Source organism: Neisseria weixii, assembly GCF_042658245.1.
GTDB lineage: Bacteria > Pseudomonadota > Gammaproteobacteria > Burkholderiales > Neisseriaceae > Neisseria > Neisseria weixii.
In genome coordinates this window covers 15,205-71,668 of record NZ_JBHSPY010000006.1, presented here as the reverse complement: position 1 = coordinate 71,668, position 56,464 = coordinate 15,205, and the positions used below count along the sequence as shown (strand labels likewise).

Here is a 56,464-nt window from a genome sequence, read left to right as displayed (position 1 = left end):
AGCAGTTCCGAGTTGAAATTGGGCGTGCAGCATACGTTTTGACGGGGTGTTTTTTTAACCGCTGTAAACAAAGGAGTTGTAAAATGAAAAAACAGATTTCAGCTTTGATGATTCTATCTGTTATGGCTGTACCTGTAATGGCGCAGGAGGCGAATAAGCAGCCATTGAAATTGAACGTAGATGATAAAGTGCAGGCCTTATCGATTGAAAATCCGATGAAGTTTGAACATCAGGTTTTTGATGTGAAGCAAGATAAGCCTATGCAACTGGCCGAACTTTCTCAGAAAGAAATGAAGGAAACGGAGGGGGCTTTGGCTCCTTGGGTAGCTGGTGGTGCCATAGGTGGTATTGTAGGCGGAGCAGGATATGCTTGGGGAGCCTATAAAGGAAACTATAAATGGGATAATGCTAAGTTTGCTGGTAATGTAGGTACTGGAGCAGTAATTGGAGCTTCATTTGGTACAGCAGGAGCTATTGCCAGTGGAGGAGCAAAATTTATCCCAAGCCTTACAAATGCCGGTGCAAATGTATGGCGGGCTAATAGTGCTATTGCCAATAACGGTGCTAATCGTGTTTGGCGCAGATAATCCAACTTTTTAAATTTAAAGAGGTGACGAACATTGTTCGCCACCCCTTATTTAGGGATACAACAATGTCTGATTTATTGGCAGCCATTTTAGGTCATCTGTCTGCAAAATATAGCCAAAAGAAAATAAGTAGATTTGCATTATCTTTTGCTGCCGCAGTTTTTTTCTTTTGCGGATACTTCGTTTTAGATATATTTAATGCCGTAAAAAACGGCAATGATATTGGCTTTGAATTTTTCACTACGTTGATAAGGGATTTAGTTTTATTTTCTACCGCATTGTTCCTGATTTGTTATGTTTTTTTATGGTGTGCCGAAAAAATAGAGAAGCAAATAAAAAAATAGCAAGTGTTTGAAGTGCAAACAGACAAGCCGTTGCAGTTGGCGGAATTGTCGAAGCAGGAGATGAAGGAGACGGAGGGAAAATTCATTCCACTCGGATTAGCAGTTGCAGGAGGTGGAGTATTTGCTGCATGGAAATATCATTATGATGTTTATAAAGCAACTGGAAGAATAGGGACTGCCGGAGGAGCTGCACGTGCCGCCGCAATAGGTAGTGGAACTGCTGCAATTGGTGGAGGTATGGGGGCTGCTGCGGGTGGGGGTATTGCAGGAGCTGTAGCGTGGACACCAGGTACTTTTGCTCTTAATCAAGGAGCTCAAAAAGCAAATACAACACATACTATTAATAATAGACGCTAATTTTACAATATTAATACCTACTTTTTCAATATTGGAAACAGTAGGTTAACTCTAAAAGTTAATTATTCAGTTATGCTTACTTTTATTTTATTTGGTGTCGTACCTATACTGGGTTGGATTTTCATGCTTTGTTTCAATTCCGGTAGGAATAATTTTAAAATAATAGGGGGGGCGGACTGATAATTTGTGTATCCTTATTGATAAAAACATATGATTTTTGGGCAGGTTTGTTTTTGATTTTGGCGTTTATTTGGAATATGTTTGCTTTGATTGTAGGAAAAAATAAAAAAATCAAGCCAAAGGAAGCTATTAAAGAGTTTTGGACTTATTTGAAATTTGATAAATCTTCTAAAGTGTGATAAATACGGCCTCCCGTGAGCAAAGGTAGGTTGGGGCGAGAATCGATATCATCCTAATCATTCAGGCAGACAAACCGTTGCAGTTGGCGGAATTGTCTCGGCAGGAGATGAAGGAGACCGAGGGGGGGCTTGGGCACCTTTTGTGCTAGGTGCATTAATTGTGGGTAATATTAGTGCATGGAGCAATCACGGACTAAGCTGCTATCGTACCGGACAACCTGCTTCTACCCGTAGTACACTAGCAGCTGTAGGCGGGGGATGGTGGGTGGCGGATATACTAATGCTATGCTGCGCGGTGCAGGTATTTCAACCAAAGCTTTTGCTAAGGAAGCATGGAGAAATGGAAATGCAGTACCCAATATTGTTATTCGTACTAATGCGTTTGGATTAAATCAATCTTCAAGTGCGGCATTGGGTAAGCATAAAAGATAATTTATGGAAGATAACCTTCTTATTTATTTATTATCAGGGATATTTGGTGGTGAGTTAGCCAAATATATTGCTGAAAATAACCGAATTATAAAAATTTCTCCCATCTTGCTGTATGCTATATGCTTTTCATTGCTATACAGTATAGCTGCGGGTTTTTCTGCTATCGTATACTTATTGAAAGGATATGAGATTGGATGGAAAGGTATCGGTATTTTCAGTATGTCGGTCAGTTTTGTTATTAGTATTTGTATCTATTTTCTAGATAAGATTAGGAGTAGTAAAAAATAACAAAACGATGATAATCTATTGGTTAAGGTTGTCATGCTGACTATAGCAAAGGTAGGTTGGGCCTCGACCCAGCATTATCCTAATCATTTACGGTTTTTGTTAGGTTTGTTCCCAACCTACCTGCTGCCTTGCAATATCTTAGATTCGGAAAAGGCCGTCTGAAAATATTGGTTTGATTTTTCAGACGGCCTTGCTCAAAGGAAAATATGATGAAGCTCCGTCTTTTACTCTGTTTATACCTGCTTCTGCCGATGATCCATGCCGCGCCGATGCCGCATGAGAATCCTTTGGCTTACGGCAAAATCAAGGTACAGAGTTGGAAGGAAAAACGTGATTTCAATATCGTGAAGCAGGATTTGGATTTTTCCTGCGGCACGGCTTCGGTGGCCACGTTGTTGAACAATTTTTACGGGCAGAAGCTGACGGAAGAGGAAGTGCTTGAGAAAATGGACAAAACGCGCGAACGGGCTTCTTTTGAAGATATGCAGCGGATTTTACCTGAGGCGAAGGGCTACGCTTTGACGTTTGAGCAGTTGACGGCTTTGAAAATTCCGGTGATTGTGTATCTGAAATACCGTAAAGACGACCATTTTTCGGTATTGCGCGGTGTTTCTGATGATACGGTTTTGCTGGCTGATCCGTCATTGGGGCATGTTTCGATGAGCCGTGCGCAGTTTCTTGACGCATGGAAGACGCGGGAAGGCGATTTGTCGGGTAAGATTTTAGCCGTGTTGCCTAAGGGTGCAGAAATTCAAAGTAATGCGGCGTTTTTTACGCGTCAACCGAAGAGGCAGACTGAGTTTGCGGTAACACAAGTGAAAAGTAGTAGGGTAGATTAGATAGATAAGAGCATATAATAGGGCAAGGCCGTCTGAAAATGCAGATTTTCAGACGGCCTGTCTGTTTTTGATCTGAGTCAGGAAACGTTGGTTTGCTTGAAAAATTTCATTTTAATAAATATGCACTTATTGAAACAGAATATTTTGATTTCGGCATGGCGGTATGATTTGTGCTAAATTTATATCGAAATTTTGCTGGAAATTTTCTTAATCTGTTTACATTTTATCAATGGAAAGGTGACAAATGGACGGTTGGACTCAAACCCTCAACGCAGGGACGCTGTTGGGGATTGCGGCAGCGGCGATTTTGCTGATTTTGGTCATGATTGTGAAATTCCGCATTCATGCGTTGGTGACACTGGTGTGCGTCAGCCTGCTGACGGCGATTGCCACCGGTTTGCCGATGGGCAATATTGTTAATGATGTGTTGGTGAGAAACTTCGGCGGCACGCTCGGCGGCGTGGCTTTGCTGGTCGGCTTAGGTGCGATGCTCGGCCGCTTGGTGGAAACATCGGGTGGTGCGCAGTCGCTGGCTGATGCCTTGATTCGCATGTTTGGCGAAAAACGTGCGCCGTTTGCCTTGGGTGTGGCTTCGTTGATTTTCGGTTTCCCGATTTTCTTCGACGCGGGCTTGATGGTGATGCTGCCGATTGTATTTGCTACTGCACGCCGTATGAAAGCAACAGTTTTGCCGTATGCCATGGCATCGATTGGTGCGTTTTCGGTGATGCACGTTTTCCTGCCGCCGCATCCGGGGCCGATTGCCGCTTCTGAATTTTACGGCGCCAACATCGGCCATGTGCTGCTGGTCGGTTTGCCGGTTGCGGTGATTACTTGGTATTTCAGTGGTTATTTGTGGGGTCGGATTTTAGGCCGGAAGTTTAATGTGCCGGTGCCTGATTTCTTGAGTGGCGGCGCACAAGACAGCGACTCCCCGAAAGAGCCTGCCAAAGCTTCAACCGTGATCGGCATTATGCTGATTCCGATGTTGCTGATTTTTTTGAATACCGGATTGGCTGCCTTAATCAGTGAAAAAGTGGTCAGCGCCGATGAAGCTTGGGTACAAACATTGCGCATGATTGGTTCTACACCGATTGCCCTGTTGATTTCCGTATTGGTGGCTCTGTATGTTTTGGGTTGCAAGCGCGGTGAAAAAGCTACTGCTTTGGAAAAAACCATCGACGGTGCGTTGGGGCCGGTGTGCTCAGTGATTCTGATTACCGGCGCGGGCGGTATGTTCGGCGGCGTATTGCGTGCGTCGGGTATCGGTCAGGCTTTGGCCGACAGCATGGCTGATTTGGGCATTCCGGTGTTGCTGGGCTGCTTCTTGGTGGCATTGGCGTTGCGTATTGCGCAAGGTTCTGCTACCGTGGCTTTAACCACTGCCGCAGCTTTGATGGCACCCGCAGTGATGGCAGCCGGTTTCAGCGATTGGCAATTGGCTTGTGTGGTGTTGGCTACGGCTGCCGGTTCTGTCGGTTGCAGCCACTTTAACGATTCCGGTTTCTGGCTGGTTGGCCGCTTGTTGAATATGGACGTACCGACCACACTGAAAACATGGACAGTTAACCAAACCCTGATTGCTCTGATTGGTTTTGCTTTGTCGGCATTGGCCTTTACTATCGTTTAAGGAGAATGATATGACCGTACATTTTGTAATGATGGGCGTATGCGGCTGCGGTAAAACCACGGCGGCCTTGTCACTGCAAAAGCATTTGGGCGAATGTGCATATGCTGAAGGTGATGAATTTCACACCCAAGCCAACCGCGATAAAATGGGTGCGGGCATTCCGCTGACCGATGAAGACCGCTATCCTTGGCTGGGCAATCTGCGTGACTGGATGACGGCGCAGGCGCAAGCAGGCGCGGCGTATTCGATTGTGACGTGTTCTGCATTGAAAAAACAATACCGAGATATTTTGCGCGGTACAGAAGGTAAAGTGGCATTTATCCACCTGACTCCGCCGCAAGAAGTAAACCTTGAGCGAATGATGTCGCGCAAAGGCCATTACATGAAGGCTGATATGCTGGATTCGCAATTGGAAATTCTGGAAGAGCTTGAAGCCGATGAATACGGTGTGAAAATCGACAATCCGGGTTCCCCGGAGGCTGTAGAAGCCGATATCGTCGCTTGGGTAAAAGCAGAAGGTTTGTTGCCGAATGATTAAGCCTCATCAGGTATAGAGGTATCAGGCCGTCTGAAAGTTAAATTTCAGACGGCTTTTTTTATAATAATTTTTGACAAGTATTTCTATTTTATATTAATAATGGTAAAATTCACTTTACATTTTCAGCGTGATGCAATTGTTTGTGATCATGTTTGTTTGTATTCCCTTGTTCTACATTGCTGTATGTACAACATTAGGCCGTCTGAATGTATTCAGACGGCTTTTTTTATCGGCCGAACAGGCCAATGGGCTAAAACAGCTTTTGAGAATCCAGCAGCAGTGTCACCGGCCCGTCATTGCACAGTGTCGCCTGCATATGTGTTTGAAAACGGCCGGTTTCCACCGTCAAGCCGTGTCCGCGCAGATATTCGGCTGTGCGCTGATACAAAGCAGCGGCTTGGGCGGCATGGGCAGCATGCGAGAAAGAAGGGCGGCGGCCGCTGCGGGCATCGGCATATAAAGTGAATTGTGAGACCAACAATACCGAACCGCCGACATCTTTGAGTGACAAATTCAGCTTGCCGTTTTCATCTTCAAAAATACGCAGATTGCCGGCTTTATCGGCAATATAGCGGGCATCGGCTTCGGTATCGTCGTGGGTCACACCCAGCAAAATCATAAAGCCGTTGTCGATTTTGCCGCCGGTATCGCGGCTATTGTTTTCAATAATATCGACTTGGGCGTGGGTTACTTTTTGAATTACTGCGCGCATGATGTTCCTTTGAATAGGTTAGGCCTTTGTACAACGCCTTCAAAAGCCAGAGTACACAAAACCGACGTCATTCCCGTCCGCACGGGAATGACTGCTGTTTTGGTTTCGGAGTATTCATGAGATTTTGCAAAGTCTCGAGGCCGTCTGAAAACCGTATTATGGGATAATCTATTGACGCATGCAAAAGCCGTTCTATTATCAAAGATAAAAAACAGATGGATTGGATAGAAAAAAGCCGTCTGAAAAACTGAATTTCAGACGGCCTGTTCATGCCTTAATGCTTTATCAGCGGCTGATGCCGTTGGCTTTCAGCAAGTCGTCAATCTGACGGCGCACTTTCTGCTGTTTGGCCTGTTGCGCCAGTTGGTTGCGCACCAGCTCAAACGGCTGCGCTTCAGGATTGCGCTCGACTGCACCCAGTTTAAAGAGATAAAACTTATCCTGCAGTTTTACCGGATGAGGCGTCACGTCGCCACGACTCATGGGCTCGACAATTTCAGCCATTTGCGGTGGCAACTGCTGCGGCATGATGAATTCGTTGAACGCTTGTTCCGGATTCGGATAACGCTTCATCAAATCGTCAAACGACAAGCCTTTGCGCAGCAATTCCAACGCAGCGCGGGCTTCTTGCTCGCTGTTGAAACTCACTTGTTGCAGCTTAATCATGCGCGTTTGCTGTTCGTAGATTTTGTGCAAATCGTTGTCGTCAACAGTGGTGTTGCGCTCCAGATATTGCGCGTATTGTGTGGCGTAAAACTGGGCTTCCATGGTCTGGAATTGGTTTTGCACTTCAGGGTCTTTATCCAATCCCACTTTCAGGGCTTCGTTTTTCAATACTTCAAATGTCTGCAACTGACGCACCACATCCTTGCGGATGGCTGCACCGTTCGGTTTGGACGTTTGGTTCGGATGCTGGTCGGCTTGGCGCAACACTTCTTTCACCATGCTGTCGATGCGTGCGGCAGGAATTTCCGGTGCGTTGGCAATCGCGAAGCCGGCCACCGCTGCGGCAACAATGCCGGCCACCGCCGTTTGATATTTCATCATTTACTCCGTCGCTGAATTATTTGGCCGGTTTGATGTCGGCTTTTTGCAGCAGCGACTGCACTGAAGCATCAATGCGGGCAGCTTGCAAATCGCGACCGATGTCGTTTTTGGCCTGATCGTAAGTCGGCAGGGTAATGTTGCGGCGGTCGTTTACATAGAATACGCTGTAAATATTGCCGTTTTGCAAAGGTTTGGCGGTCACGCCGCCCTTTTTCAGGTCTTTCACCGCATGATACAAAGGCGGCGCAGATTGTTGCAGATCTTTCAGCGGTACATACATATTCGGAATGCCGCCGGTCTGTTTGGCTTGCTCATCAACCGAGTATTGTTTCAACACGCTGCTGAAGCTTTTTTTGGCTTTCAAATCGGCGATGGCTTTTTCGGCATCAGTGCTGCTGTTGGTTGCGATTTCGCCTAATTGCACTTCTTGCGTGCCTTTATAGAATTTGCTGAAATCGTCGTAAGCGGCTTTAACGTCTTTTTCCTGCACCGGATTTTGTTTGGCCACATGAGCGGCGTAGGCTTGGCCTAGCAAGTCACTTTGAAATACCGCCCATTCGGTTTTGAAATTGGCTTTTTTGGAGGCGCCGCTTTTATCGGCGGCAGCACGCGCTTGTTGCAAGGCCTGTTTGTATTCTGCGCTTTGGTCTAGTTTCAAACGTTTGGCTTCTTGGCCGACCACGGTGGAAATCACTTGGCGTTCGGTCAGGTTTCGGCGCAGGGCGGGGGTATCTTGAATTTGTTTGTTTTCAGCGCGAATTGCTTTAACTTGCGCATCAATCATGCTGCTGTTGATGGCTTGGCCGTTGACAGTGACTAAGGTTTGCGCCAGCAGGCTGCCTGAAGCAAGGGCGAAAAATACAGCCGAAGTAACATAGGTTTTTTTCATAATTTTCTCAATTTGTTGTTGAATCAGTTGAAATATTCATCAGGAGTAACGGCTTTGATGCTCAAGGCATGAATCAGGCCGTCTGAAAATAAATCGTTTAATAAGGTTTTGACCATGCGCTGGCGGTTGAGACGGCTGACGTCGCGAAAGGCTTCGCTCACAATCACGACCGCATAATGCCCACCGCCTTTGTTGCCCGCATGGCCGATGTGGAGATGGCTTTCGTCTTCAAATTCAAAAAGCTGGTAATCCAAGCTTTTCAGACGGCCTTCGATTTCTGCCTGCATATCCATGATTACAGACCGAATACCGGTTTAAACGGCTTAATTAAAATTTCTTCGTACACGCCGGCATCGACATAAGGATCTTTTTCCGCCCATTCCTGCGCTACATCCAACGATTCGAATTGCGCAATAATCAGGCTGCCGGAAACGCGTTCCGGATTGTCCGGCAAAGGATTCGGGCCGGCGGTCAGCAAGCGGCCTTCGGCTTTTAAGGCTTCCAAGCGTTGCAAATGATCAGGGCGCGCCGCCATGCGGGCTTCGTGTACGCCGTCGGCATCGGTAGCCAATAACATGAAGTATTGCATAAATGTATCCTTTTGATAAATCGGTGTCGGCAAAGGCCGATACCGCAGATCGGGTTTCAGACGGCATGAGAGAAAAGGCCGTCTGAAAGTATTTATCTTATCACAGCTCAAGCGCTTGTATGATGGATTCTTATTTCATGATTCTTAAGATAACAATCAATCCTAACGAAAAATCATAGCCTATGATACAAGACCTGATTAGGTTTTTGCATCTTTTTCGCTATGGCTGGTACAGCGCTTTGCATTCAGATGCACGACATTTGTACATCTTAAAAATTCAAGTATTTCAGGTGAGCTATCCATCTAGTAAGCTAAGTAATTATTCCAATGTATTTGTAAAAAAGAAACGATAGTAGCTATAAAGTTGCAATTTTCCTGTCGATTTTTAATTTAATTTGATCAGATGACTTGGCAGATAGGTACTTTAGAATATATCATCACGAGATACACAGTTTAAGCACGGATTACGCAGCCGCGCTGCCATTTCAAACAGGGGATTAAGTTTTGAAAAAATACCATAAAATTAAATTAATCGCCGCTTCCGTGGCATTGATGACGTCAATTAGTGCCATGGCCGGATTGGGCGGTTTGAACGTCCATTCACATTTGGGCGAACCTTTCTCAGGCACCATCACCGTCACCGGAAATGAGGCTAAAGCTTTGCTCAACGGTGGTAAAGCTTCGATTTCCAACGGTAATCTGCGCGCCAGCATCCGCAAAACCGGTGGTGACAAAGCCGTGGTCAACATCCGCTCGTCTAAGCCGATTCAAGATCCCGTATTGATTTTTCAGGTCAGCGTCGGTTCGCAATCGCGCGAATATACCGCCATTATCGATCCGGCAGACTACAACGCCAAAACCGACAGCGCCGCCATCCGTGGGCACAAGAACAATCAGGTTGCCCGAGTAGAAGCTGCCCCGGCTGCTACTTCGTTTGATCGCCAAGCCGCCCACGAACGCATTAATCGTGCCATCGGCAGCAGCAATACGCCTGATACACGCAACGATAAACCGGTGCGCCGTGCCGACAGTAACGCCAAAGCTGCGAAGTCAAAACCGCAACAACAATACAGCGGTATCGTTTACGGCAAACGCCACTTGGTACGCCAAGGCGAAACTTTGACCGGTATTGCCAGCCGTGTTCGCCCGCAAGGCATGACCTTGGCGCAAACCGTTCAGGCTTTGGTAAACGCCAACCCGGATGTATTCATCAATAATAATGCCGACCGCATGTTGGCCGGTAAGGTATTGAGCATTCCGGACCGCGGTGAATTCCAAACCTATGCCAATCAAGCGGCTCCGGTAGCGAAGCCGGCGGAAACCCAACCGCCAGCAACAACACCAACAGAAGCGTCGGTAGAAACACCTGCCGTAACCACAACCACACCGGCGGTTACAGAACCCGAAGCGCAAGTTGCCGATCAAGCTGCTTCACAAGAAGAACCTGCCGTAACTGCTGCTTCTGAAGCGGCTGACAATGCAGCGGTCACCGCAGCCTCAGCGCCGGTTGCTGCAGAAGCCGGCGCAATCGAGCCTGCTGATCCGGTGGTAACCGAACCCGCAGCACCACAAGAAGAAGCCGCAGATTCAAGTGATAACAGCTTATGGCGTTGGTTGCTGTTAGGCGGTGCGGCATTAATCGCTTTGTTCTTCTTGTCTAAATTGTTGGGTAAACGCAAGGTTGAACCTGCAGAAGAAGCCGTGCAGCCTGTGGTAAAAGAAGAGACGTTCACTCCTGAAGACAACGTTACCGAATACAAACCATTGCCTGAATCAGAACAGCCTGTTTCCAATACGGCTAAAACCATGGCGACTGCTGCCGGTGTAGGTGCAGCGGCAACTGCCGCGGCCGCTTATGTCGCCAAAAAACCGGATGACGAATTGGAAGTGGAAGACGATTTCGGCGACGATATCTTCTTTACTGAAGTGCAAGATGCTCCGGCTGCCAAACAAGGCGATGTCGATGTAGACTTAAATGATATCGACAATGCTCAAGCTGCGATTGTATCCGGCGCGGTAACGCTTGATGAGGAAACCGAAAAACGCCGTAATGCGGATTGGGATACCATTGAATCTACGGAAAGCGTTTATGAACCGGAACCTGAAAATCCCTACGCTTCCGTTGAGGATGTTGCGATTGAAAAACCAGCTACACCGGTTGCCAATGCTTTCGTTACCGAACAGTCGTCTGAACGCGAATCTTGGGACTTTGAAGTAGAAGAAGCCAAAACTGAAGTTAAAGAAGAATGGGATTTCTTTGCTGAAGATGCTAAGGCCAAAGCCGAATCAACAGACAGCAACCCGGCTGCCGTAGATTCTGCTGTTTTGGTTGCTGCCGATGCGAAAGCGCCGGCAGCGGAAACCGATAAAGCCGATGATGAAGCACCTTTGGAATCCGTTTGGCCGGAGGCGGAGCCGGAACCGGTGATTGATGCCACTTTCGAGCCAAGCCCTGAATTGCGTGATGAGGCAGTGGAAGCAGAAGTGGCGGCTGAGCCTGAATTATTCGATATTCAGCAAGCCGAAGCCTTGTCATTCCAAGATGCGGGTGATTTCAATACCGAAGCGGTGCAAGTGACTGAAGCTGATGAAACCATTGAATGGGACAGCATTGCTGTAGCCGAGACGGCTGACAGCAGCTCTCGTGAATCAGGCTTTATTTCAGAATCCGTCGGTATGACCGCGCCATTGGAAGCCAAATATGAATTGGCGAAAATGTATGTCGAAATCGGCGATCCTGAAGCGGCTCGCGAAACCTTGCAAGAATTGCTGGAAGAGTCGGATGGTGCGATTTTGGCCAAAGCCAAAACCATGCTGGAAGAATTAGGCGCATAAATCCCCATCATGACTTACGCCCAGAAAAAGATGCTGTTTTTCAGACGGCATCTTTTTTCTTTATTTTATATAGAATATATAAACCTACCAACCCGATCATCACATTGACTATGCTGGAAAATCCCAATAAGCAACGATGGGCATTAACCTTATCTTATGATGGCAGCCGTTTTTACGGTTGGCAAAAGCAGGCAGGCGAAGTGCCGACGGTTCAGACGGCCTTGGAGCGTGCCGTCAGTCTTCTCGCCGGAGAACCCATCTCCGTGATTGTTGCCGGGCGCACCGACACAGGTGTGCATGCGACCGCGCAAGTTGTGCATTTTGATACCGGTGCCCATCGGCCGCCGCAAGCATGGATAAGGGGCGTAAACGCTCATTTGCCGCAGGGCATTGCCGTATGGCACGCGCAGCCGGTGGCCGCGCATTTTCACGCCCGCTTTGATGCCTATGGCCGGCATTACCGCTATCTGTTGCAATCTGCGCCTGTGCGCTCGCCGCTGCTGGTCGGCAAGGCGGGGTGGACGCATTTGGATTTGGATATCGAATTAATGCAGCAGGCAGCGAAATTATTGGAAGGTGAAAAAGACTTTTCCAGCTTCCGCGCTTCCATGTGTCAGGCTAAATCCCCCATTAAAACACTATATAGCGCCAATATTAGCGGCACGCCCGAATTACTCAAGCTGGATTTGCACGGCAATGCTTTTTTACATCACATGGTGCGCAACATCATGGGCGCATTAGTTTATGTCGGCAGTAAGAAGCTTAGTATTGAAGGTTTTGCAAGCTTAATAGAAGAAAAAAGCCGTCTGAAAGCGCCGCCTACCTTTATGCCCGACGGGCTGTATTTGACCGGTGTCGATTATCCGGATGAGTTTGACATACTTAAAGCAGATATACCGAGTTGGTTGTAAATACATCAATCTGGTTATGTAAACATTGTTTCCCAGTTGGAAAAGAAACCATGAAATAAGAATGACTATGGCTTTGCGTTAATTGGCAATAAGGAAGTCAAAGAATCTGTGTTGTAAAAATGCACAACAACTTTTATATGAATTAATAATTGATTTATAAGAAAATTTTTTTAATTTTTAGAGGTAAGTTTCAAATATTTTAGGCGAGGATAACGCAGTTGATGCCTATAAAGTTTGTTTTTTTAGAAGGGAACAATTATAGTGACACTCATGGAATCGCTGATTCCAGCGATAATGTAAGGCCTAAGTAGATGTTCGGTCTGCTTAAGTTAATTTTCATGATAGAAAAGGAATACAGCAATGAAAAAATCTCTGATTGCTCTGACTTTGGCAGCTTTGCCTGTTGCAGCTATGGCTGATGTGACTTTGTACGGTCAAATCAAAGCAGGTGTTGAAGTTGGTAAAACCAAAGTAAAAGAAACCGACGCTGCTGGTAAGGTAACCCGTAATGAAAGCCATACCGAAACTAAAATTACCGATTTCGGTTCTCGTATCGGTTTCAAAGGCCACGAGCCCTTGGCTGACAACCTGAATGCTATCTGGCAGTTGGAGCAAAGCGCTTCTGTAGCCGGTACTGATTCAGGCTGGGGTACCCGCGAATCATTCATCGGTTTGGAAGGCGGCTTCGGTAAAATCCGTGCCGGTAAATTGGATTCTTCTGTGAAAGACACTAGCGACGCATTGGATCCTTGGGAATACAGCAACCCGGCTTTGGGCTTGGGTATGTTTACCCGTGTTGACGAGCGTGCCGTATCCGTACGTTACGACACCCCAGTATTCGGCGGTGTAAGCGCTAACGTTCAATACACTCTGCGCGATAATGAATCTACTGTCCGCGGTGTAGGTTTAACTAATGGTCGTGGTGATAATGCCGGTGATACTTCTACCTACTACGCCGGTTTGAACTATGAAAACGCCGGTTTCTTCGGTCAATATGCTTACGGCCTGAAAAAATCTGCTTACGTTGCTAATGGCGAAAGCAAATCCGGTCAAGTACACCGTGGTGTAATTGGTTACGATGCCAACAACCTGATGGCTGCTTTGGGCTACCAATACACCAATGGTTGGGATAGTGAGGGAAGCTACAAGGCTAAATTGGCAAATGATGACAGCTACAATGCTTCTACCGACTCTTCTGCCGGTGTGAAACAACACGAAGCTGCTGCTACTATCGGTTACCGTTTCGGTAACGTGACCCCACGCGTTTCTTACGCTCACGGTTTCAAAGCTAAAGCTAAAGACGGTAAGAAATTGAGCGGCACTCAATACAACCAAGTCATCGTTGGTGCCGACTACGACTTCTCTAAACGTACCAGCGCTTTGGTATCTGCAGGTTGGTTGCGCGCCGGTAAGAGCGACAACAAAACCGAAACTACTGCCGGTATGGTTGGTCTGCGTCACAAATTCTAATCTAAACCGGTTAGTTTGAAAGAAAAGAGTCTGCTTCGGCAGACTCTTTTTTATTGGTGGGTAAGTTGAAGGATATTTATGTTTACCACCTCCGTTATCAGCTGCGCAAGTGCGCTATGCTACTGCTAGCGTAGGGGGAATCCAGAACGCCAAATTACCGCAATAGCTCAATATTCCTGAAACCGATTGGCCTAGATTCCTATCTGCGCGGGGTCTTCTCTATATTCATGGTTTTTGTGGTGTAGAAAATCCTAGCGTTGTTTACACTTTTGCTTTTTTGCTTGAAGATCCATTTTGGGATTTTTGAGTGTTGTCAAGAATGCCGAAAGGCACGGCAACGCCGCATGGTTCTTGATAATGCCCAACAATCCTAAAATAATCATTTAGGCAGAAAATAAAAGCTGTTTTGCATAAAAAGTGTAAACAACCCGACAATTTCCTACATATTAGGCCGTCTGAAAAGATTTTTTTCAGACGGCCTGTCAGCTTGTTAACGCATTATTTGATGATTTGGTTCAATTCGCCTTTGGCGTATTTTTCCGCCATTTTTTCCAAAGAAACCGGTCTGATTTTATCGGCTTGGCCTTCACAGCCGAATGCCAGGTAGCGGTCGATGCAGACTTGTTTCATGGCTTCGACGGTTTTCGCCAAATATTTGCGCGGATCGAATTCTGCCGGATTTTCGGCCATAAAGCGGCGGATGGCGCCGGTTGAAGCCAAGCGCAAATCGGTGTCGATGTTGACTTTGCGCACGCCGTATTTGATGCCTTGCACAATTTCTTCAACCGGTACGCCGTAGGTTTCACCAATGTTGCCGCCGTGCCCGTTGATGACTTTCAACCACTCTTGCGGAACTGAGCTTGAGCCGTGCATCACAATGTGGGTGTTCGGTAGGGCTTCGTGGATTTCTTTAATGCGGTCAATGCGCAATACATCGCCGGTTGGCGGGCGGGTAAATTTGTATGCGCCGTGACTGGTGCCGACTGCAATCGCCAAAGCATCCACGCCGGTATCGCGCACGAAATTAACCGCGTCTTCCACGCCGGTGAGCATTTGGTCGTGGGTTAACTTACCAACTGCGCCTACGCCGTCTTCTTCGCCGGCTTCACCGGTTTCCAAGTTGCCCAATACGCCGATTTCGCCTTCAACCGATACGCCGCAAGCGTGGGCGAAGTTGACAACAGTGCGGGTCACGTCAACGTTGTATCCGTAAGTAGATGGTGTTTTGCCGTCTTCCATCAATGAGCCGTCCATCATCACGGATGAGAAACCCAATTGAATCGAGCGTTGGCACACGTCAGGCGAAGCGCCGTGGTCTTGGTGCATCACTACCGGAATATGCGGAAATTCTTCAACGGCGGCCAAAATCAAATGGCGTAAAAAAGGCGCGCCGGCATATTTGCGCGCACCTGCGCTGGCTTGAACGATGACCGGTGAATTCACTTGGTCGGCGGCTTCCATAATGGCGCGCATTTGTTCGAGGTTGTTGACGTTGAATGCAGGCAGGCCGTAGCTGTTTTCTGCGGCATGATCAAGCAATTGGCGCATGGATACAAGAGCCATAAGAATCTCCTAAAGGTAGTGTGGAAATGAACGGTAGGCAAATTATAATCGCTTTTTCCTTAAAAGACTACATAAGGCTACATTAGTTTCATATGTTAATAACATCCGTTTGAGATGAATTTAGATTCAGGCAAGCCATCGGTAAATATTTGCGATTAACGTAAGATGTTAGATAATAACAGTTTGATCAAGGCCGTCTGAAATTAAAAAGGAACCCTATGCCAAGAATCATTGTAGCTGCGCCTGATGATATTTTGTTTGCCACGCAGATGGCCGTGCAAATCGGCGATATTAATTATGGCCGGCATTTAGCCAATGATGCCGTGCTGCGGCTTTGCCATGAAACGCGTATGCGCTGGCTGAAGCAGCAGGACTGGAGCGAATTGGATGCGGGCGGTGCCGGGCTGATTATGGCCGATGCGGCGGTGCAGTATTTGGCGCAGGCGCATCACGGTGATGATTTACGCATCGACATGGGTGCGGCTGATGTGGGCAAAAGCGGTTTTACGCTGCTTTATCATTTGATTCGTGAGTCGGACGAAAAATCAATAGCCCGCGTACAAACGCGTATGGTGTGTTTCGATTACGCCGCGCAACGCGTCTGCCGCTTGCCGGAACCTTTAAAAGCAGTATTGGAGGCCGTCTGAATATGAAACAGACTCAATTTTTCGCGCAGCAAGATGCCTATTTGGCGGATTTGCAGCAGCAAGGCAAGTCGGCGCACACGCTTACTGCCTATCGGCGTGATTTGGCGCAATTGCATGATTTGCTGGCGGCAAGGCCGTCTGAAGACGGAGAGGTTGTGCGTGCGGATATGGTGGCGGCGTTAAAAAAACTGTCGCAGCAAAATTTGGGCGAACGCAGCTTGGCGCGCAAATTATCAGTGTGGCGGCAATATTGTGCGTGGCTGATGAAGCAGGGTTTGCTGGATAAAGACCCGGCTCATAATCTTAAAGCGCCCAAGCCGCCGCAACGGTTGCCCAAAGCCTTGCAGCAGGAACCGCTCAATCACTGGCTGGATAGTGATGATGACGATTCCGATTTGGCCGTGCGCGATCGCGCGGTGTTTGAATTGCTTTACGGCAGCGGCCTGCGGTTGAGTGAAGTGCATGGTTTGAATCTGGGCGATGTGCTGCTGGATGAAGGTTGGGTGAGTGTGACAGGCAAAGGCAACAAGCAGCGCCAAGTGCCGCTGGTGCAGAAAAGCCGCGAAGCCATTGCCGCTTATCTGCCTGTGCGCATTGCTGCTGATGATGAAACGGCTTTGTTTACCGGCAAAAACGGCAAACGTTTGGGACGGCGGCAGATTCAGAAGCGTTTGGCGCAATGGGCAGCCAAGCAGGTCAGCGGCCAACATTTGTCGCCGCACATGCTGCGTCACAGTTATGCCAGTCATTTGTTGCAAGCTTCGCGCGATATTCGGGCAGTGCAGGAATTGTTAGGGCACAGTAATCTTTCCACCACGCAGATTTATACCAAGCTGGATTTCGACCATTTGGCGCAAGTGTATGACGAAGCGCATCCGCGTGCGAAACGAAAAACGGAAAAATAAACCAAAGGCCGTCTGAAACGCGTTCAGACGGCCTTTGAATAATTGGAAATTATTTGGCAGGCATACAACCCTGCACCAACAAATGATCGACGATGCCTTCTTCGCCGATACCTTCAACCTTTTCATGGCGTATGAGGAAACCGTCGCTTTCCTGATAGAAATCGGTTTGCACAAAGTTGCCGATGGTCCAAGTTAATTCGCCGTTACTGAATGCGCTTAAATCTTCATCGCTCAATTCAGGGCTGTAAGGCGCGCTGATGTTTAAACCTTTGTGGCGGATTTGGGCGGTTGGTCCGGCATCGCTTTTGTAGTAGCGTACATCGATTTTTTGATTTTCTTCGCAAGTGTAGCTCTGCCATTTGGCTTGATTTTGCGCGCTTAACTCGCCGCCCAAGTGTGGAATGGTTGAAGAAGCGCTTATATCCGAAGCAGCCGCAGCGGAAGCCATGGAAGCGGCGGTGATTCCGGCGTATTCCACTGGTGATGCGGCTTGGGGTGCGGATGCGGCCGGCGGCGCGCCGGCCGGTTCGGAAGGGGAGCAGGCTGCCAAAGCCAGCAGCAGCGGCAGGGAGAATAAAGATTTTATTGCGGACATATCAAAAACTTATTCGGTAAATATTGCTGACAGTCTAGCATGAAGCGGCAAAACTTTCACGGCCTCAGGCAAAAGCGGCCGTTTTTCCCTTTTTCAGACGGCCTGTAAAATCAGGCTGATAAATCGGCTGAAGTCTTGCTATAATTCTTCATTACATCAATAAATCACCCCAAAATCACACCATGAGTCATACCCCATTATTAGACCTCATCGAACAGCCGCAACAATTGCGCGCGCTGGATAAAGGCCGGTTGCCGCAAGTGGCCGACGAATTGCGTACTTTTTTGCTGGAGTCGGTTGTCAGAACCGGCGGTCATTTTGCCAGCAATCTGGGGGCAGTTGAATTGACGGTTGCGCTGCATTACGTATACCACACGCCTGATGACAAGTTGGTTTGGGATGTCGGCCATCAAAGCTATCCGCACAAAATCCTTACCGGCCGCCGCAACCGCATGCACACCATCCGCCAATACGGTGGCTTGGCCGGTTTCCCCAAGCGCAGCGAATCAGAATACGATACCTTCGGCGTGGGGCATTCATCGACATCCATCGGCGCGGCACTCGGTATGGCAATTGCTGACAAGCTGCAAGGTTCGCACAACCGCAGCGTGGCGGTTATCGGCGATGGCGCAATGACTGCAGGGCAGGCATTTGAAGCCTTAAACTGCGCCGGTGATATGGACGTGGATTTGCTGGTGATTTTGAACGACAACGAAATGTCGATTTCGCCGAATGTCGGCGCATTACCGAAATACTTAGCCAGCAACGTGGTGCGCGATATGCACGGATTGTTCTCGACCATCAAGGCACAATCAAGCAAGGTTTTGGACAAATTACCGGGTGCGATGGAAATTGCGCAAAAAGTCGAACACAAGATCAAAAGCATGGCCAGCGAAGCTGACCATGTGAAGCAGTCGCTTTCTTTATTTGAAAATTTCGGTTTTGAATACACCGGTCCGGTAGACGGTCACGATGTGGAAAAATTGGTGGATGTATTGCAGGATTTGCGTGGCAGGAAAGGGCCGCAATTACTGCACGTGATTACCAAAAAAGGCAACGGTTACAAGCTTGCGGAAAACGATCCGGTGAAATACCACGCCGTATCTGCTAAGCCGCAAACGCAAGTGGCTGAAGCGAAACCGGCCGCTGCCAAGCCGACCTATACCGAAATTTTCGGTAAGTGGGTTTGCGACCAAGCAGCGGCCGATCAGCGTTTGGTGGCGATTACTCCGGCCATGCGCGAAGGCAGCGGCTTGGTGGAATTTGAGCAGCGTTTTCCCGAACGTTATTTTGATGTCGGTATCGCTGAGCAGCACGCCGTCACCTTTGCCGGCGGCTTGGCTTGCGAAGGCGTGAAGCCGGTGGTGGCGATTTACTCTACCTTCCTGCAGCGCGCGTACGACCAATTGGTACACGATGTCGCCCTGCAAAATCTGCCGGTGATGTTTGCTATCGACCGCGCCGGTGTAGTGGGTGCCGACGGGCCGACCCATGCCGGTTTGTATGATTTAAGCTTCTTGCGCTGCATTCCGAATATGGTGATTGCCGCACCGAGCGACGAAAACGAATGCCGCTTGCTGCTTTCAACCTGTTACGCATTGGATGCGCCGACCGCTGTGCGTTACCCGCGGGGCAGCGGTTGCGGCACCCCTGTTTCAGACGGCCTCGAAACCGTACCGGTGGGCAAAGGCGTGTTGCGCCGCGAAGGCAGACAAACCGCAATTATCGCCTTCGGCAGCATGGTGCAACCGGCTTTAACAGCCGCCGAAACCTTTGATGCCAGTGTGGCGGATATGCGTTTCGTCAAGCCGGTTGATGAAGCCTTGATTCTTGAATTGGCAAAATCGCACGATTACTTGGTAACCGTTGAAGAAAACGCCGAACAAGGCGGTGCCGGCAGCTTGGTGTTGGAAGTGTTGGCAAAACACAAAATCTGCAAGCCTGTGCTGGTGTTGGGTGTGGCCGATATAGTGACCGAGCACGGTGATCCTGCCAAGCTGCTTGACGATTTGGGCTTGAGTGCCGCTGCGATGGAAAAACGTATAGGCGAATGGTTGGCAGCATAATTTGCCGATAAGGAATAGTGCATAGTCGTTTCAAAATAGAAATAATACAAGGCGGCTCCCTTATGTACATAGTACATAAGGGAGCCGGCAACCCCGTATTATTTTTATTTTAAACGATTATATGAAAAAGGCCGTCTGAAAGATGATATTTCAGACGGCCTTTTTGTATGCGATGATTGTGTATTGTTTTTGCATAAACTTTTTTAAATCAGTAAGTTTGACATTTGTCAAAGCTAGATGGCATAGTCGGGCTATAATGGTTTGCAACACTCCCCAACTAAGAAGGAATGAAAAAATGGAAGTTTTTGCGGAACTCTTTAAATCGCCTGTGGGCATTTTATCGTTAATCACCTTAATTGTCGGTTTGTGTGATTGCAGCGTTTTTGTTTTTCCGGGTGAAAAAGCAGGCGGATAAGTCTGCGAAGCTGTAAGTGCAACAAAAGGAAACAAACCATTTATATCAAAGCAGAGGCCGTCTGAACGCATTTCAGACGGCCTCTGTCGCATTGATGTGCTTACAGCCACGATAACACTTCCACATCATCCCCAATATGCACGCGGCCTTGGTTGAGTGCGACCAGGTTAATGCCGAAAATCGCTTTGCGGGCAATGGCAAGGGTAGAAAGTGGCTCTTGCTGAGGGTGGCGGCGGCCTGAGATTAAATCCACCGTGGTCATTACGCAGCGGACGCAGGGTTTGAAATGCTCGAATTCCACTTCGCCGATGCGGATGCGATGCCATTGTTCTTCTTCAAACGTCTTGCCGCCATCGACCGTGAAATTCGGGCGGAAACGCGCCATTTCTACCGGTTCGTCAAGATAAGTATTCAATTCTGCCAAGGAAGCCGTATGGGTTAGCAGATAAGGCGCACCATCGGCAAAAGAAAGCGGCGTTTGCGAATGCGCCAAGAGGCGGCGGCTTTGTTCGCCCAACCAATGCAAGCGCGCTTCGGTGCCGATTTGTTTGCTCAACCAAGCATTGGCGGCATGGTCGGTGGTGAATGCGGTAAAGCGGTCTTTCCATACCGTGACGTCGCTTTGCTGATTCATATCCTGCACCGAAACCGTTTGGCGGCTGCCATCAGGCGCGGTAAGCATGAGGCCGTCTGAATCGGCTTCGGTTTGCCACAGCAGCATGGCCGGGTGCTTGCGTGCGGTGAGCATATTGCCGTCGGGTGCGGTGACGAGCCATTCACGGTCAAGCGGCAGGCCTTGCGGCGTGATGTCGGATTCGGTCAGCGCATTGCCGCCCATGGATTTGACGGGGTAGCGGTGGATGTCGGTTAAACGCATGGTGGATATTTCCTGAAGAATGTAAGGCCGAATAAAATGTTTGAGCTTTCTGTGCTTCTATAAGAGATCGTTGCAAAACTCTTTCGAAAGTCAGCGTAAACAAACCCGCCGTCATTCCCGCGCAGGCGGGAATCCATTTTTCAGCATAGCAAGCTATTGAATAAAATAGGTTTCTTAGAATTTTAAGATGGATTCCCGCCTGCGCGGGAATGACGGCGGGTTTGTGTGTGCCAGATTCTGAAGGAGTTTTGCAAAAACCTCAGGCCGTCTGAAAGATAATCTTTCAGACGGCCTGTTGGGTTTTACAAACGTGTTACACTCAATACGCCTTTGACATCGGTCAGGCCGGCCAACACGCGCGGTAAGTCGTTGACTTGGCGGACTTCCAGCGTAAAGCGCATACTGGCTTCCAAGTCGCGGCTTTGCGTTTGCACGGCGGTGACGTTGAGTTTGTGGCGCGCCAAGGCATCGGACACATCACGCAACAGGCCGCCGCGGTCTTGCGCGCGGATTTCTATGTCCACGGCAAAGACTTGGCCTTCCTGCAAGGCCGCCCAGCCCGCGTTCAATACTTTATCCGGCGCTTGTTCGGCCAGATGTTGGAAGGACGGGCAGGTTTTGCGGTGCACTGAAATGCCGCGCTCGCGGGTAACAAAGCCGATGATGTCGTCGGGCGGGGCTGGTTTGCAGCACTTGGCCAGCGTGGTGAGCAGGCCGTCTTCGCCGTCGATAAGCACGCCGTTTTTACCGCCTTTTTTGATTTTCGATTGTTTGACGATGGTGGTTTCATCTACCGGCAGCGGCGGCGGTTCGTTCAGCGTGCCACAGGCCTTTTGAATCGCGCGCGGCGAGATTTCATCCTGACCGATGGCGGTGTATAAATCGTCGAGCTTTTTGAAGCCGAGTTTTTCCGATAAATCCTGCAGATTCGGCTTCGGATTGATTTTCACCAGCTGCTTGTCGAGCTGGGCGCGGCCGTCTTCTTTAATTGCATCGGCGTTTTGCTGGCGGATAAACGAGCGGATTTTGCTGATGGCTTTGCTTGATTTCACCCAGCCTTCATACAGCCAGTTGACCGACGGGTTGCCTTCTTTGGCGGTGATGATTTCCACGCGTTGGCCGTTTTCCAGAGCGGTGGAAAGCGGCACGATTTGGCCGTCGACTTTGGCGCCGCGGCAACGGTCGCCGATGCTGCTGTGCAGGGCATAGGCAAAGTCGATAGGGGTGGCGCCGGCAGGCAGCGACAACACTTTGCCGTGCGGCGTCAACACATAAATGGTGTCTTGGAACAATTCGGTTTTGAAGGCGGAAGCCAAGTCTTCCTTGCCGCTTTCGGCCATGTTTTCGCGCCAGTCGAGCAATTGGCGCAGCCAGGCGATTTTTTGTTCGTAAGCCGAATCGCCTTTGCCGCCTTCTTTATAGCGCCAGTGGGCGGCAACACCGAATTCGTTGAATTGGTGCATGTCGAAGGTGCGGATTTGCACTTCCACGCCCTTGTCTTCAGGGCCGACGATGACGGTGTGCAAACTCTTGTAGCCGTTGCCTTTCGGATTGGCGATGTAGTCGTCAAACTCGCCCGGAACCGGCTGCCACAAGCTGTGGACAATCCCCAGCGTGGTGTAACACTCAGGCACGGTATCGACCAAAATCCGCACGGCGCGGATGTCGTAAAGCCCGTCGAAACTGAGCTTTTTCTTGACCATTTTTTTGTAAATGGAATAGATGTGTTTCGGGCGGCCGGCCACTTCGAAATGCACGTTGTATTTGGTGAGTTCGCCACTCAAAATATTCAGGAAATTTTCAATGTATTCCAGCCGCTCGGTGCGCTTTTCGTCTAAAAGCTGCGCGATTTCGCGGTATTTTTCCGGCTCTTGGTGGCGGAAGCCCAAATCTTCCAATTGCCATTTGAGTTGCCACACGCCCAAGCGGTTGGCTAAGGGGGCAAAAATATCCAAGGTTTCTTTGGCTAATGCGCGTTTTTCCGGTGAATCTTCCTGCGAACCGATGTATTGCATGGTGCGCGTACGCATGGCGAGCTTAATCAGCACCACGCGGATATCGGTGACCATCGCCAGCAGCATTTTGCGCATGGTTTCAGCCTGTTGCGCACGCTCTTCCGGTGTGGCCAAGCTGTCGACCTTGGCAAACTGGGTGAGCTTTTGTACTTCGTCAATGCCTTTGATCAGCTCGCACACGGTGGCGTTGCATTGCTCGGTGACGGTTTCCTGCCAATGGCCGCAATAGCTGGAAATATCGGCCAAAATGGCGGCGGCAACGGCATCGGCGAGCAAATCCATTTCGTTCACCATCTTCGCCGCCCCCATCAGATTGCTCAACACAGGTTCGCCGCTGACGGTTAAGGCATCGTGCGGATAGTATTGCTCGGCCAGATTTAAGGCCGTCTGAAGCATTTGGGCATCGCGTTCTGATTGTTTGGCCAAATAGGGCGCAAACCAATCGCGGTATTGTTCGAGATTGGGCGCGATGTTGCTGGTGATGGAGATTCCGTTCATGGCGTAGTGGAAAATTCGGTTACGGAAACGTCATTGTAACAGGATTGGCGGATGTTAATAATAGCTATATTGGTGCTATTGATATACTAAACTTCCGGCCGAAGCAGGCCGTCTGAAAAGACGAATGCTTGTTTCAGACGGCCTGAAGTGATAAGGTAACCGTGTTTATTTTTGGAGCCTTATGATGAAACTTTATATTTACGATCATTGTCCGTTTTGTGTGCGTGCGCGTATGATTTTTGGTTTGCGCGGCTTGCCGTTGGAAACGGAAAATCTGATGAATGACGACGAAGCTACCCCCATCGGCATGATTGGTGCCAAACAAGTGCCGATTTTGCAGAAAGAAGACGGCTCGTTTATGGGCGAGAGCTTGGATATCGTGCGCTATGTGGATGAGCAGGCCGGTCAAGGCCGTCTGAAAGAAGACATCCGTCCCGAATTGCAGGCTTGGTTGGACAAAGTCGGCGAATACAACAATAAACTGGTGCAGCCGCGCACGGTGAAAATCGGCCTGCCGGAGTTTGCCACGCCGGAAGCCGTGAAATATTTCGTTGATAAAAAAGAGCAGAATATCGGTAATTTTGACACCAATTTCAACAAAACCGCGCAATACTTAGAGCGGATCAATACCGATTTGCCGGCGCTCGACGGCTTAATCAGTAACGAAGGCGCAGGCGTAAACGGTGAAGCGGCAATGGAGGATATTCTGCTGTTCCCGATTTTACGCAACCTAACCGTGACACGCGGCATCGAATGGCCGCAAAATGTGATGGATTACCTGATGCGCATGAGCGAAGCGGGTGGCGTGGATTTATATTTTGACCGCGCACTGTAAACGCTAAATGATCAAAGGCCGTCTGAATAAATAAGGCAGCGAAATCATCGATTTCTGCCAAACCTGTTCAGACGGCCTTTGTTTTCAAGTTGCTCTTAACGGCATTTCCAGGGAGTAAAAAAGCCGTTAGCTTGATTTAATGCTGCTTATTGTGCAGCAGAAGCAGGTGCATCAGCCGGAGCCTGTGGAGCTTGTTCACCGGCTTTTCGTTGGAAGCCTTTGTCTTTCATGCAGGCATCAAACGCGGCACGGTCAGCATTTTCACCGGCAGCTTGTTGGCATTGGGCAATGGCTTCTTCCACGCTGATTTGCGGAGCCGGATTTGGCGCTTCAGCAGTTTTATTGCTTGAACACGCGCTCAGCAGCAGCACAGCGGTCGCAACGGAGATAAATAAAGTCTTCATATTGTATATTCCTATATTTTATTGATGTTTACCGGAGTTTTCGGTAGTTGCAGAATCGAGTCTGTAAGGTCATTGAGTGGCAAGGATGGGATTTAGTTTCATTTGACGGTGTAAAGTTTACATCATTTAAAAAGCATAATCGTTAATGACAAAAATGAAATGCTCCATTGCTCAACAGCTTGCATTGTTAAATTCTCTAGCAATTATTCAAAAATCATGGCGAAAAACAAGCCGTAAAAATTAAAACCTACAATATACAATCAAAAATCAACAGTGAGATTGACGGTAAGAATGCCGCGTCAGTAAAATCACGGCTAAAGATTGGTTTGACCAATTTTACCGATTTGCACACGCCATACACAGAAAAAAATCATGACAAAATTAGTTCGTCCGCAAAAGGTCAGCGACCAAATATTGGCGGTTTTGGAAGAGCGCATTGCCGCCGGTGAATATCCCGAAGGCCAGAAGATTCCGCCCGAGCGCAGTTTGGCTGAAGAATTTAATGTTTCTCGCCCATCGGTGCGCGTGGCTTTAAATGTGTTGATTGCCAAAAATGTTTTGGAAGCGCGGCAGGGGGATGGTTATTATGTTTCTGCCAAGCCGCAGCAGGATTTTTTGGCTGATTGGCAGGCATTGTTGGGCAAGCACTCCAATTGGGAGCGCGATGTGTATGATTTCAGTTGCCACATCGAAGGCTGCATGGCGGCATTGGCGGCCATGCGTCGCACCGATACGGATTTGAAGCGCATTGAGTTTTGGTTGGCCAACTTTGAAACCGCCTGCCATGAAGGCAATCTGGACCATCAGGCCGAAGCGGATTATTCTTTTCACCAAACCATCGCCGATGCCGCACACAATATTTTGTTCAGCCATTTATCGGCCAGTTTGCTGAAAATGCTTTACGAACAAACCCGCAGCGACATCATTCATGCCGACCATGAGTATAACCCGCGCCCGACCTTAATCGCGCATCACCGTGCCTTGTATGAAGCCATCAAGGCAGGCGATGCGCAACAAGCTGCCGAAATTGCACGCCGACATTTGGATTTTGTGTCCGAACACATTAGAGAAGGACGTGAATACCAAAGCCGCCGCGAACACGCCGGTACTTTGGCGCAGCATGATTTGGATAGAGTCAAAGATTGGTGATTTGATAAAAAGGCCGTCTGAAAACAGGGTAATCTATAGATTGACACTGTTTCAGACGGCCTGATTGATGATAAGCTGCTTAACGGCAATGCTTAGTCGTCGTCATCGCGTCTGTCGCGACGACGGTTAGAGCGGCTATCGTCGTCATCTTCGTAACGGCGCTCACGTTCATTGCGGCTGCCGCGGCGGTCGCCATCTTCATCGTCTTCATAGCAGCTGTTGCGGCCGCGGCCGTTGTAATAATCGTTGTCGCTGTAATCGGTGACATCGGCTTCGCGGTTGCGGTGATAAGAATACGCCGCACCGGCCAAACCGCCTGCTGCTGCGCCGATTAACGCGCCTTTTTTTGTTTTTACCGACCATGCCACCGGCGACGGCGCCCGCAGCTGCGCCGATAGCAGTAGATTTTACCGTGCTGGTGCGTTTGGTTTGCTCGGCGTGGCTGATGGCCGGCATCATCAATGCAGTGCTGGCCAAAGTGGCGGGCAACATGTTTTTCATGTTCATCTCAATTCCTTTGGTAAGGGATTTTCCTTAAAAAATAGTAGGTTAAGGAAAAAGGTAATTTAGCACGAAATCGGTTACACGGTGCAATAATTGCGATAGAATCCGCTTATCGCGATTGGTTGTGATATGAACGATGGAGCGGTTTGTTCAGACAGCCTGTTGATTGGGATTTGTCGCCGATTCGGGTGGGAGCAGGGCGTGTTTTGTGGCATAATTCATCTTCTAATTTTTTAGCCGCAGACATTTCGCGTTGCGGTTTCAATCTATTATCCTGATTCCTTTTTTCAGACAGCCTAACGGATAGGCCGTCTGAAACAGAAAGATACGTCTATGAATCCATTTGCAACTTTAGGCTTGGGCAACGAAATCGTTTCTGCCTTAAGCCAGCAAGGCTATGAAAACCCGACACCGATTCAGGCGGCCGCCATTCCAAAAGCTTTGGCAGGTCACGATTTGTTGGCCGCCGCGCAAACCGGTACCGGCAAAACCGCTGCCTTTATGCTGCCGAGCTTGGAACGTTTGAAACGTTATGCAACCGCCAGTACTTCGCCGGCCATGCATCCGGTGCGCATGCTGGTGTTGACGCCGACGCGCGAATTGGCTGACCAAATCGACCAAAATGTAACGGGTTATATTAAAAATCTGCCGTTGCGCCATACCGTGTTGTTCGGGGGGGTCAACATGGATAAGCAAACCGCCGAACTGCGCGCCGGCTGTGAGATTGTGGTGGCCACTGTCGGCCGCCTGCTTGATCATGTGAAGCAGAAAAATATTAATCTGAACAAAGTCGAAATCGTGGTGTTGGATGAAGCCGACCGCATGTTGGATATGGGCTTCATCGACGACATCCGCAAAATCATGCAGATGCTGCCCAAGCAGCGTCAGACTTTGCTGTTTTCAGCCACTTTTTCGCCGCCGATTCGCAAATTGGCGCAAGACTTTATGAATGCGCCTGAATTGGTAGAAGTGGCTGCGCAAAACACCACAAATGCCAATGTCGAGCAGCACATCATCGCGGTGGACGGCATACAGAAGCGCAATCTGTTGGAGCGTTTGATTGTTGATTTGAACATGAACCAAGTCATCGTATTCTGTAAAACCAAACAAAGCGTGGATCAAGTAACCCGCGATTTGGTGCGCCGTAATATTGCGGCACAGTCGATTCACGGTGATAAGTCGCAGCAAACCCGTTTGGAAACGCTGAATGCATTTAAAGAAGGCAGCCTGCGCGTGTTGGTGGCGACTGATGTGGCCGCGCGCGGTTTGGATATTGCCGAATTGCCGTTTGTGATTAATTACGAGCTGCCGACGCAGGCGGAAGATTATGTGCATCGTATCGGCCGTACCGGTCGCGCCGGTGCCGGCGGTGTGGCGATTTCCTTGATGGATAAAACCGAGCAGAAAATGTTTGAAGCCATTAAGGCCTTAATCGGCAATGATTTGCCGGTGGAGCGCATTGAAGGTTTCGAACCGGGATGGTGGGGTAGCAACGAGGTCGCCCAAACCGAACGCAGGCCGTCTGAAACCCGCAGCCGGGACGATGGACGAAACGAACGCAGCTCGCGCAGTGAACGGTATCAGCGCAACGCCCGCAGCGATCGTGCCGAAAAAACGCGTACCGACAGAAACGATCCCGGTGCGGCATGCGGCAGAATCGCCGGGCGCCGCCGCAGCCGTTTCGAACGCCAACCGTGCGCACTGCTGCAACCGGATTATGGCGCACAACCGAAATAAAAAGCGGCCGCCTGCCTGAGAACGGGGTGTTTTGATGATAAAGGCCGTTTGAAAGCACACACTTTCAGACGGCCTTTTTATTGGCGGTAGAATCCGTTAAATCAAATCCGGTAACAATACCTTGTGGATGTAAACTGAACTGCATTACCGGAAAATGAACGGGAGTCGGAAATCTTGAAAAGGGTTTCAGCCTTATTTCAACAAAATGGCGGGCTGGTAGCCGCGCGCAGCTTCCGAACCGTCAAACGGCACCACGACACCATCATCATAAGTAATGTATACCCGATATTTCACGACGGTGTCGGGCGTGGCCGGATTTTTTGCAATAAAGGGAAACGCGGTATATTCGCCCGCTTCCATGCGGCCGGTGTAAACCACTTTTTCAATATCCCCATCTGTATTTTTCGTAACAGTATGGCGCCAGTTGGGCATCGGGTGGATAAAAAGCATCTTCACCCCGCTTGGAACCAGCATCTCTACCTTGGTTACCGCTTTACCGCGGTTGGTCGGCACGTTAAGGCGGAAATGGTCGGATTTACCCGACATGCTGTCCACACCATTGGCGAAATTTCTCACGGTCACATGGGCTTGGGCGACAGATGCCAACCCCAGCAACAAAATCAATGCGGCAGTTGTTTTTTTCATACGGACTCCTTGCTACTACTACGGTTATGGGGTGACACGGTGTTTTATATTTTATATCACGGCAGCAGGATAACATGTCCTTAAGTTCCAATCAATTAGGGGATATTTGGAAGAAGGGTTTGTCCTGACAAAGGGTTTTGAAAAACCGGATTCCGCCATTGCCGGATACCTGCTCCGACAGTCCGGCATAGCATATCGGTTAAAGTGCGAATCTGTAAAGATTCGCACTTTTTCAGACGGCCTTATTTCTTGTCGTCTTTCACTTCTTCAAAGTCGGCATCAACGACATCGTCGTCTTTCTTAGACGAACCGTCTTGAGCTGCGCCTTCGCCAGCCTGTGCTTCGGCTTGCGCTTGGGCGTAAACCATTTCGCCCAGTTTTTGGCTGGCTGCGCCCAAGGCTTCGGCTTTGGCGTCGATGTCGGCTTTGTCTTCGCCTTTCACAGCTTCTTCAGCGGCTTTCAAAGCTTCTTCGATTTTGGCTTTTTCGTCGGCATCCAGTTTGTCACCGTAGTCGGCCAAAGATTTTTTCACTGAGTGAATCAGGGCTTCGGCTTGGTTGCGTGAAGCGACCAATTCGGTCAGTTTTTTATCTTCTTCCGCGTTGGCTTCCGCGTCTTTCACCATGCGTTCGATTTCTTCTTCGCTCAAGCCCGAAGAACCTTGAATGGTGATGTTGGCCGCTTTGCCGGTGCCTTTGTCTTTGGCGGAAACGTGCAGGATACCGTTGGCGTCAATGTCGAAAGTCACTTCGATTTGCGGCATACCGCGTGGTGCCGGAGCGATGTCGCCCAAGTTGAACTGACCCAGTGATTTATTGGCAGAAGCACGCTCGCGTTCGCCTTGCAACACATGAATGGTTACGGCCGATTGGTTGTCTTCGGCGGTAGAGAAAGTTTGTGATGCTTTGGTCGGAATGGTGGTGTTTTTCTGAATCAGCTTGGTCATCACGCCACCCATGGTTTCGATACCCAAAGACAGCGGAGTCACGTCAAGCAGCAACACGTCGCTGCGGCCGCCGCCCAATACTTCGCCTTGAATCGCAGCGCCCACAGCCACGGCTTCGTCAGGGTTCACGTCTTTGCGAGGGGCTTTGCCGAAGAATTTTTCCACTTCTTCCTGCACTTTAGGCATACGGGTTTGACCGCCCACCAAGATTACGTCGTCGATTTGGCTTGTGCTCAAGCCTGCATCTTTCAAGGCAATGCGGCAAGGTTCGATAGAACGCTTGATAAGGTCTTCCACCAAAGATTCGAATTTGGCGCGGCTCAGTTTCAATACCAAGTGTTTCGGACCGCTCGCATCCATGGTGATGTAAGGCAGGTTGATTTCGGTTTGCTGGCCGCTCGATAATTCGATTTTGGCTTTTTCGGCAGCTTCTTTCACACGCTGCATGGCCATCGGATCACCTTTCAAATCAATGCCTTGTTCTTTTTTGAACTCGTCAATGATAAAGTCGATGATGCGTTGGTCGAAGTCTTCGCCGCCCAAGAAGGTATCGCCGTTGGTGGCCAATACTTCAAACTGTTTGTCGCCGTCTACATCGGCAATCTCGATAATCGAGATATCGAAAGTACCGCCGCCCAAGTCGTAAACCGCGATTTTGCGGTCACCGCCGGATACTTTGTCCATACCGAAGGCCAATGCGGCTGCGGTCGGCTCATTGATGATGCGTTTTACATCCAAACCGGCGATGCGGCCGGCATCTTTGGTGGCTTGGCGTTGGCTGTCGTTGAAGTAAGCCGGAACGGTAATCACCGCTTCAGTTACTTTTTCGCCCAAATAAGCTTCGGCGGCTTCTTTCATTTTACGCAATACTTCGGCCGAAACTTGCGGTGGCGACAATTCTTTGCCTTGCGCTTTTACCCATGCGTCGCCGTTGGCAGATTTGATGATTTCAAACGGCATGGTTTCGATGTCGCGTTGTACTTCTTTGTCTTCAAATTTGTGGCCGATTAAGCGTTTGGCCGCATAGATGGTGTTTTTTGCATTGGTGACGGCTTGGCGTTTGGCCGGTGCGCCGACCAATACTTCGTTGCCGTCGAGGTAGGCGGCCACTGAAGGGGTGGTACGTGCGCCTTCGGCGTTTTCAATGACTTTTGTTTGGCCGTTTTCAGAGATGGCCACGCAAGAGTTGGTTGTACCTAAGTCGATACCGATTACTTTTGCCATAGTGTGATAGCTCCTGGTAAAAAATTAAATTACTGATTAATGAATTTATTGAACTTGTTGTTGAGTTGGCTTGTAGATAAGGGTGTTCAATTTTTTTTCAAGGCTTGAGATGAAATTTTTTTATGATTTAATTCAAGTGCTTGATTTATTTATCCACAGGCTGTTTAGGGTGTTGGTTTGTTTTTTCAGACGGCCTTGTTATCCGAATCTTGTTCCGATGGTTCGGAATGATTTTCCGAAAGCGGCGGATTGTTTACCGGTATGGAATAAGGCCGTCTGAAAATTTTATGCTTGATAAACAGCATCAAGCGGTGCTTTCAATCTTCTTTTTTTGCCACCACAACCATGGCCGGACGCAACACGCGTTCAGACAATGAATAACCTTTTTTCATCACATTGACGATGGTGTTGGGCTCTTGCTCGCTCACCACGGTTTGCACGGCTTGGTGTTGGTGCGGGTCGAGTTTGTCGCCCACAGCAGGGTTGATTTCTTTGATTTGGGTGGCATCGAATGCTTTTTGCAATTCGTTCAAGGTCATTTGCACGCCCATTTTCAAGGCTTCGAAATTACCGCTTTGGTCCAGCAAAGCCATTTCCAGATAATCTTTTACCGGCAGCATTTCAGCGGCGAATTTTTGACCGGCAAATTTATGGGTCGCGGCGATTTCTTCCTGATGACGGCGACGCAGGTTTTGCTCATTGGCCAAACCGCGCAATTGTTCGTCTTTGAGCTGGCCTTCCAATTCTTCAATGCGCGCCTGCAGATCTTCAATGGCCGGCTCAGGCGCTGCTTCGGCTTCAGCGGATTCGGTTTCAGCAACGGCCTCAGCTGCGTGCGCTTCTTGAGTTTCTACTTTTTCTTCTTCGGTGTTTGGGTTTTGTTCAGTCATGTCCGACATCCTTCGTTCAACGGGAAATAGTTTAATAAACCGCATATAAGGCCGTCTGAAAAAATTTCAAGCCAAATAAACTTTAAATCTCTAAGAGAACTTTTGGTTATAAACTTATCTGTTAATCGGCTATGATAAACTCAATGAAAACGGTAAGATAACAGTTTTATCAGTTTCAGACGGCCTTTACCATCATGAAAAAAACCACATCTGCCCCTCCGAAAAAAGACCATCTCAATACCCGCAGTTTCGATTTGTGGAATGCGATTCTTGAAGAAACCGCCGCCGCCGCCAACGCCGAGCCGATGCTGGCCAGTTTCCTGCACCAAACCGTGTTGCGCCACGATTCGCTTGATGCCGTGTTGGCATTTCATTTATCGAGCAAACTCGGCAGTCCGATTATGGATGTGCGCGCGTTGAACGAAATCTGCCTGCAAGCGTTTGCCGATGATTGCTGCATTATCGACAGCATGAAACAAGATTTGCAGGCCATTTACGAGCGCGACCCGGCTTGTGACGAATATTCGCTGCCGCTGCTTTATTTCAAAGGGTTCCACGCCATTCAGGCGCACCGCATCAACCATTGGCTGTATAACAACGGCCGCAAAACCTTGTCTTATTTCCTGCAAAACCGTATGTCGGAAGTGTTCGGCGTCGATATCCACCCTGCCGCACGTTTCGGCCACGGCCTGATGCTTGACCATGCCACCGGTTTCGTGGCCGGTGAAACCGCCGTTTTGGGCAACAATATTTCCATCCTGCACGGTGTGACCTTGGGCGGCTCGGGCAAAGAATGCGGCGACCGTCACCCGAAAGTTTCAGACGGCGTGATGATAGGCGCGAACGCTTCGATTTTGGGCAATATCCGCATCGGCGAAAACGCCAAAATCGGCGCCGGCAGCGTCGTGGTAGCCGATGTGCCGTCGTCGATTACCGTGGTCGGCGTGCCGGCCAAACCAATCGGCCGCTCGTCTAAAGTGCCGTCGCAAGACATGAATCAGTATATTGAATTGTCGGGTGCGGATTTTGTGATTTGACGGAATAAATACAGCCTTTAAAAATACAATTTTCTTTGTAAGGCAAACTTAACGCATGCTTAAAAAGATGAAACAGCCTAAATCAGATGCCGCAAAACTCTGTCGGGTCGTGGATGAGATTCTTTGGCGGATGTGGGATCCGCTGGAAATCAATGATGAAGAAAATTGCCGCGATGAATATCAAAGCTATGCGTATGTGCTGACAGGTATGCTTGGGCGTGGCGCAGATAAACATGAAATTGCGCAATATTTGGCGCAATTGCAAAGCGAGGCGATGGGTTTAAGCGGTATGGACAAACGCCGCACCGAGCAGACGGCACAGGAAATTTGTACCGCTTATGGGCAGTTGAGGTAATTTTGAATGATGAAAAAATGCCGTCTGAAAACAAGTATTTTCAGACGGCATTTTCTATAGGGTTTATTCAATCGGCGGTTGCGGTGCCCCGGCCGGACGTTTGTAGCGGTTGTACATAAACAGATACTGCGTTGGGAAACGTTGAATCCAATACTCCATGTTTTGATTGATGATACGTGCATCGTGGGCTTTGTCGCCGTTGAGTTCGTCTTGCAGAGGTTCGATGTGCAGCGCAAATCCTTGGCCATCGGGCAGGCGTTCGCCGACGAAAAACAGCGCTTTCACGCCTTTGACTTGGGCGAGTTTGCCCGCTAGTGTCATGGTATAAGCCGGACGGCCGAAGAAATCGACCCACACGCCGTCGCCGCCTTCTTCGGGCGCGGGTACATGGTCGGGCAATACGATGGTGGCTTCACCGGCGCGCAGGGCTTTGATAACCTGCTTTACGCCTTGGATGTTGGTCGGCGCGGTTTTGCCCTTGCCGCGCACACGTCCGGCCTGCATGACGGCATCGACGGCTTTGAATTTAGGCGGTTTGTACATGGCGGTCAGCGGAAAAGGCAATTGCTGGCTGATGTAGCGGCCGGCCAAATCATAGCTGCCGATGTGCGGTGTGATGAAGAGCAAGCCCTGCTGATTATCCAAGGCCGTCTGAACGTGTTCCCAGCCGTTAATTTGTTTGAACAGCGTTTCAATCTCTTCAGGCCGTCTGAAAAAAGCCACGGGCAGTTCCAAACCGCCTTTGGCTGTTTCGCGGAACACGGTTTGAATCATCTTATTATCGGGCTGCAAACCGGCTTGGCGCATATTGGCGCGCACGCGCTGCCGGTCTTCCTTGAGAAAATAAAATGCCACACTGCCCGAAACGTTGCCCAGTGTGTGCAACAGCGGCATCGGCAGCGCGGCAAAGCATTTGAATAACAGAATAACGAGGGTTTGCATGGGCGTAAATGTCCAGTCAATTGTGAGAGTGTGATTATAGTATAATGGCAGGGCGTTTCTATCACTTTAAATTTAAGTATTTTTAAGAAACAAGGGAAAACTGGGTGATTGTTTTATTATTTCTCATTTTAGGGCCTTTTATAGGTTTAATCGGTTTGGTATGGTTTGACGGGGCATGGAGTGGGCTGGACGCGGAAATATTGCTACTGGCTTGGTTGCTGGGCGCGGTTCCCGCCGGGCTGTGCGGCTGGGTTGTCCGAATCGCTAAATTAACACGAGGTTGGATGGGCAGTGTTGCGGCGGCATTTATCGGCGCGGCCTGCGGTGCATTATTTGGGACGGTACTGTTCAGAGACTTGGAAGCGGGCATTGTCTTCGGCAGCTGCGGCGCATTTTCCGCACTGGTGCTGTCGGTATTTCTGCCGCCTGAAAAGAGGAAGGATACTTGATAAAACCGCTCGGTTTTGCTACAATCCCAGCTGCATTAAGAGTTGGGAATTCCATGCCAACCTGCTTTTCGAAAAGAAAAGTAAGGTGGACGGTCGCAAGGCCGATGTGGCTCGCCAGAGCAATCCGAACCCGCTTAATGCGGGAATTTTTTTGTCTGTTGCAAAAGAATTTCGTGCATTTAAATAAGTAAATAAGAAAAATTCTTATTTGTATAGTGGGGTTGGGCAAAAACTGCTATGATTTTTGCCGTTTGATTATGTAAGTAAATAGGCCGTCTGAAAACCTAACGGCTTATTTAAAAAAAGAAAGAATGAGTAATGAGCGAATTTTTGTTTACTTCTGAATCTGTATCCGAAGGCCATCCCGACAAAGTGGCCGACCAAATTTCCGATGCGGTTTTGGATGCGATTTTAGCGCAAGACCCGACCGCACGTGTGGCGGCGGAAACCTTGGTGGCTACCGATTTGTGCGTGCTGGCCGGCGAAATCACCACCACCGCCGAGATTGATTACGAACAAGTGGCGCGCGACACCGTAAAACGCATCGGCTACAACAATCCCGAGTGGGGCTTTGCCGCCGATACCTTTAAATTGGTGTTGAACTACGGCGAACAATCACCCGACATCGCCCAAGGTGTCAACGAAGGCGAGGGCATTGATTTGAACCAAGGCGCGGGCGACCAAGGCCTGATGTTCGGCTATGCCTGCGACGAAACCCCGACATTGATGCCGTTTGCCATCTACTACAGCCACCGCCTGATGCAGCGTCAAAGCGAATTGCGCAAAGACGGCCGCCTGCCGTGGTTGCGCCCTGATGCCAAAGCGCAATTAACCTGTGTTTACGACAGCGAAACCGGCAAAGTAAAGCGCATCGATACCGTGGTATTGTCGACCCAACACGATCCGGAAATCAGCCACGAAGAGTTGGCCAAAGCTGTGATTGAACACATCATCAAGCCGGTGTTGCCGTCTGAAATGCTGACCGGCCAAACCAAATACCTGATTAACCCGACCGGTAACTTCGTGATTGGCGGCCCGCAAGGCGACTGCGGTTTGACCGGCCGTAAAATCATCGTCGATACCTACGGCGGTGCCGCACCGCACGGCGGCGGCGCGTTCTCCGGCAAAGACCCGTCTAAAGTTGACCGTTCTGCCGCTTATGCCACCCGCTATGTGGCGAAAAACATTGTGGCCGCCGGTTTGGCGACACAATGCCAAATCCAAGTGTCTTACGCCATCGGCGTGGCCGAGCCGACTTCGATTTCGATCGATACCTTCGGCACCGGCAAAATCAGTGAAGCCGATTTGATTAAATTGGTGCGCGAACACTTTGACCTGCGCCCGAAAGGCATTGTGCAAATGTTGGACTTGCTGCACCCGCGTTACAGCAAAACCGCCGCCTACGGTCACTTCGGCCGCGAAGAGCCTGAGTTTACTTGGGAGCGCACCGACAAGGCGCAAGCATTGAGAGCCGCTGCCGGTCTTTAATGATGAAAGAACCAAAGGCCGTCTGAAACTTATGTTTTCAGACGGCCTTTTCTCTTATACAATAGCTGCATTATTTTTCTATGAATAAAGGACACAGCCATGTTCGGTAAAAACCTGTTTGAAGAAGTGACCTCGAAATTGAGCGAAACCATTGCCAACAGTCCGGCTAAAGATGTTGAGAAAAACGTCAAAGCCATGTTGGGCAGCGCGTTTAACCGCATGGATTTGGTGACCCGTGAAGAATTTGATATCCAGCAGCAAGTGTTGATTAAAACCCGCACCAAATTGGTGGAGCTGGAAGCGCGTCTGGTCAAGCTGGAAGCAGCGCAAAATCCTGCGGCCGAAGAAAACATGGTTGAATCTGCCGCCAAAGTGGAAGCAGCCGTTGAATCGGTAACCAAAGCAGACAGCGCCGAATAAGGCCGTCAATCATGTCGCTCGCTTTGGTTTACAGTCGCGCCCTAAGTGGCATGAATGCGCCGTTGGTCGAGGTGGAAGCCCATCTTGCCAACGGTTTGCCGCATTTCAATATTGTCGGGCTGCCGGATACCGAAGTGAAGGAAAGCCGTGACCGTGTGCGGGCGGCGATTATCCAAAGCGGCTTTGATTTTCCGGCAAAAAAAATCACCGTCAATCTGGCGCCGGCCGATTTGCCCAAAGAATCCGGCCGGTTTGATTTGCCCATTGCCATCGGCATTTTAGCCGCGTCAGGTCAGATTTCGATGGAGAAACTGGCGCAATACGAATTTGCCGGCGAGCTGGCCTTGTCGGGTATATTGCGGCCTGTGCGCGGCGCATTGGCAATGGCGTGGCAGGGTATGCAGGCAGGGCGGGCTTTTGTGCTGCCATTAGAAAATGCCCGGCAAGCCGCCGTGATGAAAGGCATCACGGTTTACGGTGCGCAATCGCTGGGCGAAGTGGCGGCGCATTTAAATGCCGTCGAGCCTTTGGCGCAAACCGAATGCCCGAATCTCGACAGGCCGTCTCAACATACAAACTTGCCTGATTTAAGTGATGTAAAAGGGCAACATACCGCGCGTTTGGCTCTGGAAATTGCGGCGGCAGGAGGACACAGTTTATTGATGATGGGGCCGCCGGGTACGGGTAAATCGATGTTGTCGCAGCGCTTGCCCGGTATTTTGCCGCCACTGACTGAAGACGAACTGGTCGAAGTATGGGCCTTGCGCTCATTGTTGCCCAATCATCAGCAAGAACTCAGCCACGAGCGGCCGTTTCGGTCGCCCCATCACAGTGCCAGCTCGGCGGCGATGGTCGGCGGCGGTTCGGATCCGCGGCCGGGCGAGATTTCTTTGGCGCACCACGGCGTATTGTTTCTCGACGAATTCCCCGAGTTTGACCGCAAAGTGTTGGAAGTGTTGCGCGAGCCGTTGGAAAACGGTGAAATCCACATTTCCCGTGCGGCGCGGCAGGCGGTCTATCCGGCCAAATTCCAATTGGTGGCGGCGATGAACCCGTGTCCGTGCGGCTATCTCGGTCACCCGAGCAAACCCTGCCGCTGCACGCCCGAGAGCATCGCGCGTTACCGCAGCAAAATTTCAGGGCCGCTGTTTGACCGCATTGATTTAACCATTGAAGTGCCGAGCCTGCCTGCCGCAGAATTGATGCAGCAGCAAGCGGGCGAACCCAGTGCCGATGTGTTACAGCGGGTGTTGGCGGCGCGCGACAGACAATATGCGCGCCAAGGTAAAGTGAATGCCGCCTTGAGCGTGACCGAATTAGACAGCGCGGCCAATATCGAACAGGAAGCGCGCGATGCCTTAGGTGCGATGCTGGAAAAATTATCACTTTCGGCACGCAGTTTCCACCGCATCATACGCGTAGCGCGCACCTTGGCCGATTTGGCCGGCGATAAGGCCGTCGGCCGCAGCCATGTGCTGAAAGCCATCAGCTTCCGCAGGGCGTTGTAATTCCAACACCATTCAGAATAATAAATCCCAGTAGCCCGTTTTTCAGACGGCCTGCTGATAAATGGAGAGGCTGTTAAGTGGCCTGCGCACGGCACATTATGTCGATATTTTGATTTTGCCGAATATAAGAGTTGTTGATAAAATGTCCTATCTGAATAGAGGACGGCGGTTCAGAGTGGTGTTCATACTTTGAGGCCGTCTGAAAAATAAAGGTACGTTATGAAAAAACAGACACAACATGGTAAAGGTATTGCCGGTTTTATTTCAGGGCTGCTGCTCGCGACTGCTGTGATTGTCGGCATTTTGTTTTTCTTAAACAAAGGCAATCAAAACCAATTCAAAGAACTGGCTCAGCCGGAGCAAACTTCCGAGCCTGAAGTTTTGCAGCCGCAAGCGCTGCCTAAGCCGGTGGAAAAACCTGCTTCAGAAGCAGAGCCGGCTGCCCCTGTTGAGCCGGATACCAAAGCCGGCGAAGCGGATACCGCCGCTTCAGAAGCGCAAGATACGCCGTCTGAAACCGAGCAGCCTAAGGCCGATGAAAACAAACCTGCCACCCCTGCGGCGGTGCCTGTGCCAATGCCGAAAGCCACTGTTGGACCTAAAGTCACGACAGATGCCGAAGATGACCGCGATGCCGCCGAACGTGCCGCTCAAGAGCGCGAAGAGCGTGCTGCCGCAGAGAAAAAAGCCGTTGAAGCCAAACGCAAAGCCGAATTGGCACAAAAACGTGCGGAAAAAGCCAAAGCGGATAAAGCTGCCGCTGATAAAAAAGCCGCAGCCGAATTGACTGCCCAACAAAAAGCCCGAGCCGAGCGCAAACTGGCCGAGAAAAAGGCCGCAGAGAAAAAAGCAGCAGAGAAAAAAGCAGCAGAGAAAAAAGCAGCAGAGAAACAGCCTGCCAAGCCAACTCCGGAGCAAATCTTAAACAGCGGCAGCATTGAAAAAGCGCGCAAAGCTGCAGGTGAAGAAGCGAAGAAATCAAGCAAAGCTGTAGGCGAAGAAGCGAAAAAATCAAGCAAAGCTGCCGACAGCAAAGCCAATGCAAGCCCGAAATCTTCGGATAAAAAAGTGATTGTACAAATGGGTTCATATGCCGACCGTGCTTTTGCCGATGCGCAACGTGCCAAATTGGCCATGATGGGCGTGCAGTCCAGTGTGGTAGAAGGATCGGCCAACGGTAAGAAAGTGTACCGCCTGCAAAGCGGTGTGTTGGCACAAGATGCAGCCCAGCGCGTGCAGCAAACCTTGAAGAAAAACGGCATAAGCAGCTTTACCCGTTCGGTTCAATAAGGAATGATGATGAAAATGAAATTATTCTCGGCATTGATGGCCTTGTCTTTGGCCGGTATGGCGCAAGCCGCTACCGAAGGCAAGGATTACCAAGTGCTGGCCAAACCGATTCCGCAGGTTCAGACAGATAAGGTGGAAGTGTTGGAATTTTTCGGTTACTTCTGCGTGCATTGCTACCATTTGGATCCGGTGTTGTTGAAGCACAGCCAATCCTTTGCCAAAGACACATACTTGCGTACCGAGCATGTAGTTTGGCAGCCGGAAATGTTCGGCATGGCACGCGTGGCCGCTGCGGTGAACAGTTCCGGTTTGAAGTACCAAGCCAATCCGGCTGTGTTCAAAGCGGTATATGAGCAAAAAATCAACCTGGCCGACAGTGCAACTTTCAAACAATGGGCTGCGGCGCAAAAAGGTTTTGACGGTAAAAAATTGGTTGCCGCCTATGATTCAGCAGCCAATCAAGCTCAAGCCAGAAAAATGCAAGGTTTGACCGAAACCTACCGTATCGAAAGCACGCCGATGGTGATTGTCGGCGGCAAATATGAAGTGTTGTTCAACGGCGATTATCAAAACGGCATGAGAACCATTGATGAATTGGTTGCCAAAGTGCGCAGTGAGCGCGGTTTGAAGTAGGCAGGCAGCCGTGTAAAAAGTAAAGGGCGGCCTTGGCCAAATCCGCCAATCATTGAGATAGCTACCGATTATCATGAATAACAAACAGGCAGTCTGAAAAGGCTGCCTGTATTTTCATTCCAAATTATAATGCTTGTCGGAAATGGTTTCAGAGGACATGAAACCATTTGACGTGAATATTGTCGTAAGCAATATTTGATGAATGAAGCAGCTTAATGTTTTGATTGATAAACAGGCCGAGACCTTTGTAAAATACTTCATTGGAGCGTATTTCTTCGTTATGCGCCCCTCTAAAGCTTGTCTATCTGTATGATATGTTTGTGCTTTCTACGCTGCTTGCTTTGAACCGCACTCAAATTTGGAGTTTTGCAAGTGTAGAAAAACGTCGGTTGTTTACACTTTTTATGCCAAACGGCTTTTATTTTTGCCTGAATGATTGTTTTAGGATTTTTGAGCATTATTAAGAACCATGCGGCTTTGCCTTCGGAATCTTTGACAACACTCAAAAATCCCAAGATGGGTCTTCAGGCAAAAAAGAAAAAGTGGAAACAACGCTAGGATTTTCTACACCCCAGGCCGTCTGAAAGAGGTTTAATGGATATTATATTGTTGTTGAAAGCCCTGATTTTGGGCGTTGTTGAAGGATTGACCGAATTTTTACCGATTTCGAGCACGGGACACTTGATTGTGGTCGGCGATTTACTGAATTTCCACAGCAACGGCAAAGTGTTTGAAATCGCCATCCAATTAGGCGCGGTATTGGCGGTGGTTTTTGAGTATCGCCAACGTTTTGGCAGGGTAATCCGCGGTATCGGCAGGGAACGCGCGGCGAACCGTTTTGTGTTGAATTTGGCAGTGGCGTTTGTGCCGGCAGCGGTGGTGGGTTTGTTGTTTAGCAAACAGATTAAGCTTTATTTGTTTAACCCGATTACTGTGGCCACCATGCTGGTGTTGGGCGGCTTTTTTATTTTGTGGGTGGAGAAACGCCAACAAAGCCGTGCACCGAAGGTGGTGAATGTTGATGATATACGCCCGATTGATGCTTTTGTGGTCGGTTGTGTGCAGATTTGTGCTTTAGTGCCGGGAACGTCGCGCTCGGGCAGTACCATCATGGGTGGTATGCTGTGGGGATTGGAGCGCAAGGTAGCGACTGAGTTTTCATTCTTCTTGGCCGTGCCGATGATGATTGCGGCAACTTCTTACGATATTTTGAAACATTATAAACTGTTTACCCTGCAAGACATCGGTTTGATTGCAGTCGGTTTCATCGCTGCATTTTTCGCCGGTTTGCTGGCGGTGAAAGCTTTGCTGAAATTTTTGGCAACAAAAAATTATGTGCCGTTTGCCTATTACCGTATTGTTTTCGGCGGCTTGATTCTGCTGACTTGGGCGATGGGTTGGGTGCAGTGGACTGAATAAATCAGTTTGAAAAAAGGCCGTCTGAATATTCAGACGGCCTTTTTATAATCATTCAATTAATCATTCAATAATTTCGGTAAACACAATCGGTTTGCCGCGACGGGTAAGGGTAGCAAAACCTTCCTGAACATGCCAGCGGGTGGAAAGGTTGCTGTATTCTACGCCCTTTGCCCACGATTGGATTTGCTTCAGGCTTTCCACCGTGTTGCCTTGGCGCAGTTCTACCGTCATCGGGCTGTTGCTGTTGATGTAAATGGCGGTAATGCGTTGACCGTCGGCGGCTTCGTAGTTGACGGAATACGTTTCGGCTTCGGCCACAACCGGTATCGGTGCGGAAGGGCGTACAGCTTTATGTGAACCGCAGGCGGCGCAAAGGGAAATCAAGAACAAAATGGCGGCGTGTCGAATCATGGTGTGTGTTTAGTAATGATGATGGGGAATTTCGCCATCTAGATGATAGCGGATACTACAATAGGGGCATTCAATGTCGCTGTTGGACTGAATCGGCAGGAATACACGCGGGTGGCCGTTCCACGTTTCGTATTTGGGACCCGCGCAATGCAGCGGCAAATCTTGCGGTGTGATGTGGATAATGGGATTATCGGTTGTTTGTGGCATGATGATTCCTTGGCAGTTTGCTGTTTATTGTACGACAGAAGCACGGTTTTGTGCACAAGCTTTGTGGGTTTGGATTCGGCAAATAAAAGGCCGTCTGAAATTATCTTGCTTTCAGACGACCCCTACATTCATGGCTTAATCATTAGCACACTTCAACCAACCAGCCGTGTTTGTCTTCAGCCAAACCGTATTGGATGTCGGTGATGGCTTTGCGGATGGCGGTGCCGCGCGCTTGGCTTTGCACGTTGATTTCTTTGCCGTTAATCACAAATGAAGTCACCGGCGAAATCACGGCGGCGGTGCCGGTGAGAATGGCTTCGGCGCCGTTTTTAATCATGGTTTGCAATTCGTCAACGGTGAAGTTGCGTTCGGTTACTGTGTAGCCCAAGTCTTTGGCTACGGTCAATACGGAATCACGGGTGACACCGTGTAGGAATTCGTCGGTCAGCGGTTTGGTCACCAATTCGTCGCCGTTGATAACGATGAAGTTGGATGCGCCGGTTTCCTGTACGTCACCGTTCGGGCAGAACAAGACTTGCGCCGCACCGTGTTCTTCTTTCGCTTTCAGCACCCAAGGCATGGCCGAAGCATAATTACCGCCGCATTTCACGCGGCCCATGTGCGGCGCGCAGCGGATGTGTTCGGTTTCTACCAAAATTTTCACCGGCGAACCCATTTTGAAGTAGTCGCCCACAGGAGAAGCCAAGATATACAGCAGTGCAGTTTGCGATGGTGCGCCGGCTTTGCCGATAATCGGGTCGGTGCCGATTAAGGTCGGGCGCAGGTATAAGGCAGCAGGTGCGTCGGGGATTTCATCAGCGGCACGTTTTACCAGTTCAATCAAAGCGTCTAAATAGGTTTCGGTTTCCGGTTTCGGTAAATGCAGGATTTCCGCGCTTTGCTGCATGCGGGCGATGTTGGCAGTCGGGCGGAACATCACGATTTTACCGTCGGCCTGACGGAAGGCTTTCAAACCTTCGAAGCATTCGCTGCCGTAGTGCAGGGCATGCGCGCCGGCCGGAATGGTCAAATCATTTGAAGGCTGCCATTTGACCGGCTGCCATTGGTTGTCTGTAAATTCGATTACCGGCATTTCGGCGTGAAATACGCTGCCGAATACGGCTGGAACGGGTCTGCTCATGATATGGCCTTTCTTATTCTTAAATGATCTGGATTCGATAGATTAAAAGCTAAACAATACGCCTGTCGATATGGTTTTGGCAAGTGGAAAAAAACGGATTTTTAACGTAATTTTTCAGGCTTAAATACGGCAGAAGCCGAGCAGACGGGCAATGCATGGAAAACAGTTTGCTAAATTGTCAGCAATTAGTGATTACCAAAGGCCGTCTGAAAATGATGGCGGCGAATCTTTCTGCGTTGTACCGTTCTATCCTAAACGAAATAAATCGTTTAAACTTACACAGGATTATTTTCAGACGGCCTCATCAGCTTAGGCCGCATGCACGGAGAATTGAATGAAAGTTGTTTACCTGATTGTTAAAATTTTGATTTTGCTGGTGTTCTTGCTGCTGGCCGTGAGCAATACCCAAGTGGTGTCGTTTTTCTACCTGCCGGGGCAGCACGTAGAAGTACCGTTGATTGTGGTGTTGTTCGGCGCATTTGTGGTCGGCATTGTGTTCGGTATGTTTGCGCTGTTCGGCCGTTTGCTCGGATTGCGCAGTGAAGCCAACCGCCTGCGTGCCGAAGTGAAAAAACACGGCCGCATGACCGAGCAAGACATTCAGAAAGCCACGCCTACTGTGCCGGCGGCGACAACGGCATCTACCCCAATCAATCTGATGCAGAAATAAATAAGGATGCTCATGGATAACGAATTATGGGTCATCTTGCTGCCGATTATCCTGTTGCCGGTGTTTTTCGCGATGGGGTGGTTTGCCGCGCGGGTGGACATGAAAACGGTGTTGAAACAGGCCAAAAGCATTCCGACCGGTTTCTATAAAAGCTTGGACGCGCTGGTTGACCGCAATAATGGCCGCGCCGCCCGCGAACTGGCCGAAGTGGTGGATCAGCAGCCTCAATCTTACGATTTGAACCTGACCTTGGGCAAACTCTACCGCCAGCGCGGCGAGAACGACAAGGCCATCAATATGCACCAAGCCTTGCTCGAGTCGCCTGATACCGTCAATGAGAAGCGCGAACGCGTGTTGTTTGAATTGGCGCAAAACTACCAAAGCGCCGGTTTGGTCGACCGTGCCGAGCAAATCTTCATCGGCTTGCTCGAGGGCGGCATGGCGCGGGAAGCCCGCCATCGTCTGATGAGCATTTACCAACAAGACCGCGATTGGGCAAAAGCCATCGAAATGGCACAATTATTGAGCCACAACGAGCAGACTTATCAATTCGAGATTGCGCAGTTTTATTGTGAAATCGCCCACGGTGCGCTGTTTAAATCCAATTTCGACGTGGCGCGCTACAACGTGCAAAAAGCCTTGGAAGCCAATAAAAAATGTACCCGTGCCAACATGATTTTGGGCGACATCGAAGTCAAACAGGGCAACTTTTCCGCTGCGGTTGAAGCCTATGGCGCGATTGAGCAGCAAAACCACTCTTACCTGAGCATGGTCGGCGAGAAAATGTATGATGCCTATGCCGCCCAAGGCAAGCAAGAGGAAGGCTTGAACCGCTTAATCGGCTACATGAAAACTTTTCCTGATCTGGATTTGATTAACGTTATCTACGAAAAAGCCTTGCTGCTCAAAGGCGAAGCGGAAGCAGCCGCATTGGCTGTGGAATTGGTGCGTCAAAAACCGGATTTAAACGGCGTGTACCGTTTGCTCGGTTTGAAGCTGAGCGACATGCCGGCGGAATGGAAAGGTGATGCCGATATGATGCGCGCCGTTGTCGGCCGCCAACTGCAAAAAAGTGTGATGTACCGCTGCCGTAATTGCCATTTCAAATCGCAGGTGTTTTTCTGGCATTGTCCGGCGTGTAACAAATGGGAAACTTTCGCGCCCAACCGTATTGAAGTGTAAGTGCTTGAATTGTGAAGGCCGTCTGAAAAAATATTTTTCAGACGGCCTTTTTTTATGTAGATCGTGATTATACGGCCACCGCCGCTTTAATATGCGGATGCGGATCGTAATCCACCAATTCAAAATCTTCAAAGGTGAAGGCAAACAAATCTTTCACATCCGGGTTGATTTTCATGGTCGGGAGCGGACGCGTGTCGCGGCTCAATTGCAGTTCGGCCTGTTCAAAGTGGTTGCGGTAAAGGTGGGCATCGCCGAAAGTATGGATAAATTCGCCCGCTTCCAAACCGCACACTTGCGCCACCATCATGGTCAGCAGGGCATAGCTGGCGATGTTGAATGGCACGCCCAAGAAAATATCGGCGCTGCGTTGGTAGAGCTGGCAGGAAAGTTTGCCGTCGGCCACATAAAATTGAAACAGCGCATGGCATGGCGGTAAGGCCATTTCGTCCACCAAAGCCGGATTCCATGCGGAAACGATTAAACGGCGGCTGTCGGGATTTTTTTTGATTTGTTCCACCACATTGGCGATTTGGTCGATGTGACGGCCATCGGGAGCCGGCCAACTTCGCCATTGGTAGCCGTAAACCGGGCCTAAATCGCCGTTTTCATCGGCCCATTCGTCCCAAATCGACACATTATTGTCTTTCAGGTATTTGATGTTGGTGTCGCCTTTGAGAAACCACAGCAATTCATGAATGATGGAGCGCAAGTGCAGCTTTTTGGTGGTCAAAAGCGGAAAACCTTGGCTTAAATCGAAGCGCATTTGGTGGCCGAACACAGAGCGTGTGCCTGTGCCGGTGCGGTCGGCTTTGTCGGTGCCCTGTTCGAGAACACGGCGCATAAGGTCGTGATAGGCTTTCATAAGAATTCCTTATATTTGAATGGCTGTCATTTTAGCATTTCAGACGGCCTGATGCATGGGAATTGAATTGGCTGGTTGAATAGCCGCTTAAATGAGATTAAATCACAACCAAAATACATCAAATTGTTGACAAAATTTTGCATTGTATCAAATTTGATGGAAATTTACACAATAAATTTTAGAAATAGAGTTTTTTAATTTTAGTCTGTAATTCCATTTTATATATAAATATAAATAAATAATGCTAATTAATTTTTATTATTCAAAATTAAATTTTTTTAAATAAAAATCCATTTAAAATAATGTCAACAATTTTACAAAAAAATACTTGGCAGCAAAAAAAAATAAGGTTATATTTCATTCCACAAATTTCCTACTTTGGGATGAATTACCATCCGATCATTTTTTTGGAGTGTATCATGACCGATTTAAATGCCTTGTTCGAAAAACTGAAAAAGAACAACCCCAACCAAGAGCCGTTTCACCAAGCTGTAGAAGAAGTGTTTGAAAGCTTGAAACCTTTTTTGAAAGACAATCCTAAATACACCCAGCAAAACCTGTTGGAGCGCATTGTCGAGCCTGAGCGTGTGATTATGTTCCGCGTGACTTGGGTGGACGATAAAGGCGAAGTGCAGGTAAATCGCGGCTACCGCATTCAAATGAGCTCTGCCATCGGCCCTTACAAAGGCGGCTTGCGTTTCCACCCGACTGTTGACTTGGGTGTGTTGAAATTCTTGGCCTTCGAGCAAGTATTTAAAAATGCTTTGACCACCTTGCCGATGGGCGGTGGTAAAGGTGGTTCCGACTTTGACCCTAAAGGCAAATCTGACGCGGAAGTGATGCGCTTCTGCCAAGCCTTCATGACCGAACTCTACCGCCATATCGGCCCGAATACCGACGTACCGGCCGGCGACATCGGTGTGGGTGGTCGCGAAATCGGCTTCTTGTACGGACAATATAAAAAAATCCGCAACGAATTCACTTCTGTGCTGACCGGTAAAGGTTTAACTTGGGGCGGAAGCTTGATTCGTCCTGAAGCTACCGGCTACGGCTGCGTGTATTTCGCACAATTCATGTTGGAAACCAAACAAGACAGCATGAAAGGCAAACGCGTGCTGATTTCCGGTTCGGGCAACGTGGCGCAATATGCTGCTGAAAAATCAATTCAATTGGGCGCTAAAGTGCTGACTGTTTCTGACTCTAACGGTTTTGTTCAATTTGCCGACAGCGGTATGACTGAAGCGCAATTGGCTGCGTTGGTCGAATTGAAAGAAGTACGCCGCGAGCGTTTGTCTGTGTACGCCAAAGAACAAGGCTTGCAATACTTTGAAGACCAAAAACCTTGGGGTGTGGCTGCCGATGTGGCTCTGCCTTGCGCGACCCAAAACGAATTGGACGAAGAAGCAGCCAAAACCTTGCTGGCCAACGGTTGTAAAGTGGTTGCCGAAGGTGCCAACATGCCATCGACTTTGGGCGCAGTAAAACAATTCTTGGATGCGAAAATCCTGTACGCACCGGGCAAAGCATCCAATGCCGGCGGTGTGGCAACTTCAGGTTTGGAAATGAGCCAAAACGCCATCCGCTTGTGCTGGACTCGCGAAGAAGTGGACAAAAACCTGTTCAACATCATGAAAGACATCCATGAGAACTGTGTGAAATACGGTACCCGTGAAGACGGCAGCGTAAACTACGTTGACGGTGCGAATATTGCCGGTTTCGTTAAAGTGGCTGACGCGATGTTGGCGCAAGGTATCTAATCTTTTGGTGATGTAAAATCCGAAAATATATCAAAGGCCGTCTGAAATTTCATACGGCCTTTATTGTTTGGTACCGTGTTGATAAATTTAATCTCCGATAACGGCAAATTTGTCCCAATTGGCCTGTACATAAGCCACCGTTGCGGCCATGTCTTCATCGGCGGTTTCGTAATATTCGCCGTCGAGCTCTTCAAAATCGGCAAACTTGGCACGGATGTTGTCTAACGGTGTATCCGCTTCGGCCAGTTGCTCGATGTCTGCGCCGTATTTTTCATATAAGGCTTCGGCCTTGTCTAAAATTTTCGGGGTCGGCTTAATCCGCCAGCGGCGCAGGCTGTCGGCCACGGGATTGTGAAAAATATATTCGCCGTAACCTGCTGCAATCAGTTGCGCGAAGCCGCCTTCCTGCACTTGGCTGTCGAGATAGCAGTAAGCCACCAGTGTGTGCTGTTCGTCGTTTAACGAAGCCATTTCTTCATCGCCGTTTTGTGCGGTATGGTCGAGATAGGCTGCGCTCAAGGTATAGAGAAACTCGGCAGGGTCGTTGGGGTTGAGTTCGTCACGTTGGAATAAAGTGGTCATATCAGGCCGTCTGAAAAATGGGAATGAACATTATAAGGAAACGGGCAGGGCTGGGAAAGATGGGTAATGATTCAGACGGCCTCATTTATCCGCACCCGCAAATGTGTTATCGTGAAGCCATCATAATAAAGGAAACCATGATGCACACACTTCCCCTGAAAGCGGCGTGTTTTGCCACGCTGCCCAACACGTTTTACAGCACCATCAAGCCCGAGCCGCTGAATCAGCCGTATTGGATTGCGGTCAACGAAACCTTGCTTCAAGAATTGAATATGCCGTCTGAAAGTTTTCAGACGGCCTCAAACCTTGCTTATCTTTCCGGCAGCGCGACGGAATATCAGCCGCAACCCATTGCAACGGTTTACAGCGGCCATCAATTCGGCGGTTACACCCCGCGCTTGGGCGATGGGCGTGCATTGTTGCTGGGTGAAACGCCGGATGAGCATGGCAAAGCGTGGGAATGGCAGCTGAAAGGGGCGGGCAAAACGCCGTATTCGCGTTTTGCCGACGGCAGGGCGGTGTTGCGCTCGAGCGTACGCGAGTATTTGTGTTCCGAAGCCATGCATGGCCTGAAAATTCCGACCACACGTGCCTTGGCTTTAGTGGGTAGCGATGATGGGGTATATCGTGAAACGATGGAAACCGCTGCCGTGGTCACCCGCATTGCCCCGAGCTTTATCCGCTTCGGCCACTTCGAATATTTTTTCTACACCGGCCGCGAAGCCGAGCTGAAAACGTTGGCCGATTTTGTGATTGCGCATTATTACTCCGAATGCCGTGAAGCCGAAAATCCTTATCTGGCTATGCTGCAAACGGTGGCCGGGCGAACCGCCGAAACCGTTGCCGCATGGCAGAGCGTCGGCTTTTGCCACGGCGTGATGAATACCGACAACATGTCGATACTCGGCCTGACCATTGATTACGGCCCATTCGGTTTTATGGAAGGCTACGACCGCCGCCACGTCTGCAACCATTCCGACCACGAAGGCCGTTACGCCTATCATGCCCAACCCTACATCGCGCATTGGAACTTGGCGGCTTTGGCCAATTGTTTTGAATCTTTGGTGCCGGAAAAAGAACTCAACGATTTATTGGAACAATGGCCGGACACTTTTCAGACGGCCTATCTCAAACGCATGCGCCCGAAACTCGGTTTGCTGACTGAGCAGGCAGACGATGCGGAATTGATTGCCGATATGTTTGCCGCGTTGCAAGACAAAAAAGTCGATTTCACTTTGTTTTTCAGAAAATTAAGCGAAGTCAGCAATGTGCATGATGATGCGTTGCCGTCTGAATTAATGGCCTTGTTTGGCGAGCATAATTCGCAATTGTTTGTACGCTGGGCCGGCCGTTACCGCCAACGCCTGCGTGCCGAGAATAGCGGCCATACCGAACGCAAGCAGCGCATGAATCAGGCCAATCCGCTGTATGTGTTGCGCAATTATCTGGCGCAACAAGCCATCGAATTGGCGCAGCGAGGTGATTATCGCGAAATCGAACGCCTGCGCCGCTGTTTGGCCAACCCGTTTGACGCGCGGCCGGAGTTTGCCGATTTCGCCCAACCAGCACCGGAATGGGCGGAAGGGATTGCGGTGAGTTGTTCGAGTTAAAGTGAAAGGCCGAGACCTTTGCAAAACCTCATGAAGCACCAATAAAAATCAAAACAGCCGTCATTCCCACCCAGGCGGCAATCTATTTTTGAGCATGGCAAACTATTGAATAAAATAAGTTTCTGAAATTTTAAGGCGGATTACCGCGTGTAGAAAATCCTAATGGTGTTTACACTTTTGCTTTTTTTTTGCTTGAAGACCCATTTGGGGATTGTTGAATGTTGCCAAGAATGCCGAAAGGCACGGCAACGCCGCATGGTTCTTGATAATGCTCAACAATCCTAAAACAATCATTTAGGCAGAAAATAAAAGCTGTTTTGCATAAAAAGTGTAAACAACCCGACAATTTCCTACATCTCAGGCCGTCTGAAACAGAATTTTGTTTCAGACGGCCTTTTCATTCAATCGCTTATCAAGCCGGTTCGGCCATTTGCAGCGCTTGTTGGATGTCTACCGACACAATTCTCGATACGCCTTTTTCCTGCATGGTCACACCGACGAGCTGCTCGGCCATTTCCATGGTCAGGCGGTTGTGCGAGATGTAGAGGAATTGGGTTTGCGCCGACATTTCTTTCACCAAATTACAGAAACGCGAGGTGTTGGCATCATCGAGCGGCGCATCCACTTCGTCGAGCAGGCAGAACGGCGCAGGGTTGAGGCTGAACAGGGCAAACACCAAGCTCATGGCGGTGAGGGCTTTTTCGCCGCCGGAGAGCAGATGGATGGTGCTGTTTTTCTTGCCGGGCGGGCGCGCCATGATCGACACGCCGGCGGTAAGCAGGTCGTCGCCAATCATTTTCAGCACCGCTTCGCCGCCGCCGAACAGAGTCGGGAAGAAGGTTTGTACTTTTTCGTTGACCGCGTCGAAGGTTTCTTTGAAACGCGCTTTGGTTTTGTTGTCGATTTGGCCGATGGCTTCTTCGAGCAGGTCAATCGCAGCCTGTACGTCTTCGCTTTGGCTGCGGTAATAATCGTCGCGTTCGCGCGCTTCTTCCAATTCCTGCAGGGCGGCGAGGTTGACCGCGCCCAAGGCTTCGATTTGTTGCGTGAGGCTGCCGATTTGGTTGTTCAACACGTTCAGACGGCCTGCTTCTTTGGCCAAAGTTTCCAATTGCGCCAAATCGGCGTTGCGTTCGGTCAGGTTTTGATGGAAGCGCTTGGCGTTAATCAAGGCTTCTTGCTGTTGGAGCAAAGCAGTTTGCGTGGCTGCTTGAAGCTGCGGCAATTTGGCCTGCAAGGTTTGCTGGCGGGCATATTGTTCGCGGCCTTGCGCTTGGGTTTGGTTCAAGGTTTCCTGCAGCACGGCGTATTCTTCGTCGAGTGTCTGCACAGCTTCGATTAATTCTTCGAGCTTGATGTGCTGCTCGTCATCCTGCATTTCGGTTTCGTAAGCCAGCATCAATTCCTGCTGGCGTGCCTGTAAATCCAAGGTTTGTTCGTCTAAACGCGTAAGCTGCTGTTGCAGGTTGTGTTTTTGCTGTTGCAGTTTGTGCGCGGCCACTTCGGCCAAGCCGTAGCGGCGGTTGGCTTCGAGCAGGGCAAGTTGCGCCTGTTTCAGACGGCCTTGCCGGGTTTGGCGGTCGGCAGAAAATTTGTGTTGCTGGTGTTCCAATTCGGTAATGGCTTCGAGCAGGGCGGCGATGTCGTCTTCAAGCCCCTCTGAAGACTGGATCAGAATGGTTTGTTCTTCTTCAAGCTGCGCCAATTCCTGCGTGATGTGTTCGCGACGGATTTGGCCTTGGTTGGTACGTGCCAATAATTCGGCGGCATGCTGCTGGGCTTGGTGGTATTGCTGGGTGTGCTGTTTTTGCTGCCGGGTCAGGTTTTTGTGATGGTTTTCAGCGGCTTGCAACGCAGCTTGTGCTTGGTTGCGGGTTTGTTCGGCAGCGGACAGTTGCGGCGAGAGTTGGCTAAGTTCGGTAGTGAGTTTGTCCAAGCGGGCTTTCTGCGCAATCAGGTTTTCCTGCTGAGGTTCGGCGTAAAGCAACACGCTGACTTTATCAACCTGATGGCCTTCCGGTGTGAGCCAGATTTGTTGGCCGCTCAAATCGCTTTGGTGGGTAAGGGCGTAATCCAAATTCGGCGCGCACAATACGCCGTCGAGCCAATGGTATAAGGCCGTCTGAAAAGGCGCTTGGGCTTGGATTTGGTTCAACAAGGCTTGTGCGGGCAGCGATTTCTTCAGGCCTCCGGTGAGTTTGTCGCTCAACCATGCAGCCTGATTAGGGGGCAGGGGGGAAGGCGGATTAAAGGAGTCGGGTACGGCACGCGCTTGCAAACGTTCGGCCAGTACCACGCTTAAAGCATGCTGCCAGTCGTCCGGTGCGCTGATGTGTTGCCACAGCTGCGGCGCGTTGTCGTGTGCGGTGGCTTGCCAAAAATCGGCGGCCTCCTGCGTTTGCACCAATAATTGCGACAAAGCCTGCTGCTGAGCTTGCAGGGTAATGTGTTGCCGCTGTAGGGTTTGGAAATGATTTGAGGCCGTCTGAAAAGCGTCGCGCAGGGCGGTTAATTGTTCTTCGGCGGCAAAGATTTGTTCTTCGTAATGTTCTTGTTGGCTTTGTAGCAAGGAGGAGCGCTCTTGCGCGGCAGCGGTTTCGATGTCGTCGGGTAGATTTAGGGCGTGGCTTTCCTGTTTCAGACGGCCTTTGCGTGCCTCATGCTGCTGCACAGTTTCTTTGGCGTGGGCAAGTTGTTGCTGCTTCAAAGCCAATTCGCGTTTGATACGGCCGGTTTCGTCTTGCTGGGTCTGATAGGCGGCATTGAGTGCGGCTTGGGCTTCTTCCAATTCGGGCAGTTGGGTTTCGTGTTCGGCCACCTGCATGGCGAGTTCGGCCAGCTCAATTTGTTTTTCTTCGTTTTGAATATCGGTGTCTTCAAGTTGGGCGTGGATTTGTTGCTGCTCTTGGTGAATACGCTGCAGTTGCGCCTGTGCCGCTTGGCGGTCGCGCTCAATGCGTTGGCTCAAGTTGCGTTGGTGGCGCATTTGTTCTTCCAAGCGGGCAATCTGCTCGCGCAACACACCGCGGCGGGTGCTCAATTCATGCACGCTTTGCTGCTGAGCCTGTTCGGCAGCTTGCAGGGTGTGTACTTCATCCATCAGCGTTTGGATTTGCGTGGCGGTTTCGTCCTGTTGCGCTTGCAGCGATTGATGTTGCGCGGTAGCTTTGTCGGCGGTGGCCAGTGCTTGCTGCCACTGAGTGTAGTCGAGCAAATCCTGCTGTCGGTTAAGTTGGGCGGTGAGGGTTTTGTAGCGCTCGGCGGTTTCAGCCTGTTTCTCCAACTTTTCAACCTGACGCCCCAACTCGTTTTGCAAGTCGCTCAAGCGCTGCAAATGTTCGCGCGTATCTTTCAGACGGCCTTCGGTTTCTTTACGGCGCTCTTTATATTTAGATACCCCCGCCGCTTCTTCTATATAAGCACGCAATTCTTCCGGCCGCGCTTCAATAATGCGCGAAATCATGCCTTGTTCAATCACTGCATAACCGCGCGCGCCCACGCCGGTACCTAAGAATAAATCGGTAATGTCGCGGCGGCGAACGGCTTGGTTGTTGATGTAGTAGGTAGAATCGCCTTGGCGGGTAAGCTGGCGTTTGATACTGACTTCCGCATATTGTCCCCAAGCGCCTTGCAGGGTGTGGTCACTGTTGTCAAACACCAATTCTACCGAAGCGCGAGGTGCAGGACGTCGGGTGGCGGCTCCGTTGAAAATCACGTCTTGCATACTCTCGCCCCGCAATTGTTTGGCAGAAGCTTCGCCCAATACCCAGCGCACAGCATCAATGACATTCGATTTGCCGCAACCGTTGGGACCAATCACGGCAACCAGTTGCCCCGGTACGTGAATGGTGGTCGGGTCGGTGAAAGATTTGAAGCCGGAAAGTTTGATATGAGTAAGGCGCATGAGTTTCTTAGAAAACGGGTAAAAGCAAAGGCGGTATTTTAACGGAAATCAACCAAAATTTTGCAGGTTTTGATTAATTAAATGCTCTGAAAATGAAATGGGTTTTATCAGATTTTATATTTGGCGGGGAAGGTGTTGTTTAAACGCCGCAACTTCGGTGAATGAGGGCAGACAACGTATAGTCCATTCACATTAAAAAATAATAAATATCATAAAATCATAAATTTATTATATCTTTAGGATTGGTTGGATTGTTAAATAATGTTGTCAAAATGACGATGACGAGCTGCTATTAACTACCTGTTGTCTGATTAATCTACCGTTAATATTCAATAGAAATATTACTTCGGTTAAAGCGTATATTATATGCTGTAAGGGTTAGTATCGGGCAAGTAGCAGATATTTTTTATGACTATCAAATAATTTAAGCACTGTGTTGGCGATCTGCGTGTGTGTGCTTTGGAAAAATTTAAACTATTATAATCAAATAAATAGGAGCTTAAAATGTTGAAATTTCGTAGCTTGTTATGGGGTTTGTTGCCGGTGACCGTGTTGGTTGGTTGCGCGCACCAACAAAAAGAAACGTGGGTGGATACAACAGAAACCGTTTACAGCACTGATGTGCCGGAAGGGCGCTCTTCGGTGGTGTTCTATCGCCAAGCCAATGCGCTGCAAGGTGCTACTGTAAATATTTACGTGAATGGTGAATACTCAGGGTCTTTGCAGCCTAATGCTTACCGTCAAGAATTGATTTGTGCGCAAAACCAAAAATTCTTTGCTGATTTTACCCGTCAAGATTCAGCATATTATAAAAAAGCCAATTCAGGCGATTACTACAATCTGCCCGAATCTACGGTCTCTTTCTTTAAAGTTGTCGATAACGGCAACGGTCAACCTGTTTTACAAAGTGTGACGCCTGAACAAGCCGAAGCAGAAATGAAAGGTGTAAAACGTCAAAATCATACCTTATCTCGTGTTGTTAGTCCTGCTAAATGTGCGCAGGTGCTGAAAAAATACAATTTAGAAGCGTCGGCTCTGTTTAAGTTTGACCGCTCCGACTACAAAGATATGTTGGAAAAAGGTAAGCAGGAAATTGCCGCCGTATCCGCAGGCATCCGTGAGAACAAAGCCAAAGTGAACAGCATTGAAGTCATCGGCCATACCGATCCGGAAGGTAAACCGGCTTATAACCAAAACTTGTCTGTTCGTCGTGCCGAGACTGTAAAACGTGCATTAGGCGAAAGTGGTTTGGATACTAACCTGATTTCTGCTCAAGGTCGTGGCGCACAAGAATTGCTGATCAACGACTGTCGCAAACGTTTCCCTACAAACGCCAAGGCTCGTAAGGAATGTGACCAACCTAACCGTCGTGTAGAAATCATTCTGCACGGTGAGAAATAATTAACAATAAAAGGTACTTAAAATGTCTAAAAACATTACGTTAAAAATCAATAACGCTAAAGAAACCGTCGAAACCGTTCAATTTCAGACGGCCTCTGGTGAAGTATTGCGCATTCCTGCTCAATCCAAGGTGAACTACCAGTTTATCGATGAGGCGACTCAATTTGGTCCTGAAAACATCATGACCAAACGTGTCGGCGATAACTTGGAAGTAGCTTTTGAAGGCTCTGATATCAGCAATCCCGACTTGATTATTGAAGGCTACTATTCAAGTGAAATTGATGCTTCTAAGAGCAGCCTGTTGATTGGTCAACACGAAAACGGCGGTATGTATCCATACGTTCCGGAGAGTGCCGAACCTGCTGATGCCGTTACTATGCTGGCTGAAGAGGTTGAAGCAGGTCAAGCTTTGGGTGGCGAAATCATCAATAGCCTGTGGGCGCCAAATCCTTTGTGGTTGTTGGCATTGTTGCCGTTGGGTGCGGCAGCTGCTGCATTGGCTAAAAATGATGACGATGATAAAGACAATAAAGCGTTTATCACCGTTGATGCGCCTAATGACCCTTCTAATACTAAGCCTACTATTACCGGTACCGTTGATGATGTGGAGCCGGGCCAAGTTGTTACTTTGACCATTATTGATTCTAAGGGCGACACTCAAATTGTGACTACCACAGTGCAGGAAGGCGGTACTTATTCGGTTGAAGTGCCGAATGAATTGCCTGATGGTCCATATCGTGTTGAAGCTGTTGTAGCGGATAAAGCCGGTAATGTTGCCAAAGCAAACGACTCAAGCGTAATCGACTCAGTTGTATTGTTAACTGTAGATGCACCGGATGAAGTGTCAAATGACAACACACCTTTAATTATCGGCACTTCCGATGCCATCGGCCAAATTGTTACTTTGACAATTACGGATTCTGAAGGTGTTACGCATACCTTGACTGTGCCGGTAAACGAAGAAGGCAAATATTTCATCGAGGTACCTGATGAATTGCCTGATGGTAAATACACTGTTGAAGCAACAGTATCTAATACTACTGGTAAAACAGCTACTGCAACAGATGAAGGTGCAATTGATACAACTGTGTTGATTACAGTTGACGCACCGGATTTAACCAATGACAACACACCTTTGATTACCGGTACCACGACCGATGCAGAAGAAGGTCAAGTGGTGACCCTGACCGTGACCGATGCCAACGGCTCAACCCAAGTGGTGACCACTACGGTGAAAGCGGATGGTAGCTATGAGGTAGAAGTGCCGTCTGAATTGCCTAGTGGTACATACTCTGTTGAAGCAACGGTTACTGATAAAGTTGGTAATGTTGCGACTGCAAAAGATGATGGTAATACCATCGACACGACTGCACCGGTGATTACCGTAGACGTACCGGAGACCGGTAACGACACGACCCCGACCCTTACCGGCAGCACCGATGCGCCGACAGGC

The 56,464-nt window shown here is 49.4% G+C and carries 55 protein-coding genes, 1 pseudogene and 1 riboswitch (1 of these 57 cut by a window edge); of the genes and pseudogenes, 34 read left to right on the top strand and 22 right to left on the bottom strand.

The genetic code is table 11. From position 1 onward, the window contains the following. From ACFPVS_RS05180 to ACFPVS_RS05140, 9 genes and pseudogenes are all read left to right on the top strand, one after another. Positions 1 to 42 (top strand): annotated as a pseudogene (locus ACFPVS_RS05180) (meta-pathway of phenol degradation family protein); it begins 850 nt to the left of the window's first position. 41 nt (positions 43 to 83) lie between these two features. Continuing rightward, on the top strand, positions 84 to 587 hold the full coding sequence (locus tag ACFPVS_RS05175) for a hypothetical protein (RefSeq protein WP_378595469.1): 504 nt from the start codon (positions 84 to 86) through the stop codon (positions 585 to 587). A 65-nt stretch (positions 588 to 652) separates the two neighbouring features. Beyond that, positions 653 to 931, top strand: coding sequence for a hypothetical protein (locus ACFPVS_RS05170; protein ID WP_123803555.1), 279 nt, complete (start codon positions 653 to 655; stop codon positions 929 to 931). A gap of 3 nt (positions 932 to 934) precedes the next feature. Then, positions 935 to 1,288, top strand: coding sequence for a hypothetical protein (locus tag ACFPVS_RS05165; RefSeq protein ID WP_157742789.1), 354 nt, complete (start codon positions 935 to 937; stop codon positions 1,286 to 1,288). Positions 1,289 to 1,905: 617 nt separating this feature from the next. Continuing rightward, positions 1,906 to 2,079: a hypothetical protein gene (locus ACFPVS_RS05160; RefSeq protein WP_157742788.1), complete on the top strand. Its 174-nt coding sequence runs from the start codon at positions 1,906 to 1,908 to the stop codon at positions 2,077 to 2,079. Between the two features lie 3 nt (positions 2,080 to 2,082). Continuing rightward, positions 2,083 to 2,367, top strand: a complete 285-nt coding sequence (locus tag ACFPVS_RS05155) for a hypothetical protein (RefSeq protein WP_096295927.1) — start codon at positions 2,083 to 2,085, stop codon at positions 2,365 to 2,367. Positions 2,368 to 2,618: 251 nt separating this feature from the next. Further along, entirely contained in the window at positions 2,619 to 3,206 is a 588-nt protein-coding gene (locus ACFPVS_RS05150; protein ID WP_232507610.1) for a C39 family peptidase, read from the top strand. 244 nt (positions 3,207 to 3,450) lie between these two features. After that, complete coding sequence (locus ACFPVS_RS05145; protein WP_096295925.1) at positions 3,451 to 4,836, top strand: GntP family permease; 1,386 nt, start codon at positions 3,451 to 3,453, stop codon at positions 4,834 to 4,836. A gap of 10 nt (positions 4,837 to 4,846) precedes the next feature. Next, positions 4,847 to 5,374 carry a gluconokinase, GntK/IdnK-type gene (locus ACFPVS_RS05140; protein WP_096295924.1) on the top strand — a complete coding sequence of 176 codons (528 nt, stop codon included), beginning with the start codon at positions 4,847 to 4,849 and terminating at the stop codon, positions 5,372 to 5,374. Positions 5,375 to 5,624: 250 nt separating this feature from the next. Here the strand turns inward: ACFPVS_RS05140 and dtd are convergent, their stop codons facing one another. The 5 genes from dtd to ACFPVS_RS05115 all read right to left on the bottom strand — a co-directional run bounded on the left by dtd (position 5,625) and on the right by ACFPVS_RS05115 (position 8,611). Next, positions 5,625 to 6,086, bottom strand: a complete 462-nt coding sequence (dtd, locus tag ACFPVS_RS05135) for a D-aminoacyl-tRNA deacylase (protein WP_096295923.1) — start codon at positions 6,084 to 6,086, stop codon at positions 5,625 to 5,627. 285 nt (positions 6,087 to 6,371) lie between these two features. Continuing rightward, positions 6,372 to 7,130, bottom strand: coding sequence for a peptidyl-prolyl cis-trans isomerase (locus tag ACFPVS_RS05130; protein WP_096295922.1), 759 nt, complete (start codon positions 7,128 to 7,130; stop codon positions 6,372 to 6,374). Between the two features lie 19 nt (positions 7,131 to 7,149). Beyond that, the gene (locus ACFPVS_RS05125) at positions 7,150 to 8,022 is read right to left on the bottom strand and encodes a peptidylprolyl isomerase (RefSeq protein WP_378595468.1); all 873 of its coding nucleotides are present in this window, start codon (positions 8,020 to 8,022) and stop codon (positions 7,150 to 7,152) included. Between the two features lie 23 nt (positions 8,023 to 8,045). After that, positions 8,046 to 8,315 carry a BolA family protein gene (locus tag ACFPVS_RS05120; protein WP_096295921.1) on the bottom strand — a complete coding sequence of 90 codons (270 nt, stop codon included), beginning with the start codon at positions 8,313 to 8,315 and terminating at the stop codon, positions 8,046 to 8,048. A 2-nt stretch (positions 8,316 to 8,317) separates the two neighbouring features. Then, positions 8,318 to 8,611 (bottom strand): YciI family protein, encoded by a 294-nt coding sequence (locus ACFPVS_RS05115; protein WP_096295920.1) that lies wholly within the window; start codon positions 8,609 to 8,611, stop codon positions 8,318 to 8,320. A gap of 504 nt (positions 8,612 to 9,115) precedes the next feature. Here ACFPVS_RS05115 and ACFPVS_RS05110 point away from each other — a divergent pair. The 3 genes from ACFPVS_RS05110 to porB all read left to right on the top strand — a co-directional run bounded on the left by ACFPVS_RS05110 (position 9,116) and on the right by porB (position 13,827). Further along, positions 9,116 to 11,446, top strand: coding sequence for a motility hub landmark protein FimV (locus tag ACFPVS_RS05110; RefSeq protein WP_378595467.1), 2,331 nt, complete (start codon positions 9,116 to 9,118; stop codon positions 11,444 to 11,446). 113 nt (positions 11,447 to 11,559) lie between these two features. After that, entirely contained in the window at positions 11,560 to 12,357 is a 798-nt protein-coding gene (gene truA, locus ACFPVS_RS05105) for a tRNA pseudouridine(38-40) synthase TruA (RefSeq protein ID WP_378595473.1), read from the top strand. 360 nt (positions 12,358 to 12,717) lie between these two features. Beyond that, complete coding sequence (porB, locus tag ACFPVS_RS05100) at positions 12,718 to 13,827, top strand: trimeric porin PorB (RefSeq protein ID WP_378595466.1); 1,110 nt, start codon at positions 12,718 to 12,720, stop codon at positions 13,825 to 13,827. Positions 13,828 to 14,325: 498 nt separating this feature from the next. Here the strand turns inward: porB and fba are convergent, their stop codons facing one another. Continuing rightward, a complete protein-coding gene (gene fba, locus ACFPVS_RS05095; RefSeq protein ID WP_096295919.1) occupies positions 14,326 to 15,390 on the bottom strand; it encodes a class II fructose-bisphosphate aldolase in 1,065 nt (354 codons plus the stop codon). A 218-nt stretch (positions 15,391 to 15,608) separates the two neighbouring features. Between fba and ACFPVS_RS05090 the strand changes: the two genes are divergently transcribed. Both ACFPVS_RS05090 and xerC read left to right on the top strand, forming a co-directional pair. Continuing rightward, positions 15,609 to 16,037: an acyl-CoA thioesterase gene (locus ACFPVS_RS05090; RefSeq protein ID WP_096295918.1), complete on the top strand. Its 429-nt coding sequence runs from the start codon at positions 15,609 to 15,611 to the stop codon at positions 16,035 to 16,037. A 2-nt stretch (positions 16,038 to 16,039) separates the two neighbouring features. Continuing rightward, positions 16,040 to 16,942, top strand: a complete 903-nt coding sequence (xerC, locus tag ACFPVS_RS05085) for a tyrosine recombinase XerC (RefSeq protein WP_096295917.1) — start codon at positions 16,040 to 16,042, stop codon at positions 16,940 to 16,942. Between the two features lie 49 nt (positions 16,943 to 16,991). Here xerC and ACFPVS_RS05080 read toward each other — a convergent pair whose 3' ends face one another. Then, on the bottom strand, positions 16,992 to 17,537 hold the full coding sequence (locus ACFPVS_RS05080) for a hypothetical protein (protein ID WP_198345292.1): 546 nt from the start codon (positions 17,535 to 17,537) through the stop codon (positions 16,992 to 16,994). A 182-nt stretch (positions 17,538 to 17,719) separates the two neighbouring features. On the opposite strand from ACFPVS_RS05080, the gene dxs reads away from it, so the two are divergent. After that, a complete protein-coding gene (dxs, locus tag ACFPVS_RS05075) occupies positions 17,720 to 19,603 on the top strand; it encodes a 1-deoxy-D-xylulose-5-phosphate synthase (protein ID WP_378595465.1) in 1,884 nt (627 codons plus the stop codon). Between the two features lie 150 nt (positions 19,604 to 19,753). On the opposite strand, the gene ACFPVS_RS05070 is transcribed toward dxs, so the two are convergent. From ACFPVS_RS05070 to ACFPVS_RS05060, 3 genes are all read right to left on the bottom strand, one after another. After that, positions 19,754 to 20,089 carry a hypothetical protein gene (locus tag ACFPVS_RS05070; RefSeq protein ID WP_123803536.1) on the bottom strand — a complete coding sequence of 112 codons (336 nt, stop codon included), beginning with the start codon at positions 20,087 to 20,089 and terminating at the stop codon, positions 19,754 to 19,756. A gap of 29 nt (positions 20,090 to 20,118) precedes the next feature. Continuing rightward, positions 20,119 to 20,895 carry an MOSC domain-containing protein gene (locus ACFPVS_RS05065; protein WP_096295914.1) on the bottom strand — a complete coding sequence of 259 codons (777 nt, stop codon included), beginning with the start codon at positions 20,893 to 20,895 and terminating at the stop codon, positions 20,119 to 20,121. Between the two features lie 302 nt (positions 20,896 to 21,197). Further along, positions 21,198 to 23,408 (bottom strand): RelA/SpoT family protein, encoded by a 2,211-nt coding sequence (locus tag ACFPVS_RS05060; RefSeq protein WP_378595464.1) that lies wholly within the window; start codon positions 23,406 to 23,408, stop codon positions 21,198 to 21,200. Positions 23,409 to 23,592: 184 nt separating this feature from the next. Here ACFPVS_RS05060 and ACFPVS_RS05055 point away from each other — a divergent pair, with 184 nt between their 5' ends. Further along, positions 23,593 to 24,243, top strand: a complete 651-nt coding sequence (locus tag ACFPVS_RS05055) for a GrxB family glutaredoxin (protein WP_096295913.1) — start codon at positions 23,593 to 23,595, stop codon at positions 24,241 to 24,243. Between the two features lie 146 nt (positions 24,244 to 24,389). Here ACFPVS_RS05055 and ACFPVS_RS05050 read toward each other — a convergent pair whose 3' ends face one another. Then, a complete protein-coding gene (locus ACFPVS_RS05050) occupies positions 24,390 to 24,647 on the bottom strand; it encodes a hypothetical protein (protein WP_096295912.1) in 258 nt (85 codons plus the stop codon). Positions 24,648 to 25,019: 372 nt separating this feature from the next. On the opposite strand from ACFPVS_RS05050, the gene ACFPVS_RS05045 reads away from it, so the two are divergent. Next, the gene (locus ACFPVS_RS05045; protein ID WP_096295911.1) at positions 25,020 to 25,796 is read left to right on the top strand and encodes a FadR/GntR family transcriptional regulator; all 777 of its coding nucleotides are present in this window, start codon (positions 25,020 to 25,022) and stop codon (positions 25,794 to 25,796) included. Positions 25,797 to 25,888: 92 nt separating this feature from the next. Here the strand turns inward: ACFPVS_RS05045 and ACFPVS_RS05040 are convergent, their stop codons facing one another. Then, positions 25,889 to 26,164: a hypothetical protein gene (locus ACFPVS_RS05040; RefSeq protein WP_096295910.1), complete on the bottom strand. Its 276-nt coding sequence runs from the start codon at positions 26,162 to 26,164 to the stop codon at positions 25,889 to 25,891. Here ACFPVS_RS05040 and ACFPVS_RS05035 point away from each other — a divergent pair. Further along, entirely contained in the window at positions 26,158 to 26,334 is a 177-nt protein-coding gene (locus tag ACFPVS_RS05035) for a hypothetical protein (RefSeq protein ID WP_378595463.1), read from the top strand. The two genes, ACFPVS_RS05040 and ACFPVS_RS05035, sit on opposite strands and share 7 nt — an antisense overlap. A gap of 299 nt (positions 26,335 to 26,633) precedes the next feature. Then, positions 26,634 to 28,037 (top strand): DEAD/DEAH box helicase, encoded by a 1,404-nt coding sequence (locus ACFPVS_RS05030; RefSeq protein ID WP_123803532.1) that lies wholly within the window; start codon positions 26,634 to 26,636, stop codon positions 28,035 to 28,037. Positions 28,038 to 28,229: 192 nt separating this feature from the next. On the opposite strand, the gene ACFPVS_RS05025 is transcribed toward ACFPVS_RS05030, so the two are convergent. The 3 genes from ACFPVS_RS05025 to grpE all read right to left on the bottom strand — a co-directional run bounded on the left by ACFPVS_RS05025 (position 28,230) and on the right by grpE (position 31,752). Continuing rightward, the gene (locus tag ACFPVS_RS05025) at positions 28,230 to 28,682 is read right to left on the bottom strand and encodes a DUF1775 domain-containing protein (RefSeq protein ID WP_123803531.1); all 453 of its coding nucleotides are present in this window, start codon (positions 28,680 to 28,682) and stop codon (positions 28,230 to 28,232) included. Positions 28,683 to 28,924: 242 nt separating this feature from the next. Continuing rightward, on the bottom strand, positions 28,925 to 30,853 hold the full coding sequence (gene dnaK / locus ACFPVS_RS05020; protein ID WP_096295909.1) for a molecular chaperone DnaK: 1,929 nt from the start codon (positions 30,851 to 30,853) through the stop codon (positions 28,925 to 28,927). A 317-nt stretch (positions 30,854 to 31,170) separates the two neighbouring features. Next, the gene (gene grpE / locus ACFPVS_RS05015) at positions 31,171 to 31,752 is read right to left on the bottom strand and encodes a nucleotide exchange factor GrpE (RefSeq protein ID WP_096295908.1); all 582 of its coding nucleotides are present in this window, start codon (positions 31,750 to 31,752) and stop codon (positions 31,171 to 31,173) included. 185 nt (positions 31,753 to 31,937) lie between these two features. On the opposite strand from grpE, the gene cysE reads away from it, so the two are divergent. Continuing rightward, complete coding sequence (gene cysE, locus ACFPVS_RS05010; RefSeq protein ID WP_096295907.1) at positions 31,938 to 32,780, top strand: serine O-acetyltransferase; 843 nt, start codon at positions 31,938 to 31,940, stop codon at positions 32,778 to 32,780. 55 nt (positions 32,781 to 32,835) lie between these two features. Continuing rightward, entirely contained in the window at positions 32,836 to 33,135 is a 300-nt protein-coding gene (locus tag ACFPVS_RS05005) for a hypothetical protein (protein ID WP_123803529.1), read from the top strand. Positions 33,136 to 33,198: 63 nt separating this feature from the next. Here ACFPVS_RS05005 and ACFPVS_RS05000 read toward each other — a convergent pair whose 3' ends face one another. Further along, a complete protein-coding gene (locus ACFPVS_RS05000; RefSeq protein WP_096295905.1) occupies positions 33,199 to 34,077 on the bottom strand; it encodes a lysophospholipid acyltransferase family protein in 879 nt (292 codons plus the stop codon). 104 nt (positions 34,078 to 34,181) lie between these two features. On the opposite strand from ACFPVS_RS05000, the gene ACFPVS_RS04995 reads away from it, so the two are divergent. From ACFPVS_RS04995 to ACFPVS_RS04965, 7 genes are all read left to right on the top strand, one after another. Then, complete coding sequence (locus ACFPVS_RS04995) at positions 34,182 to 34,526, top strand: hypothetical protein (protein ID WP_096295904.1); 345 nt, start codon at positions 34,182 to 34,184, stop codon at positions 34,524 to 34,526. A gap of 27 nt (positions 34,527 to 34,553) precedes the next feature. Continuing rightward, a riboswitch (SAM-I-IV-variant riboswitch) is annotated at positions 34,554 to 34,664 on the top strand. Positions 34,665 to 34,844: 180 nt separating this feature from the next. Continuing rightward, positions 34,845 to 36,014 (top strand): methionine adenosyltransferase, encoded by a 1,170-nt coding sequence (gene metK / locus ACFPVS_RS04990; protein WP_378595462.1) that lies wholly within the window; start codon positions 34,845 to 34,847, stop codon positions 36,012 to 36,014. Positions 36,015 to 36,113: 99 nt separating this feature from the next. Further along, on the top strand, positions 36,114 to 36,434 hold the full coding sequence (locus ACFPVS_RS04985) for an accessory factor UbiK family protein (protein ID WP_096295902.1): 321 nt from the start codon (positions 36,114 to 36,116) through the stop codon (positions 36,432 to 36,434). Between the two features lie 11 nt (positions 36,435 to 36,445). Continuing rightward, entirely contained in the window at positions 36,446 to 37,942 is a 1,497-nt protein-coding gene (locus tag ACFPVS_RS04980; protein WP_096295901.1) for a YifB family Mg chelatase-like AAA ATPase, read from the top strand. Positions 37,943 to 38,161: 219 nt separating this feature from the next. Continuing rightward, the gene (locus ACFPVS_RS04975; RefSeq protein WP_096295900.1) at positions 38,162 to 39,232 is read left to right on the top strand and encodes an SPOR domain-containing protein; all 1,071 of its coding nucleotides are present in this window, start codon (positions 38,162 to 38,164) and stop codon (positions 39,230 to 39,232) included. A 9-nt stretch (positions 39,233 to 39,241) separates the two neighbouring features. Beyond that, entirely contained in the window at positions 39,242 to 39,865 is a 624-nt protein-coding gene (locus ACFPVS_RS04970) for a thiol:disulfide interchange protein DsbA/DsbL (RefSeq protein ID WP_378595461.1), read from the top strand. 594 nt (positions 39,866 to 40,459) lie between these two features. Then, positions 40,460 to 41,284 carry an undecaprenyl-diphosphate phosphatase gene (locus ACFPVS_RS04965; protein ID WP_096295898.1) on the top strand — a complete coding sequence of 275 codons (825 nt, stop codon included), beginning with the start codon at positions 40,460 to 40,462 and terminating at the stop codon, positions 41,282 to 41,284. 60 nt (positions 41,285 to 41,344) lie between these two features. On the opposite strand, the gene ACFPVS_RS04960 is transcribed toward ACFPVS_RS04965, so the two are convergent. From ACFPVS_RS04960 to ilvE, 3 genes are all read right to left on the bottom strand, one after another. Then, complete coding sequence (locus ACFPVS_RS04960; protein WP_096296188.1) at positions 41,345 to 41,692, bottom strand: hypothetical protein; 348 nt, start codon at positions 41,690 to 41,692, stop codon at positions 41,345 to 41,347. A gap of 12 nt (positions 41,693 to 41,704) precedes the next feature. Further along, positions 41,705 to 41,902 carry a zinc-finger domain-containing protein gene (locus ACFPVS_RS04955; protein WP_096295897.1) on the bottom strand — a complete coding sequence of 66 codons (198 nt, stop codon included), beginning with the start codon at positions 41,900 to 41,902 and terminating at the stop codon, positions 41,705 to 41,707. A gap of 142 nt (positions 41,903 to 42,044) precedes the next feature. Further along, positions 42,045 to 43,043 (bottom strand): branched-chain-amino-acid transaminase, encoded by a 999-nt coding sequence (gene ilvE / locus ACFPVS_RS04950; RefSeq protein ID WP_096295896.1) that lies wholly within the window; start codon positions 43,041 to 43,043, stop codon positions 42,045 to 42,047. A gap of 334 nt (positions 43,044 to 43,377) precedes the next feature. Here ilvE and ACFPVS_RS04945 point away from each other — a divergent pair, with 334 nt between their 5' ends. After that, positions 43,378 to 43,713 carry a LapA family protein gene (locus ACFPVS_RS04945; protein WP_096295895.1) on the top strand — a complete coding sequence of 112 codons (336 nt, stop codon included), beginning with the start codon at positions 43,378 to 43,380 and terminating at the stop codon, positions 43,711 to 43,713. A gap of 12 nt (positions 43,714 to 43,725) precedes the next feature. Continuing rightward, on the top strand, positions 43,726 to 44,895 hold the full coding sequence (gene lapB / locus ACFPVS_RS04940) for a lipopolysaccharide assembly protein LapB (RefSeq protein ID WP_096295894.1): 1,170 nt from the start codon (positions 43,726 to 43,728) through the stop codon (positions 44,893 to 44,895). A 67-nt stretch (positions 44,896 to 44,962) separates the two neighbouring features. Here the strand turns inward: lapB and ACFPVS_RS04935 are convergent, their stop codons facing one another. Further along, entirely contained in the window at positions 44,963 to 45,757 is a 795-nt protein-coding gene (locus tag ACFPVS_RS04935) for a thymidylate synthase (protein WP_096295893.1), read from the bottom strand. 419 nt (positions 45,758 to 46,176) lie between these two features. Here ACFPVS_RS04935 and gdhA point away from each other — a divergent pair, with 419 nt between their 5' ends. Next, positions 46,177 to 47,514 (top strand): NADP-specific glutamate dehydrogenase, encoded by a 1,338-nt coding sequence (gene gdhA / locus ACFPVS_RS04930; RefSeq protein WP_096296187.1) that lies wholly within the window; start codon positions 46,177 to 46,179, stop codon positions 47,512 to 47,514. Positions 47,515 to 47,601: 87 nt separating this feature from the next. Here the strand turns inward: gdhA and ACFPVS_RS04925 are convergent, their stop codons facing one another. Beyond that, positions 47,602 to 48,096 carry a DMP19 family protein gene (locus ACFPVS_RS04925; protein ID WP_096295892.1) on the bottom strand — a complete coding sequence of 165 codons (495 nt, stop codon included), beginning with the start codon at positions 48,094 to 48,096 and terminating at the stop codon, positions 47,602 to 47,604. 140 nt (positions 48,097 to 48,236) lie between these two features. On the opposite strand from ACFPVS_RS04925, the gene ACFPVS_RS04920 reads away from it, so the two are divergent. Beyond that, on the top strand, positions 48,237 to 49,706 hold the full coding sequence (locus tag ACFPVS_RS04920) for a protein adenylyltransferase SelO (RefSeq protein ID WP_123803524.1): 1,470 nt from the start codon (positions 48,237 to 48,239) through the stop codon (positions 49,704 to 49,706). Between the two features lie 412 nt (positions 49,707 to 50,118). Here ACFPVS_RS04920 and smc read toward each other — a convergent pair whose 3' ends face one another. Further along, positions 50,119 to 53,610 carry a chromosome segregation protein SMC gene (gene smc, locus ACFPVS_RS04915; RefSeq protein WP_378595460.1) on the bottom strand — a complete coding sequence of 1,164 codons (3,492 nt, stop codon included), beginning with the start codon at positions 53,608 to 53,610 and terminating at the stop codon, positions 50,119 to 50,121. A 504-nt stretch (positions 53,611 to 54,114) separates the two neighbouring features. Between smc and ACFPVS_RS04910 the strand changes: the two genes are divergently transcribed. Next, positions 54,115 to 55,011, top strand: coding sequence for an OmpA family protein (locus tag ACFPVS_RS04910; protein ID WP_096295891.1), 897 nt, complete (start codon positions 54,115 to 54,117; stop codon positions 55,009 to 55,011). Between the two features lie 22 nt (positions 55,012 to 55,033). After that, a partial coding sequence (locus tag ACFPVS_RS04905; RefSeq protein ID WP_378595459.1) for an Ig-like domain-containing protein occupies positions 55,034 to 56,464 on the top strand: 1,431 nt, incomplete at its 3' end.

Bases quoted from the DNA above. Each gene is read 5' to 3' on its own strand.
- ACFPVS_RS05175 (WP_378595469.1), top strand. From the start codon at position 84: ATGAAAAAACAGATTTCAGCTTTGATGATTCTATCTGTTATGGCTGTA.
- ACFPVS_RS05170 (WP_123803555.1), top strand. From the start codon at position 653: ATGTCTGATTTATTGGCAGCCATTTTAGGTCATCTGTCTGCAAAATAT.
- ACFPVS_RS05160 (WP_157742788.1), top strand. From the start codon at position 1,906: ATGGTGGGTGGCGGATATACTAATGCTATGCTGCGCGGTGCAGGTATT.
- ACFPVS_RS05155 (WP_096295927.1), top strand. From the start codon at position 2,083: ATGGAAGATAACCTTCTTATTTATTTATTATCAGGGATATTTGGTGGT.
- ACFPVS_RS05150 (WP_232507610.1), top strand. From the start codon at position 2,619: ATGATCCATGCCGCGCCGATGCCGCATGAGAATCCTTTGGCTTACGGC.
- ACFPVS_RS05145 (WP_096295925.1), top strand. From the start codon at position 3,451: ATGGACGGTTGGACTCAAACCCTCAACGCAGGGACGCTGTTGGGGATT.
- ACFPVS_RS05140 (WP_096295924.1), top strand. From the start codon at position 4,847: ATGACCGTACATTTTGTAATGATGGGCGTATGCGGCTGCGGTAAAACC.
- dtd (WP_096295923.1), bottom strand. From the start codon at position 6,086: ATGCGCGCAGTAATTCAAAAAGTAACCCACGCCCAAGTCGATATTATT.
- ACFPVS_RS05130 (WP_096295922.1), bottom strand. From the start codon at position 7,130: ATGAAATATCAAACGGCGGTGGCCGGCATTGTTGCCGCAGCGGTGGCC.
- ACFPVS_RS05125 (WP_378595468.1), bottom strand. From the start codon at position 8,022: ATGAAAAAAACCTATGTTACTTCGGCTGTATTTTTCGCCCTTGCTTCA.
- ACFPVS_RS05120 (WP_096295921.1), bottom strand. From the start codon at position 8,315: ATGGATATGCAGGCAGAAATCGAAGGCCGTCTGAAAAGCTTGGATTAC.
- ACFPVS_RS05115 (WP_096295920.1), bottom strand. From the start codon at position 8,611: ATGCAATACTTCATGTTATTGGCTACCGATGCCGACGGCGTACACGAA.
- porB (WP_378595466.1), top strand. From the start codon at position 12,718: ATGAAAAAATCTCTGATTGCTCTGACTTTGGCAGCTTTGCCTGTTGCA.
- fba (WP_096295919.1), bottom strand. From the start codon at position 15,390: ATGGCTCTTGTATCCATGCGCCAATTGCTTGATCATGCCGCAGAAAAC.
- ACFPVS_RS05090 (WP_096295918.1), top strand. From the start codon at position 15,609: ATGCCAAGAATCATTGTAGCTGCGCCTGATGATATTTTGTTTGCCACG.
- xerC (WP_096295917.1), top strand. From the start codon at position 16,040: ATGAAACAGACTCAATTTTTCGCGCAGCAAGATGCCTATTTGGCGGAT.
- ACFPVS_RS05080 (WP_198345292.1), bottom strand. From the start codon at position 17,537: ATGTCCGCAATAAAATCTTTATTCTCCCTGCCGCTGCTGCTGGCTTTG.
- dxs (WP_378595465.1), top strand. From the start codon at position 17,720: ATGAGTCATACCCCATTATTAGACCTCATCGAACAGCCGCAACAATTG.
- ACFPVS_RS05070 (WP_123803536.1), bottom strand. From the start codon at position 20,089: ATGCGTTCAGACGGCCTCTGCTTTGATATAAATGGTTTGTTTCCTTTT.
- ACFPVS_RS05065 (WP_096295914.1), bottom strand. From the start codon at position 20,895: ATGCGTTTAACCGACATCCACCGCTACCCCGTCAAATCCATGGGCGGC.
- ACFPVS_RS05060 (WP_378595464.1), bottom strand. From the start codon at position 23,408: ATGAACGGAATCTCCATCACCAGCAACATCGCGCCCAATCTCGAACAA.
- ACFPVS_RS05055 (WP_096295913.1), top strand. From the start codon at position 23,593: ATGAAACTTTATATTTACGATCATTGTCCGTTTTGTGTGCGTGCGCGT.
- ACFPVS_RS05050 (WP_096295912.1), bottom strand. From the start codon at position 24,647: ATGAAGACTTTATTTATCTCCGTTGCGACCGCTGTGCTGCTGCTGAGC.
- ACFPVS_RS05045 (WP_096295911.1), top strand. From the start codon at position 25,020: ATGACAAAATTAGTTCGTCCGCAAAAGGTCAGCGACCAAATATTGGCG.
- ACFPVS_RS05035 (WP_378595463.1), top strand. From the start codon at position 26,158: ATGCCACCGGCGACGGCGCCCGCAGCTGCGCCGATAGCAGTAGATTTT.
- ACFPVS_RS05030 (WP_123803532.1), top strand. From the start codon at position 26,634: ATGAATCCATTTGCAACTTTAGGCTTGGGCAACGAAATCGTTTCTGCC.
- ACFPVS_RS05025 (WP_123803531.1), bottom strand. From the start codon at position 28,682: ATGAAAAAAACAACTGCCGCATTGATTTTGTTGCTGGGGTTGGCATCT.
- dnaK (WP_096295909.1), bottom strand. From the start codon at position 30,853: ATGGCAAAAGTAATCGGTATCGACTTAGGTACAACCAACTCTTGCGTG.
- grpE (WP_096295908.1), bottom strand. From the start codon at position 31,752: ATGTCGGACATGACTGAACAAAACCCAAACACCGAAGAAGAAAAAGTA.
- cysE (WP_096295907.1), top strand. From the start codon at position 31,938: ATGAAAAAAACCACATCTGCCCCTCCGAAAAAAGACCATCTCAATACC.
- ACFPVS_RS05005 (WP_123803529.1), top strand. From the start codon at position 32,836: ATGCTTAAAAAGATGAAACAGCCTAAATCAGATGCCGCAAAACTCTGT.
- ACFPVS_RS05000 (WP_096295905.1), bottom strand. From the start codon at position 34,077: ATGCAAACCCTCGTTATTCTGTTATTCAAATGCTTTGCCGCGCTGCCG.
- metK (WP_378595462.1), top strand. From the start codon at position 34,845: ATGAGCGAATTTTTGTTTACTTCTGAATCTGTATCCGAAGGCCATCCC.
- ACFPVS_RS04985 (WP_096295902.1), top strand. From the start codon at position 36,114: ATGTTCGGTAAAAACCTGTTTGAAGAAGTGACCTCGAAATTGAGCGAA.
- ACFPVS_RS04980 (WP_096295901.1), top strand. From the start codon at position 36,446: ATGTCGCTCGCTTTGGTTTACAGTCGCGCCCTAAGTGGCATGAATGCG.
- ACFPVS_RS04975 (WP_096295900.1), top strand. From the start codon at position 38,162: ATGAAAAAACAGACACAACATGGTAAAGGTATTGCCGGTTTTATTTCA.
- ACFPVS_RS04970 (WP_378595461.1), top strand. From the start codon at position 39,242: ATGAAAATGAAATTATTCTCGGCATTGATGGCCTTGTCTTTGGCCGGT.
- ACFPVS_RS04965 (WP_096295898.1), top strand. From the start codon at position 40,460: ATGGATATTATATTGTTGTTGAAAGCCCTGATTTTGGGCGTTGTTGAA.
- ACFPVS_RS04955 (WP_096295897.1), bottom strand. From the start codon at position 41,902: ATGCCACAAACAACCGATAATCCCATTATCCACATCACACCGCAAGAT.
- ilvE (WP_096295896.1), bottom strand. From the start codon at position 43,043: ATGAGCAGACCCGTTCCAGCCGTATTCGGCAGCGTATTTCACGCCGAA.
- ACFPVS_RS04945 (WP_096295895.1), top strand. From the start codon at position 43,378: ATGAAAGTTGTTTACCTGATTGTTAAAATTTTGATTTTGCTGGTGTTC.
- lapB (WP_096295894.1), top strand. From the start codon at position 43,726: ATGGATAACGAATTATGGGTCATCTTGCTGCCGATTATCCTGTTGCCG.
- ACFPVS_RS04935 (WP_096295893.1), bottom strand. From the start codon at position 45,757: ATGAAAGCCTATCACGACCTTATGCGCCGTGTTCTCGAACAGGGCACC.
- gdhA (WP_096296187.1), top strand. From the start codon at position 46,177: ATGACCGATTTAAATGCCTTGTTCGAAAAACTGAAAAAGAACAACCCC.
- ACFPVS_RS04925 (WP_096295892.1), bottom strand. From the start codon at position 48,096: ATGACCACTTTATTCCAACGTGACGAACTCAACCCCAACGACCCTGCC.
- ACFPVS_RS04920 (WP_123803524.1), top strand. From the start codon at position 48,237: ATGCACACACTTCCCCTGAAAGCGGCGTGTTTTGCCACGCTGCCCAAC.
- smc (WP_378595460.1), bottom strand. From the start codon at position 53,610: ATGCGCCTTACTCATATCAAACTTTCCGGCTTCAAATCTTTCACCGAC.
- ACFPVS_RS04910 (WP_096295891.1), top strand. From the start codon at position 54,115: ATGTTGAAATTTCGTAGCTTGTTATGGGGTTTGTTGCCGGTGACCGTG.